Source organism: Actinomyces sp. Marseille-QA0893, assembly GCF_976954355.1.
In genome coordinates this window covers 230,687-287,494 of sequence record NZ_CDRJSY010000001.1, presented here as the reverse complement: position 1 = coordinate 287,494, position 56,808 = coordinate 230,687, and the positions used below count along the sequence as shown (strand labels likewise).

At 57.1% G+C, this 56,808-nt stretch carries 52 protein-coding genes and 3 tRNA genes (2 of these 55 only partly in view); 38 read left to right on the top strand and 17 right to left on the bottom strand.

The genetic code is table 11. The features are described from left to right. From ACWNMW_RS01330 to ACWNMW_RS01315, 4 genes are all read left to right on the top strand, one after another. Positions 1 to 275: the 3' end of a D-alanine--D-alanine ligase family protein gene (locus ACWNMW_RS01330; protein ID WP_449489784.1), read on the top strand. It extends 862 nt beyond the left edge of the window; only the last 275 of its 1,137 coding nucleotides appear in the window; its start codon lies beyond the left edge, outside the window; it ends in the stop codon at positions 273 to 275. A 9-nt stretch (positions 276 to 284) separates the two neighbouring features. Further along, on the top strand, positions 285 to 1,202 hold the full coding sequence (locus ACWNMW_RS01325) for an ATP-grasp domain-containing protein (RefSeq protein ID WP_449489783.1): 918 nt from the start codon (positions 285 to 287) through the stop codon (positions 1,200 to 1,202). A gap of 184 nt (positions 1,203 to 1,386) precedes the next feature. Continuing rightward, positions 1,387 to 1,459 (top strand) — tRNA-His (locus ACWNMW_RS01320). A 117-nt stretch (positions 1,460 to 1,576) separates the two neighbouring features. Then, positions 1,577 to 2,620, top strand: coding sequence for an NAD(P)-dependent alcohol dehydrogenase (locus ACWNMW_RS01315; protein WP_449489782.1), 1,044 nt, complete (start codon positions 1,577 to 1,579; stop codon positions 2,618 to 2,620). A 71-nt stretch (positions 2,621 to 2,691) separates the two neighbouring features. On the opposite strand, the gene ACWNMW_RS01310 is transcribed toward ACWNMW_RS01315, so the two are convergent. After that, positions 2,692 to 2,762: transfer RNA gene (locus tag ACWNMW_RS01310), tRNA-Gly, on the bottom strand. 87 nt (positions 2,763 to 2,849) lie between these two features. Here ACWNMW_RS01310 and ACWNMW_RS01305 point away from each other — a divergent pair. The 10 genes from ACWNMW_RS01305 (at position 2,850) to ACWNMW_RS01260 (ending at position 11,266) form a co-directional block, all read left to right on the top strand. Further along, positions 2,850 to 2,923, top strand: a tRNA-Pro gene (locus ACWNMW_RS01305). Between the two features lie 164 nt (positions 2,924 to 3,087). Beyond that, a complete protein-coding gene (gene tig / locus ACWNMW_RS01300) occupies positions 3,088 to 4,434 on the top strand; it encodes a trigger factor (RefSeq protein WP_072455262.1) in 1,347 nt (448 codons plus the stop codon). A 236-nt stretch (positions 4,435 to 4,670) separates the two neighbouring features. After that, the gene (locus ACWNMW_RS01295) at positions 4,671 to 5,279 is read left to right on the top strand and encodes an ATP-dependent Clp protease proteolytic subunit (RefSeq protein WP_034502683.1); all 609 of its coding nucleotides are present in this window, start codon (positions 4,671 to 4,673) and stop codon (positions 5,277 to 5,279) included. Continuing rightward, a complete protein-coding gene (locus tag ACWNMW_RS01290) occupies positions 5,279 to 5,926 on the top strand; it encodes an ATP-dependent Clp protease proteolytic subunit (protein ID WP_449489781.1) in 648 nt (215 codons plus the stop codon). The genes ACWNMW_RS01295 and ACWNMW_RS01290 overlap by 1 nt, the downstream gene beginning before the upstream one ends. 197 nt (positions 5,927 to 6,123) lie before the next feature. Then, on the top strand, positions 6,124 to 7,377 hold the full coding sequence (gene clpX, locus ACWNMW_RS01285) for an ATP-dependent Clp protease ATP-binding subunit ClpX (protein ID WP_449489780.1): 1,254 nt from the start codon (positions 6,124 to 6,126) through the stop codon (positions 7,375 to 7,377). An 8-nt stretch (positions 7,378 to 7,385) separates the two neighbouring features. Beyond that, positions 7,386 to 7,712 carry a chorismate mutase gene (locus tag ACWNMW_RS01280; RefSeq protein ID WP_449489779.1) on the top strand — a complete coding sequence of 109 codons (327 nt, stop codon included), beginning with the start codon at positions 7,386 to 7,388 and terminating at the stop codon, positions 7,710 to 7,712. Positions 7,713 to 7,804: 92 nt separating this feature from the next. Next, positions 7,805 to 8,290, top strand: a complete 486-nt coding sequence (locus ACWNMW_RS01275; RefSeq protein WP_449489778.1) for a hypothetical protein — start codon at positions 7,805 to 7,807, stop codon at positions 8,288 to 8,290. 56 nt (positions 8,291 to 8,346) lie between these two features. Further along, a complete protein-coding gene (locus ACWNMW_RS01270) occupies positions 8,347 to 9,375 on the top strand; it encodes an efflux RND transporter periplasmic adaptor subunit (protein ID WP_449489976.1) in 1,029 nt (342 codons plus the stop codon). Next, positions 9,372 to 10,061: an ABC transporter ATP-binding protein gene (locus tag ACWNMW_RS01265; RefSeq protein WP_449489777.1), complete on the top strand. Its 690-nt coding sequence runs from the start codon at positions 9,372 to 9,374 to the stop codon at positions 10,059 to 10,061. The genes ACWNMW_RS01270 and ACWNMW_RS01265 overlap by 4 nt, the downstream gene beginning before the upstream one ends. Continuing rightward, complete coding sequence (locus tag ACWNMW_RS01260) at positions 10,058 to 11,266, top strand: ABC transporter permease (protein WP_072455274.1); 1,209 nt, start codon at positions 10,058 to 10,060, stop codon at positions 11,264 to 11,266. The genes ACWNMW_RS01265 and ACWNMW_RS01260 overlap by 4 nt, the downstream gene beginning before the upstream one ends. A 63-nt stretch (positions 11,267 to 11,329) precedes the next feature. Here the strand turns inward: ACWNMW_RS01260 and ACWNMW_RS01255 are convergent, their stop codons facing one another. Beyond that, positions 11,330 to 13,258: an AMP-dependent synthetase/ligase gene (locus ACWNMW_RS01255; protein WP_449489776.1), complete on the bottom strand. Its 1,929-nt coding sequence runs from the start codon at positions 13,256 to 13,258 to the stop codon at positions 11,330 to 11,332. 4 nt (positions 13,259 to 13,262) lie between these two features. Next, the gene (locus ACWNMW_RS01250; RefSeq protein WP_449489975.1) at positions 13,263 to 15,101 is read right to left on the bottom strand and encodes a chloride channel protein; all 1,839 of its coding nucleotides are present in this window, start codon (positions 15,099 to 15,101) and stop codon (positions 13,263 to 13,265) included. 250 nt (positions 15,102 to 15,351) lie between these two features. Here ACWNMW_RS01250 and ACWNMW_RS01245 point away from each other — a divergent pair, with 250 nt between their 5' ends. Beyond that, positions 15,352 to 16,341, top strand: coding sequence for a malate dehydrogenase (locus tag ACWNMW_RS01245; RefSeq protein WP_034502699.1), 990 nt, complete (start codon positions 15,352 to 15,354; stop codon positions 16,339 to 16,341). Positions 16,342 to 16,453: 112 nt separating this feature from the next. On the opposite strand, the gene ACWNMW_RS01240 is transcribed toward ACWNMW_RS01245, so the two are convergent. From ACWNMW_RS01240 to ACWNMW_RS01225, 4 genes are read right to left on the bottom strand one after another with little or no spacing between them, the layout of a single operon-like run. Then, positions 16,454 to 17,347 (bottom strand): metal ABC transporter permease, encoded by an 894-nt coding sequence (locus ACWNMW_RS01240; protein WP_449489775.1) that lies wholly within the window; start codon positions 17,345 to 17,347, stop codon positions 16,454 to 16,456. Next, positions 17,341 to 18,213 (bottom strand): metal ABC transporter permease, encoded by an 873-nt coding sequence (locus tag ACWNMW_RS01235; RefSeq protein WP_449489774.1) that lies wholly within the window; start codon positions 18,211 to 18,213, stop codon positions 17,341 to 17,343. Before ACWNMW_RS01235 ends, ACWNMW_RS01240 begins: the two co-directional genes overlap by 7 nt. Further along, a complete protein-coding gene (locus ACWNMW_RS01230) occupies positions 18,182 to 18,934 on the bottom strand; it encodes a metal ABC transporter ATP-binding protein (RefSeq protein WP_449489773.1) in 753 nt (250 codons plus the stop codon). The genes ACWNMW_RS01235 and ACWNMW_RS01230 overlap by 32 nt, the downstream gene beginning before the upstream one ends. Before the next feature lie 6 nt (positions 18,935 to 18,940). Beyond that, positions 18,941 to 20,110 (bottom strand): metal ABC transporter substrate-binding protein, encoded by a 1,170-nt coding sequence (locus ACWNMW_RS01225; protein ID WP_449489772.1) that lies wholly within the window; start codon positions 20,108 to 20,110, stop codon positions 18,941 to 18,943. 264 nt (positions 20,111 to 20,374) lie between these two features. Here ACWNMW_RS01225 and glyA point away from each other — a divergent pair, with 264 nt between their 5' ends. The 10 genes from glyA (at position 20,375) to ACWNMW_RS01175 (ending at position 32,643) form a co-directional block, all read left to right on the top strand. Continuing rightward, positions 20,375 to 21,664: a serine hydroxymethyltransferase gene (gene glyA / locus ACWNMW_RS01220; protein ID WP_449489771.1), complete on the top strand. Its 1,290-nt coding sequence runs from the start codon at positions 20,375 to 20,377 to the stop codon at positions 21,662 to 21,664. After that, positions 21,661 to 22,563 carry a bifunctional methylenetetrahydrofolate dehydrogenase/methenyltetrahydrofolate cyclohydrolase gene (locus ACWNMW_RS01215; RefSeq protein ID WP_449489770.1) on the top strand — a complete coding sequence of 301 codons (903 nt, stop codon included), beginning with the start codon at positions 21,661 to 21,663 and terminating at the stop codon, positions 22,561 to 22,563. The genes glyA and ACWNMW_RS01215 overlap by 4 nt, the downstream gene beginning before the upstream one ends. 306 nt (positions 22,564 to 22,869) lie before the next feature. Then, the gene (locus ACWNMW_RS01210) at positions 22,870 to 24,093 is read left to right on the top strand and encodes an arginine deiminase (RefSeq protein ID WP_314213179.1); all 1,224 of its coding nucleotides are present in this window, start codon (positions 22,870 to 22,872) and stop codon (positions 24,091 to 24,093) included. A gap of 55 nt (positions 24,094 to 24,148) precedes the next feature. Beyond that, a complete protein-coding gene (argF, locus tag ACWNMW_RS01205; RefSeq protein ID WP_449489769.1) occupies positions 24,149 to 25,159 on the top strand; it encodes an ornithine carbamoyltransferase in 1,011 nt (336 codons plus the stop codon). Position 25,160: 1 nt separating this feature from the next. Next, complete coding sequence (arcC, locus tag ACWNMW_RS01200; RefSeq protein WP_034502712.1) at positions 25,161 to 26,084, top strand: carbamate kinase; 924 nt, start codon at positions 25,161 to 25,163, stop codon at positions 26,082 to 26,084. Between the two features lie 245 nt (positions 26,085 to 26,329). Continuing rightward, positions 26,330 to 27,457, top strand: coding sequence for a serine/threonine protein kinase (locus tag ACWNMW_RS01195; RefSeq protein ID WP_295893348.1), 1,128 nt, complete (start codon positions 26,330 to 26,332; stop codon positions 27,455 to 27,457). A gap of 223 nt (positions 27,458 to 27,680) precedes the next feature. Beyond that, entirely contained in the window at positions 27,681 to 28,697 is a 1,017-nt protein-coding gene (locus ACWNMW_RS01190; protein ID WP_231945264.1) for a DMT family transporter, read from the top strand. Continuing rightward, complete coding sequence (locus tag ACWNMW_RS01185) at positions 28,694 to 30,082, top strand: MFS transporter (RefSeq protein ID WP_374047617.1); 1,389 nt, start codon at positions 28,694 to 28,696, stop codon at positions 30,080 to 30,082. The genes ACWNMW_RS01190 and ACWNMW_RS01185 overlap by 4 nt, the downstream gene beginning before the upstream one ends. 175 nt (positions 30,083 to 30,257) lie before the next feature. Further along, positions 30,258 to 30,860 (top strand): TetR/AcrR family transcriptional regulator, encoded by a 603-nt coding sequence (locus ACWNMW_RS01180; protein ID WP_449489768.1) that lies wholly within the window; start codon positions 30,258 to 30,260, stop codon positions 30,858 to 30,860. Positions 30,861 to 31,083: 223 nt separating this feature from the next. Next, positions 31,084 to 32,643, top strand: coding sequence for an amino acid permease (locus ACWNMW_RS01175; RefSeq protein ID WP_449489767.1), 1,560 nt, complete (start codon positions 31,084 to 31,086; stop codon positions 32,641 to 32,643). A 131-nt stretch (positions 32,644 to 32,774) separates the two neighbouring features. Here ACWNMW_RS01175 and ACWNMW_RS01170 read toward each other — a convergent pair whose 3' ends face one another. The 3 genes from ACWNMW_RS01170 to ACWNMW_RS01160 form a co-directional block, all read right to left on the bottom strand. Beyond that, positions 32,775 to 33,878, bottom strand: coding sequence for a hypothetical protein (locus ACWNMW_RS01170; protein WP_449489766.1), 1,104 nt, complete (start codon positions 33,876 to 33,878; stop codon positions 32,775 to 32,777). Positions 33,879 to 34,010: 132 nt separating this feature from the next. Then, entirely contained in the window at positions 34,011 to 34,436 is a 426-nt protein-coding gene (locus tag ACWNMW_RS01165) for a hypothetical protein (protein ID WP_449489765.1), read from the bottom strand. Between the two features lie 38 nt (positions 34,437 to 34,474). Continuing rightward, on the bottom strand, positions 34,475 to 34,852 hold the full coding sequence (locus ACWNMW_RS01160; RefSeq protein ID WP_449489764.1) for a hypothetical protein: 378 nt from the start codon (positions 34,850 to 34,852) through the stop codon (positions 34,475 to 34,477). A gap of 415 nt (positions 34,853 to 35,267) precedes the next feature. Between ACWNMW_RS01160 and ACWNMW_RS01155 the strand changes: the two genes are divergently transcribed. From ACWNMW_RS01155 to ACWNMW_RS01140, 4 genes are all read left to right on the top strand, one after another. After that, the gene (locus ACWNMW_RS01155) at positions 35,268 to 35,549 is read left to right on the top strand and encodes an HU family DNA-binding protein (protein ID WP_009409106.1); all 282 of its coding nucleotides are present in this window, start codon (positions 35,268 to 35,270) and stop codon (positions 35,547 to 35,549) included. A gap of 267 nt (positions 35,550 to 35,816) precedes the next feature. Next, complete coding sequence (gene nagB / locus ACWNMW_RS01150; protein ID WP_295893333.1) at positions 35,817 to 36,590, top strand: glucosamine-6-phosphate deaminase; 774 nt, start codon at positions 35,817 to 35,819, stop codon at positions 36,588 to 36,590. Between the two features lie 62 nt (positions 36,591 to 36,652). After that, positions 36,653 to 36,988 (top strand): DUF3039 domain-containing protein, encoded by a 336-nt coding sequence (locus ACWNMW_RS01145; RefSeq protein ID WP_034502730.1) that lies wholly within the window; start codon positions 36,653 to 36,655, stop codon positions 36,986 to 36,988. Continuing rightward, positions 36,985 to 38,784: a DEAD/DEAH box helicase gene (locus tag ACWNMW_RS01140; protein WP_449489763.1), complete on the top strand. Its 1,800-nt coding sequence runs from the start codon at positions 36,985 to 36,987 to the stop codon at positions 38,782 to 38,784. Before ACWNMW_RS01145 ends, ACWNMW_RS01140 begins: the two co-directional genes overlap by 4 nt. Positions 38,785 to 38,885: 101 nt before the next feature. On the opposite strand, the gene ACWNMW_RS01135 is transcribed toward ACWNMW_RS01140, so the two are convergent. Continuing rightward, positions 38,886 to 40,217, bottom strand: coding sequence for a nicotinate phosphoribosyltransferase (locus ACWNMW_RS01135; RefSeq protein ID WP_449489762.1), 1,332 nt, complete (start codon positions 40,215 to 40,217; stop codon positions 38,886 to 38,888). Positions 40,218 to 40,304: 87 nt separating this feature from the next. On the opposite strand from ACWNMW_RS01135, the gene ACWNMW_RS01130 reads away from it, so the two are divergent. Genes ACWNMW_RS01130 through ACWNMW_RS01115 form a run of 4 tightly spaced genes read left to right on the top strand, consistent with a single transcriptional unit; the run spans position 40,305 to position 42,825 of the window. Continuing rightward, positions 40,305 to 40,595 carry an ATP-dependent Clp protease adaptor ClpS gene (locus tag ACWNMW_RS01130; RefSeq protein WP_034502732.1) on the top strand — a complete coding sequence of 97 codons (291 nt, stop codon included), beginning with the start codon at positions 40,305 to 40,307 and terminating at the stop codon, positions 40,593 to 40,595. Then, on the top strand, positions 40,592 to 41,167 hold the full coding sequence (locus ACWNMW_RS01125) for a DUF2017 family protein (protein WP_295893324.1): 576 nt from the start codon (positions 40,592 to 40,594) through the stop codon (positions 41,165 to 41,167). Before ACWNMW_RS01130 ends, ACWNMW_RS01125 begins: the two co-directional genes overlap by 4 nt. Before the next feature lie 9 nt (positions 41,168 to 41,176). Beyond that, a complete protein-coding gene (gene murI / locus ACWNMW_RS01120; protein WP_449489761.1) occupies positions 41,177 to 42,019 on the top strand; it encodes a glutamate racemase in 843 nt (280 codons plus the stop codon). Then, the gene (locus ACWNMW_RS01115) at positions 42,016 to 42,825 is read left to right on the top strand and encodes an MBL fold metallo-hydrolase (protein WP_449489760.1); all 810 of its coding nucleotides are present in this window, start codon (positions 42,016 to 42,018) and stop codon (positions 42,823 to 42,825) included. The genes murI and ACWNMW_RS01115 overlap by 4 nt, the downstream gene beginning before the upstream one ends. A gap of 83 nt (positions 42,826 to 42,908) precedes the next feature. Here ACWNMW_RS01115 and rdgB read toward each other — a convergent pair whose 3' ends face one another. Then, complete coding sequence (rdgB, locus tag ACWNMW_RS01110; protein ID WP_449489759.1) at positions 42,909 to 43,544, bottom strand: RdgB/HAM1 family non-canonical purine NTP pyrophosphatase; 636 nt, start codon at positions 43,542 to 43,544, stop codon at positions 42,909 to 42,911. After that, positions 43,541 to 44,320: a ribonuclease PH gene (rph, locus tag ACWNMW_RS01105; protein ID WP_295894914.1), complete on the bottom strand. Its 780-nt coding sequence runs from the start codon at positions 44,318 to 44,320 to the stop codon at positions 43,541 to 43,543. The genes rdgB and rph overlap by 4 nt, the downstream gene beginning before the upstream one ends. Positions 44,321 to 44,380: 60 nt before the next feature. Between rph and nudC the strand changes: the two genes are divergently transcribed. Together nudC and ACWNMW_RS01095 are read left to right on the top strand one after the other, a co-directional pair. Beyond that, on the top strand, positions 44,381 to 45,361 hold the full coding sequence (gene nudC, locus ACWNMW_RS01100) for an NAD(+) diphosphatase (RefSeq protein WP_449489758.1): 981 nt from the start codon (positions 44,381 to 44,383) through the stop codon (positions 45,359 to 45,361). Beyond that, the gene (locus ACWNMW_RS01095; protein ID WP_449489757.1) at positions 45,358 to 47,439 is read left to right on the top strand and encodes an ATP-dependent helicase; all 2,082 of its coding nucleotides are present in this window, start codon (positions 45,358 to 45,360) and stop codon (positions 47,437 to 47,439) included. Before nudC ends, ACWNMW_RS01095 begins: the two co-directional genes overlap by 4 nt. Here the strand turns inward: ACWNMW_RS01095 and ACWNMW_RS01090 are convergent. Together ACWNMW_RS01090 and ACWNMW_RS01085 are read right to left on the bottom strand one after the other, a co-directional pair. Then, entirely contained in the window at positions 47,436 to 48,218 is a 783-nt protein-coding gene (locus ACWNMW_RS01090) for a hypothetical protein (RefSeq protein ID WP_449489756.1), read from the bottom strand. The two genes, ACWNMW_RS01095 and ACWNMW_RS01090, sit on opposite strands and share 4 nt — an antisense overlap. A gap of 134 nt (positions 48,219 to 48,352) precedes the next feature. Further along, a complete protein-coding gene (locus ACWNMW_RS01085; protein ID WP_295894926.1) occupies positions 48,353 to 49,882 on the bottom strand; it encodes a zinc-dependent metalloprotease in 1,530 nt (509 codons plus the stop codon). Between the two features lie 143 nt (positions 49,883 to 50,025). On the opposite strand from ACWNMW_RS01085, the gene ACWNMW_RS01080 reads away from it, so the two are divergent. Continuing rightward, the gene (locus tag ACWNMW_RS01080) at positions 50,026 to 51,207 is read left to right on the top strand and encodes a YlbL family protein (protein ID WP_449489755.1); all 1,182 of its coding nucleotides are present in this window, start codon (positions 50,026 to 50,028) and stop codon (positions 51,205 to 51,207) included. Positions 51,208 to 51,246: 39 nt separating this feature from the next. On the opposite strand, the gene ACWNMW_RS01075 is transcribed toward ACWNMW_RS01080, so the two are convergent. Continuing rightward, positions 51,247 to 51,792, bottom strand: a complete 546-nt coding sequence (locus ACWNMW_RS01075) for a PPA1309 family protein (RefSeq protein WP_299058939.1) — start codon at positions 51,790 to 51,792, stop codon at positions 51,247 to 51,249. 94 nt (positions 51,793 to 51,886) lie between these two features. On the opposite strand from ACWNMW_RS01075, the gene ACWNMW_RS01070 reads away from it, so the two are divergent. After that, the gene (locus ACWNMW_RS01070; protein WP_449489754.1) at positions 51,887 to 54,889 is read left to right on the top strand and encodes a UPF0182 family membrane protein; all 3,003 of its coding nucleotides are present in this window, start codon (positions 51,887 to 51,889) and stop codon (positions 54,887 to 54,889) included. Between the two features lie 139 nt (positions 54,890 to 55,028). On the opposite strand, the gene ACWNMW_RS01065 is transcribed toward ACWNMW_RS01070, so the two are convergent. After that, positions 55,029 to 56,489 carry a sensor histidine kinase gene (locus ACWNMW_RS01065; RefSeq protein WP_449489974.1) on the bottom strand — a complete coding sequence of 487 codons (1,461 nt, stop codon included), beginning with the start codon at positions 56,487 to 56,489 and terminating at the stop codon, positions 55,029 to 55,031. A gap of 123 nt (positions 56,490 to 56,612) precedes the next feature. Here ACWNMW_RS01065 and ACWNMW_RS01060 point away from each other — a divergent pair, with 123 nt between their 5' ends. Beyond that, positions 56,613 to 56,808 carry the 5' portion of a DUF2505 family protein gene (locus tag ACWNMW_RS01060; protein WP_449489753.1) on the top strand. The gene runs 320 nt beyond the window's last position, so 196 of the gene's 516 nt are visible here — the first part of the coding sequence; it begins with the start codon at positions 56,613 to 56,615; its stop codon lies off the right edge, out of view.

The following is a 56,808-nucleotide window of genomic DNA, read 5'->3' as shown; positions in this document are numbered from 1 at the left end:
TGTGTCCGGCTGACATTCCCGCCGAGGACGCGCAGAGGATCCAGAGCATTGCCCTGAAGGCTTTCGAGGCCTTGGAATGTGAGGGGCTGGCACGCGTCGACTTCTTCTACAACGATTCAACTCACGAAATCATCGTCAACGAAGTGAACACCATGCCCGGATTCACTCGTCTGTCCCTCTACCCGCGAGTGTGGGCCGAGGCCGGGATGAGCTACACGGAACTAGTGACCTCGCTGCTTGAAGAGGCTCTCAGTCGTCCCCTGGGACTAAGGTAGGATATCTTCATGACGAAAACACCCAAGGTCACCCTTGTTACTTCCGCGAATATGCCGGGACTCTTCTCCGATGAAGGCGGGCTTCCCGACGCGCTAGCTGACCGCGGAATGGATCCCCAGATCGCGGTGTGGAATGACCCCACCGTTGATTGGGAAAAAGCTGGACTGTGCGTCCTTCGTTCGGTTGCCGACTATGCGACGCAGCGCCAGGAGTTTATTACGTGGGCACAGTCGGTTCCACGCTTGCTCAACAACGCCGATATTGTCGAGTGGAACACTGATAAGCACTACTTGAAGGACATGGAAGAGCTTGGCCTTCCCGTCATTCCAACGACCTGGCTTGAGCCTTCGCATGGATTCTCCAAGCATCAGGTGCACTCACGTTTCCCTGCTCTCGGTGACTTCGTTGTCAAGCCTGCTGTGTCTTCTGGTGTCCGCGATATCGGTCGCTACACAGCGATTGATACTCTCCAGCGTCAGGCTGCTTTGGCGCAGACGATCGACCTCTTGAACGAGGGGCGTTCCGTCATGCTCCAGCGTTACTTGGAGGACATCGACGTGCACGGCGAAATTTCCCTAGTGTTCTTCAACGGCTTGCTTTCGCACGCGGTCGAAAAGCGTGCGGTACTCCATCCTTCTTCCGTCACGGATCCTTCTATGCACGAGGCCGTGGTTACTGCGCGCCCCGCAGATGCTGAGTCATGGCAATGGGGCGAGCAGATTCGTCAAGTTCTACACAAGTACATGCGTGCACGCCTGGGACGTGACGAACTTCTGCTCTACAACCGCGTGGACTTGGTCCCCGACGGTGAAGGTTCTTTCCGTGTCATGGAAGTTTCAGCGACCGATGCTGATCTGTACCTTTCTGCCACGCCTGAGGCTTTGAACAACTTCGCCGACGCGATTTCGACTCGCGCTTTCTGGTGAGTGAGAGCGCGGTAAGGACGCGTTCAACATGAATTCTGGCTCTCCTGCCTTTGCGGTGGGGGAGCCGGTTTTGCGTATTGGGGAGTGAACTTCGTGGTAAGTGCCACGCTTATCGTTTCTGATTTCTCACTTTGCGTGCACTGATGTTAGAGTTTCTCCGTTGCGTTTTTCGCAGCGCTCAATGGTGGCTGTAGTTCAGTTGGTAGAGCACCTGGTTGTGGTCCAGGACGTCGCGGGTTCGAGTCCCGTCAGCCACCCGGATAGAAAAGTCCCGAAGCCTCTGGTTTCGGGACTTTTCTCATGTTGCGGTGCTAAAGTTTCGGCAATGCGTTGATGCGCAGTTGGCACACGTAGCGTTGACGAAGGAGTTCACGATGCCCAAGGTTCGCGCATATGCCTGCGATGACCCTCGTTCGATTTATCACCCAACCATCATTGATATTCGCGAGCCCGGCCCCGGAGAAGTGCTCTTTGATATTAAATATGCCGGAATCTGCCACTCGGATATCCACACTGCACGCAGTGAATGGGGACCGATCCCGTATCCCTTCGTTGGTGGACATGAGATCGCTGGCGTGGTGACCAAGGTCGGCGAAGGAGTCACGAATTTCAAGGTAGGGGACAGGATCGGCGTCGGTTGTTTGCAGGGCTCGTGCAGGCAGTGCGAGTACTGCACCGACGGGCACGAGCAGTTCTGTAATAATCCCCATGCCTACTGGACTTTCCGTGCAGGTCCTGACGGGAAGCCGACCGCTGGAGGCTATGCCCAGGCGATGACGGTACGTGCAGATTTTGGCTGCCATGTTCCTGATGAAATGGAACTCAGCGATGCCGCGCCTTTGATGTGTGCGGGAATCACCATGTACTCGCCGCTGCGCCGCTGGGGTGCGGGACCGGGAAAGAAAGTCGCCATCGTTGGCATGGGCGGCCTGGGACATATGGGCGTTCAGATCGCGGCCGCGATGGGCGCGGAAGTTTCGGTGATTTCTCATGGACGTTCCAAGGAGGAAGACGCACGTCGTTTTGGCGCCACTGCCTTCTATGCAACCTCGGAAGAGGGCACCATCGAATCTTTGGCCTCGTCTTTTGACATCATTATCTGCACGGTGAGCGCGGACGATTTGGATTACCCGGGACTTGTCCGTGCACTCAAGCCCTTCGGTGTCTTCGTTGACGTGGGCCTGCCCGAGAATCCGATGGTCATCCCCATGCGAGCGGTTGTCAATGGAAACAAGGTTGTTGCGGGATCCCAGATCGGCGGCATTGCTGAAACTCAGGAAATGCTGGAGTTTTGCGCCCAGCACGGCGTGCGTCCCGTGATCGAGATCATCGATGGTGATTCCATTACCGAGGCCTACGACAAAGTGGTGGCCTCGAAAGTGCGCTACCGCTTTGTGATTGATACTTCGACGTTCTAGGCCAGTTGCGCTGAGGAAGGTTTTAGCAAGTATGCGAAAGGAGCCCCGGAAAACCGGGGCTCCTTTTTCAGAGCGGATGACGGGAATCGAACCCGCACCATCAGCTTGGAAGGCTGAGGTTCTACCATTGAACTACATCCGCGTGCGGATCGATATTACCTGATTGTTTGCGCGATTGCGAAATTTAGGGTGAAGTCCCGTATTATGGGATCCGCAGACGAGAGTCTCACGGGGTGTAGCGCAGCTTGGTAGCGCATCTGCTTTGGGAGCAGAGGGTCGCAGGTTCAAATCCTGTCACCCCGACTTTTTATTGCCAGCCCGGCCACGGCCTCGTCAATTGGCCACCGTCGCGCGGGCGAAAAATGTGAAGCCCACAGCCAGCTAGCAGCTTTGGCGGGTGCTGTCGTAGACTAGTTCAGTTGAAATACGCCGTTTTGGCGTCCCAAGAAAAGACCTGGAGAATCCACGTGAAGAGCACTGTAGAGACCCTCGAGCCCACCAAGGTTCGTCTGACTGTTGAAATCCCCGTTGAGGAACTGAAGTCAGAAATGGACAAGGCGTACAAGAGCATCGCCAATCAGGTGTCCATCCCCGGCTTCCGTAAGGGTCACGTTCCCGCTCGCATCATCGACCAGCGTTTCGGCCGTGCAGCCGTCATCGAGCAGGTTGTCAATGAGGTTCTTCCCGGCCAGTACTCCGCTGCCGTGTCCGAGCACGAACTGCGCCCCATGTCCCAGCCCGATGTTGAGGTCACCGAGATCCCCTCGACCAGTGGCGAACTGACCGGTCAGGTCGTTTTCACCGCTGAGGTCGACGTCGTTCCTTCCTTCGAACTACCCGAGTACGGCAAGGACACCGTCATCGAGGTTGACTCCGTTGAGGTCACCGATGAAGACGTTCAGGCTGAGCTGGATGCTCTGCGTGGTCGTTTCGCTTCCCTCAAGCCCATCAAGCGTCAGGCAAAGACCGGCGACTTCACCACCATTGACCTGGTTGCCACCATCAACGGTGAAGAGGTTGACTCCGTCTCTGACGTTTCCTACGAAATCGGTTCGGGCACCATGCTCGACGGCCAGGACACTGCGCTTCGTAAGACCCACGCGGGCGACGTTGTCACCTTCACCTCCACCCTCAAGGGCGGCGAGCACGAAGGTGAAGAGGCCGAGGTGACCATCACCGTCAAGTCCGTCAAGGAGCGCGAGCTTCCCGAGGCCGACGACGATTTCGCGCAGATGGTTTCCGAATTCGACACCATCGATGAGCTCATGGAAGACCTCAAGAAGCAGGCCGCACAGACCAAGACTTCGCAGCAGGCACTTCAGGCACGTGATCGCCTCGTCGATGAGCTGCTTTCGCGCACCGAGATCCTCCTCCCCGAGTCCGTGATCGAGCTCGAGCTCAACCACCGACTGGGCGCTGACGCTTCCGCGAAGGAAAAGAAGGAAGCTCGCGCGGCCATCGAGAAGGAATACCGCACCGAGATCCTCGCCGAAGAGCTCGCCAAGAAGAACGAAGTTCAGGTTGGCCAGCAGGAGCTTTTCGATTACGCCATCCAGATGTCCCAGAACTACGGCATGGACATCAACCGCCTCTTCTCGGATCCGCAGCAGATCTCCGCAGTGGTCGCCGATCTGGGCCGCGCAAAGGCTCTCATCGAGGTTCTGCGTGAGGTAACCGTGAAGGACACCGAGGGCAACCCCGTTGACCTGAGCGAATTCCTCGGCCTTGAGGATGAAGCTGCTGCTGAAGAAGCCGCAGCCGAGACTGTCGCCGAGGTCGAGAAGGCCGGCGAAGAACTCGCAGAGGAAAAGTGAGCTGCTGCTTTAAGCGCAACTGAGCTTTCCGCTGTGTAAAGCTCATGACTTGGTGTGGGTCGGAACCTGAGGGTTTCGGCCCACACGTCATATCTGCGCGAGATCGCCGCGATCTTTCCATGCGCCGTGAGCGAAAAGCGCTTTTTTAGAGCGCCAACTGGTGTCAGAACCGATAAGTTTGGATTCAGTGAGGTTCCATAACGGGAACCGGACCCTGAAATTGAAGGAGAGCGTGAATGGCTATTCAAGCCTCGGGCGGAAATGAAACGCCCATGGGACTGGGAGATTCGGTCTACCAGCGCCTGCTCAAAGAGCGCATCATTTGGCTTGGCGGCGAAGTGCGAGATGACAACGCAAATGCGATCTGCGCACAGCTCCTCTTGCTGGCTGCTGAAGACCCCGATCGTGATATCTACCTGTACATTAACTCCCCGGGTGGATCGGTCACCGCGGGCATGGCCATCTATGACACCATGCAGTACGTCAAGCCCGACGTCGTGACCGTTGGTATGGGCCTTGCCGCATCGATGGGTCAATTCCTGCTCACCGCCGGGGCTCCCGGAAAGCGTTACATCACTCCTCACACCCGCGTTCTGCTGCACCAGCCCCTGGGTGGTGCCGGAGGCAGTGCGACGGATATTCGCATTAATGCGGATTTGATCTTGGGCATGAAGAAGGAACTGGCACAGATCACCGCATCGCGTACCGGTAAGTCGGTCGAGCAGGTCGAGGCCGATGGCGATCGCGATCACTGGTTCACCGCTCAAGAGGCTCTGGAATATGGCTTCGTGGATCGCGTGATTGATAGCCCGCAGGAAATTGGCAACCGTGGAGGAGAAAACTGATGAGCACTCAGCCCTATTTCGACGCAGTTGCCCGTCAAATGCCCCAGGCGCGCTACGTTCTTCCGAACTTTGAAGAGCGCACCGCCTATGGTTTCAAGCGTCAAGATCCCTACGCAAAGCTCTTCGAAGACCGCATTGTCTTCTTGGGTGTGCAAGTTGACGATGCAAGTGCCGATGACATCATGGCTCAGCTCCTCGTCCTTGAGTCACAGGATCCGGATTCTCTGATCACCATGTACATCAACTCGCCTGGTGGTTCCTTTACCGCAATGACGGCGATCTACGACACCATGCAGTACATCAAGCCCCAGGTCCAGACTGTTTGCTTGGGACAGGCTGCTTCAGCTGCCGCCGTTCTGCTGGCCGCTGGCTCTCCCGGAAAGCGTTTGGCACTGCCCAATGCTCGAGTCCTCATCCACCAGCCTGCAATGGAGGGAATGCAAGGCCAGGCCTCGGATATCCAGATTATTGCGGACGAGATCGACCGCATGCGTCTGTGGCTTGAAGAGACGCTTTCGGCTCACTCAGGCAAGCCGGTCGAAGAGGTTCGTCGCGATATCGAGCGCGATAAGATCCTCACCGCCGCTCAGGCTGAAGAATACGGTCTGATTGACCAGGTTTTGGCTTCTCGTAAGGCTCACAGCTAGTGAACAACTGCGTGACTTTACTGAGTCGCTGTTAAGGAAGTGCGGGGGAGAGCGTTTTGGCGCTCTCTCCCGTTCCCATTGAATGATCGGTCTTACACTGTGCATCCCGCGCGTCAATTCGCTGTAGAGCACCGGGTGAATTAGGCTGGATTTCAGTAAAAGACCCCGTTTGGGGTGAAATTTTTCAGGAGGCATACGTGAGTCGATTGACCGACGGAGCTGAGGCCCTCAAGTGCTCTTTCTGCGGAAAGAGCCAGAAGCAGGTCCGCAAGCTCATTGGGGGATCCGGCGTTTACATTTGCAACGAGTGTGTCGACCTGTGCAACGAAATCATTGCCGAAGACACTGAACCGCAGAGCGCGCCCTCGGGTCTTCCTCTCCCAAAGCCTCGTGAAATCTTCGAATTCCTCGATTCTTGGGTGATCGGCCAGGACCGCGCCAAGCGTGCACTTTCTGTTGCCGTCTATAACCACTACAAGCGCGTGCGTTCGCGCGAAGCTGGCAACGAAGAAGATATGTACGGCACCAAGTCGAATATCTTGCTTCTAGGGCCCACGGGAACCGGTAAAACGCACTTGGCGCGCTGCTTGGCTCGACTTTTGGATGTTCCCTTCGCCATCGTGGATGCGACAGCATTGACCGAGGCCGGCTACGTGGGTGAAGACGTTGAGAACATCTTGCTCCGCTTGATCCAAGAAGCCGGCGGAGACATCAAGAAGGCCGAGCGCGGAATCATCTACGTCGACGAAATTGACAAGATTGGCCGCAAGGGTGAAAACGCGTCGATTACTCGCGATGTTTCAGGTGAAGGCGTGCAGCAGGCTCTTCTGAAGATTATCGAAGGAACGGTGGCCTCGGTGCCTCCGCAGGGTGGTCGCAAGCACCCGCACCAGCAGTTCTTGGAGATTGATACATCTGGAATCCTCTTCATCGCTGCCGGCGCATTCGCAGGAATTGAAGAAATCGTCAAGGCTCGTCTTGGTCAGCGTTCCACCGGTTTCGGTTCGGAATTGAAGTCTTCCGCTGAGATGGGCGACCTTTATGAATCCGTCACCGCCGAAGACCTTCACAAATTTGGAATGATCCCCGAGTTCATTGGACGTCTTCCCGTGCTGACATCCACGAAGGAACTCTCCGAAGAAGACCTCACTCGAGTGCTCACCGAGCCCACGAATTGCTTGGTTGCTCAGTATCAGCACCTCTTTGAGCTTGATGGCATTACCTTGGAGTTCACTCACGAGGCCTTGCTTGCCATCGCGGAGCTGGCGAACAAGCGTAAGACGGGGGCACGAGGTCTTTCTTCCGTTATGGAAGCAACTTTGTCGGACTTGATGTTTGACCTTCCCTCGCGTGATGACGTCTCCCGTGTCGTTGTCACTCGCGAGGCTGTGCTTGGACAGGGGAGCGCCGAGTTGTACGAGGTCGATCCTGCAAGCGTCCAGAGCGCCTAGGGGGAGTCATGCCGGACACGTCGTTGCCTCAAGAACTGATCGAGGCGCGCAAAACAATCGACAACATTGATGCTGCCCTCATTCACATCCTTGCCGAGCGTTTTCGCTGCACTCAAAAGGTCGGGCTCATCAAGGCTGTCCATGAACTTCCCCCTGCGGATCCTGCTCGTGAAAGCGTGCAGATTGCGCGCCTTCGCTCGCTGGCTACAGAGTCTGGTTTGGATCCTGATTTTGCCGAGAAATTCTTGAACTTCATGGTGCGCGAAGTGATTCGTCACCACGAGGATATTAAGGCTGCCTATGATCAGGCGGAGGGTGTGCCTGAATCACATTAGTGGAATTGATTCTCGATAACTTCTGGGTATAGAATGTTATCAAGTCGTTATCAAAAGATATCGAATTGTTATAAACTCTCCCAGGAGATTCGATGAAGAATCGTTCGTCACGCACCCTCGTAGTCGGCGCACTCGCACTGGTCTTCGCGCTTAGCGCTTGCTCGCAGGGAACGTCATCCTCATCGTCAGCATCGGCACGGTCAAAAGCCACCACTTCGAAGAGCGCAGCCCAGGCCTCGGGATCAAAAGACCCCAACATCGCCTTCGGACAGTGCATGCGAAACAAGGGCTTCGACGTGCCCGATACGGGTCTGACTCCCGACCAATTTGCCAATGCTTCCGACGCCTTCAATTCCGCTGTCAACGCGTGTATGGAAGAGGTTTCCTCACTCGTTGGAGAAGAGAACGACCTGACAAACGATCCGCACGCACGTGAGCTTTTAACAAAGGGGACTCAATGCCTGCGCGACCTGGGCTATGACGTTCCTGATCCGGGACAAAATGGCGTTGTCGACGTTCGGAATGTCCCCTCTGAAGCAGTCAGCAAATGCTTCGGAAGCGTCGGAGGCAACAAGTGACCACTCGTGAAAGCAGCACATACCGTCGTATAGGTGCGCTGGCTGCATCAATGGGGATGATCGTCTGCTCTCTTGCAGCGTGCTCAAGCAACTCCTCAGAATCAAACAATGCCCAGGAATTTAGCGGTGCAAGCGCGGAAATTACTCGCGGAGACCTTGTCGGTGAGACAACCGTCCAAGGAACCTTGCACTACGCCGACTCCTACACTCAGAAATCGAGCTTCGATGGTGTCATCACAGCTCTTCCAACTCCCGGTTCTACCCTCAAACAGGGGGAGAAGATCTACACGGTGGGCGGCGAAAGCAGCTATCTTCTCCACGGTTCTACCCCCGCATGGCGCAGCTTCGAAGCGGGGATGAGCAACGGAGAAGACATCCACCAACTCGAAGAGGCACTGTCTCAACTTGGCTATTTTGACGGGCAAGCGGATACCCATTTTGACTGGCGAACCCAAGCCGCTATTAACAAATGGCAAAAAGAACGGGGGCTGACCCAAGACGGTACGCTTCCGCTTGGACGTGTGCTCTTTGCTCCCGAAGACTTACGTATCGGTAGTCTCAAAGCCCGCGTCGGCGACGCTGTTTCCCAAGGGGGCGATCTCTTCTCGGCCTCGTCTTCCAGGCAGATCATTTCCGCAAACCTCAAGCTTTCCGACCAATCTCTGGGAGTCGTCGGTACCAAGGTGACCATCCGGCTCCCCGGCGCGCAAACAACGAAGGGCACCATCTCGTCCGTCGAGCCTCCGAAGGAGAAAGCAGGCGCTGAAGGGGCAAACGATTCACAGGCGACCAAGGATCGCATCATCCCCATCACCGTCACCCCTGATGACGCTGCCGCAACAGAGAAACTTCAAGAGGCATCTGTTTCACTGGGTATTACCTCCCAGACGAAAACGAATGTTCTTTCAGTGCCTCTGGGGGCCCTCGTGGCGATCACTCCCGACCAATTCGGTGTGGAGCTCGTCGGTGAAGATGGGAAAGTTACGCGAGTTCCGGTGCAAACCGGCCTCTTTGCTGGAGACAGGGTGGAGATCTCTTCCGATGATCTCCACGAGGGACAACGTGTGGCGGTGCCGAACCGATGAGCCCACTACTTGAACTTCGCGAGGTTCGTCGCAGCTACGGTTCTCCGCCCGTCACTGCCTGCGATGGAGTGAGTTTGAGTGTTGACCAAGGAGAATTCGTCGCCATCGTCGGCCCATCAGGATCGGGGAAGTCAACCCTCCTTAACCTGATTGGTACCCTGGATCGTCCGGACTCGGGAGCGGTCATCATTGAAGGAATGGACGTTAGCGATCTAGGTGACGCAGAACTGTCCGGGGTGCGTGCATCCCTTATCGGCTTTGTCTTCCAGCAATTCCACCTCTCGCCGGGAGTTACTGCCTTGGACAATGTCGCCGACGGACTGCTCTACCGGGGTGTCCCGCGCGCGAAACGGCGCGAGAAAGCGCGAGAAGCTCTTGAAAAGGTCGGGCTCGGACACCGAATCGAGCACCGTCCGCACCAAATGTCCGGAGGTGAGCGCCAACGCGTGGCTATTGCTCGCGCATTGGTCGGATCACCGGCGCTGCTCCTTGCTGACGAACCCACTGGTAACCTCGACTCGCGCTCAGGAGAAGCAATCGTTTCACTCCTGCGCGAACTCAATGATTCGGGGACGACGATCATCGTCATCACGCACGACAACGATCTCGCGGCCTCGCTTCCGCGCCAAGTCATGATTCGTGATGGGAAAGTGGTTTCTGACTCTGCAGACGAGGTGAAGCAATGAGCCTTGATAGGGACACAATTACCCACGCCTCGTGCCTGCGTGGCAGTGACGTCGCGCGCTTGGGGGTAAGTGGCCTTCGCGCGAGGCCAATGCGCGCAATCCTTTCGGCCTTGGGGATCGCGATTGGTATCGCCGCCATGGTCGGCGTTGTCGGGGTGTCGGCCTCGTCCCAGGCACGTCTTCATGAACAGCTCCAAGCGCTGGGAACCAATATGCTTACGGCTCGCTCAGGTGCTGATCTTTCCGGTGCAAACCTGATCCTTCCCGAAGACTCAGTGGGACGCATGCGGATGATTCCGGGAGTAACCGATGCTTCCTCGACGTCCACTTTGTCAGGAGTTTCGGTGTACCGCTCGCGTTTGATTGATCCAAATGCAACGGGTGGCATTTTGACGATGGCTGCGCCAACGAATCTGCTGGATGTTGTTTCGGCGAAAGTTGCGCGTGGAACGTGGCTGAACGAGGCGACATCACGGTATCCGGGTGTCGTATTGGGATCGAAAGCTGCGGATCTTTTGGGGATTACCACTCCGGGAACCCAAGTATGGCTGGGGAATACCTCCTTCACCGTGCTCGGGATTCTTGAGCCCTCGCCTTTGGCGGAAGAACTCGATAACGCAGCTCTTATCGGAATCCCGGTGGCTTCTCAGCTTTTCGGGGCAGGACAAGCTCCAACGACGATTTATGAACGATCTTTGGATTCTGAGGTCGAAAACGTTCGAGAACTCATTGGTCCAACACTGGCTCCTCAAGGGGCGACCGGTCTGAAAGTCTCACGTCCATCGGATGCACTGGCTGCAAAGAACGCAGCCGATCAGACTCTGACAACCCTTCTGGCAGGCGTTGGCTCTATCGCCCTGCTGGTCGGCGGGATCGGGGTCGCAAATACGATGATCATCTCCGTCCTTGAACGTCGCCGTGAAATCGGGCTGAGGCGTTCCCTGGGAGCCAAACGGGGACATATCTGCATGCAATTCCTTGCTGAGGCTCTGCTCCTCTCCTTCCTTGGCGGATGCGTGGGATGTGTGATTGGCGCGGCGGTCACATGGGGAATGTGTCTCGCATACGGATGGCCCGTCACTATTGCGTGGTACGTCATCGCCGCTGGCCTCGGGGCTCCATTGGTCATTGGAGCAATTGCAGGTCTTTACCCGGCCCTGCGGGCGGCACATACGCCGCCAACTGCTGCTTTGGCCTCGCAATAAAAGAAAACCCGGTGCATCGTCGTGGTGAGCGATGTACCGGGTTTTCTTTGCAATTAGTCTTGCTTAGCCGTTTTGAACGGGACCTCCGTAGATGTCGTCAATAACGTCGGCGTAGCGCTCAAGCACAGCCTTTCGCTTGACCTTGAGTGAAGGTGTCAGCAACCCATTGGCTTCCGTGAAGTCGGTGGTTAACACGCGAATCTTTCGGATCGATTCTGCGCGCGAAACATGCTCATTTGCGCGATCGACCGCACGCTCCAAAGCTGAGAGGACCTCGATATTAGTCGCGGCCTCGCCAATCGACATCGGCGGTAGACCGTGGTTTTTCAGCCACAGTTGCAGCATCTCTGCATCCAAAGTGATCAGTGCGGAGATGAAGGGACGCTTATCGCCAACGACGACGACCTGCGAGATCAGGGGATGGCCACGCAAGGGGTCTTCCAAGGAAGCGGGCGCAACATTCTTTCCGCCCGCGGTGACAATAATGTCCTTTGCGCGACCAGTAATGCGGACGTATCCGTCGCGGTCAAGAGAACCCAAGTCTCCGGTCTTGAACCAGCCGTCTTCAGTGAAGGAGGCGGCAGTGGCCTCGGGATTGTTGTGATAACCGCGGAAAACCGAGGGGCCTTGAATGAGAATTTCACCTTCGTCGGAGATCCTCACCGAGAGAGGAGGAAGAGGCGGACCAACGGTTCCAATCTTGGACAGTCGGGGAGTGTTAACCGAAAGTGGGCCAACCGTTTCGGTCAAGCCATAACCTTCGAGAACGGGGAGTCCAAGTCCCGTGTAGAAATGTGCCAGCCTGGTCGAAAGGGGCGCACCACCTGAAATGATGAAGCGCGCGTTTCCGCCAACCAACTGAAGGATCTTCGAGTAAACCAAGTGCGACGCTGCCGCGTGCTGCATCTTCAAACGCCTTGAGGGGCCTTCAGGGGTTTCAAGTGCCTGAGAATACTGAACCGCCACATTGGCTGCCCATCGGAAGATCTTCTGTTTACCGCCACGACCGGCCTTCGCGTCGGCTGAGTTGTAGATCTTCTCAAGAACTCGAGGAACCACCAGGAGGTATGAGGGTCTGAAAGTCGCAAGATCAGGAAGGAGATTCTTGGTGTCGGGAGTGTGTCCCAAAATCCCTTCGCCGCTGAGCTGGAAAACCTGGAGGAAGCGCGCGAATACGTGGGCAAGGGGGAGGAAAAGCAAGAGACGTGAGTCTTTGCCCATCGCGACCTCAGGCATCCACGCGTGGGCGTTGAGCGCGAGCTCGGTGAAATTCCCATGCGTGATTTCTGTGCCCTTGGGGCGTCCGGTTGTTCCCGATGTGTAGACGATTGTCGCCAGATCATCGGTCGTCAGTGCTTGAGTACGCTGGGCAACCATTGTGCGCGGGATCGTCACGCCCGCATCGCGGATGGTTTGCATCGCCTCGGCATCAAGGGAAAGCAGTGTGATGTCGCTGCGTCCGAGGCGGCGGCACGCTGATTCCGCGAGCTCGCGTTGAGTCACGGTTTCGGTGATCACTGCCCGGACGTTTGCGTCTTGAATGATGTATTCAATCTGCTCGCCTGAGGAAGTTTCGTAGATCGGCACTGGAAGGAGCCCCGCGCACCACGAGGCGTAATCCAGAAGCGTCCATTCGTAGCGGGTGCGCGACATGATCGCGAGCGCATCGCCTTGTTCGAGGCCTAGCCCGATTAATCCCGCTGCCGTTGCCTGAACGTCTTCGTAGAACTCCGCGGCGGTCATGTTCTGCCAGGTATCGCCCATTTCGAGTTTGCGGGCAATCAAAGGGCGGCGCGCCGAACGCTGGACGCGGCGTGCAAGAAGATGGGGGATTGTTGTGTTTTCGTCGATGCGCACCAAAATGGGTGCATGCCACTCAAGTGCCTGAGTTTCGCCATCAATTTCAAGCGATTCTCCGGACTCGGGGGAGGAAATGGAAACGGAGGTTTCGTCAGCGGGCAAGGCCAGCAGCTCAGGATCTTCGTCGGACATGGTTTTAGTTTACGTGTCGAGAGGCGCGAGGGTGGCGATCTTGCCAGCGAGATCCCCAAGACGAGAGGTGCCCGGCGGCAATCGCGCGCCCCTGCTGCGCGGCAATTTCCTTCACGAGGCCCTGTTGGGTCACCCATCCTAGGAAGTGGGGCGTGGGGGAGTCCCCGTCGATGACCGCGAGTGCCCAGGGATTATCAGGAGCACTCAGGCGAGCAAGGACTTGAGATGGACGAGCTGACTGGGAGATCGAGGAGGACTCATCCAAAGCAAGAGAACTGATCTGAGTATGTGGGGGAAGACCTCGAGAAAGATAGGAAGCGAGTTCGCTCAAGGTGAGCATTCCGAGATATCGAGGCGCTTCTTGGTAACGGTCCTTCGCTGCGATTACAGGAAGGCAGGGGACAGGACTTGACTGGAAATACTCCTGTGCCTGCATCAATGTCATGTCCTCGGTCAAGATGCGGCTGGGTGCGGTCATGAGCTGGCGAGCGCTTCGGCGTCCGAGCAAGGTGTCGTCGACGGGTTCGTGGAGGACATCGCCTCGGCGGCGAAGCTTTTCTGTGTAAATCGTCGAGCGAGTGAAGAAACGGGAAACAAAGGTTGCGATGATGACGGCCAACATCATGGGCATGATCAGGGAGTATTGTCCGGTCATTTCAACGATGATGAGGACCGCTGTCATGGGGGCGCGTGCGGCACCGGCAAAGGCAGCTCCCATTCCGATGACGCCGAAGATCGCGCTTTGTGAGGCAGCCCAGGGATCGACAAGCTGCCCAAAAATCATTCCAGTCATTGCACCCATGAACAAGGTTGGGGCAAAGACTCCGCCCGATCCGCCGATGCCGATGGTGTAGGAGGTGTAGAGGATCCGACCGAGGAGCAAAAGAGCGAGGAAGGGAATCGAGTAGGAGCCAAAGATCGCTGAAATTTCGATTGGGTAACCCGAGCCGTACATGTATGGGAAGCAAATGAGAGCTCCGCCAAGGGCAATGCTCAAAACCGCTGGTCGAGACCAATTGGGAAGTGGAATTCGAGCCCAGAAGGCATCGATCCAGTCTTCGCTGAGGTAGAGGAACTTCGAGAAGGCAAGGCCAACAAGGCCCGCAATAATTCCGAGGATCGCAACCCATCCGATATCGGGGAGGGACTGCAAGGGGAAAGTTCCGCCCAAATCAATGAGGGGATGATCTCCACTTGCTGCGCGTGCAACCAAAGAGGAGAGGACAGATGAAACGACGACATACCCGAACGCCTCGGCGGTGAAACGGGTCAAGATCACTTCAAGAGCGAAGAAAGCGCCAGCAAGGGGAGCATGGAAAGTCGCCGCGATTCCCGCAGCGCTTCCGCAGGCAGCCAGCATGATCACGCGCTCTTTGGGCAGACGGAGCGAAGCGGCGAATGAAGAGCCTAATGATGCGCCAACTTGAACGATTGGGCCTTCGCGCCCCGCTGAACCTCCGCCGCCGATGGTGAGAGCAGAAGAAATGAGTTTGACGACCGCGACTTTGGAAGGGATATAACCGCCCTTTTGCTGGACCGCGAGCATGACTTCGGGGATCCCGTGTCCCTTCGCAGAAGGTGCGAAGCGGGAGATGAGAGGCCCGTAGATCAGCGCCGAGATCACTGGGGCGAAGAGAAGGAAGATCCAGGCTGGGATGGGGAGATGGCCATGAGGGCTGCCAATGTGCTGTGTGTAGTCCCAGTAGCCTGTCGTTACCCAGGTCCATGCGCCGATCATGGCGTTGAAAAGGACGGCTGCGGCACCAACGATTGCTCCCACAATCGCTGCGACAACGGCGAGTAGTGATCGGTGGGCTGCGCAGACATGCCCGATGCGTGTCATGCGTCCGGGTTGAGGAGAGTCCTTCTTTTCACTCACCCAAACATGGTAGTCCCGGTCGCTTGCACTTCAGCGGGACTTGAAAGACCCGAGGTCGTGATGGACATCACAAGGAAAAATGGGGTATTCGAGTCCCACTTGGGACTGCTGACACCGCGAAGATCAGGGGAGAGGCAATAGGCTTAAGGGGTAACGATCATCAGATCGTCGCGGCGCTGTGCGTCGCACGAAATAACTGAAGGAGTGCCCAATCATGGCAGAACCTCGTATTGTCACCGTCACCGGTGCAGCCGGAAACATCGGTTACGCCCTTCTTTTCCGCATCGCCTCGGGAGCTGTCTTCGGACCCGATACCCCCGTCAAGCTCAACCTGCTTGAGATCCCCCAGGGCGTGAAGGCTGCTGAAGGCACCGCAATGGAGCTGGATGACTGCGCATTCCCGCTGCTCGCTGGTGTCGATATCTTCGATGACGCCACTGCAGCATTCCAGGGAACCAACGCTGCCTTCCTCGTGGGCGCAATGCCTCGCCGTGCAGGCATGGAGCGCGCCGATCTGCTCGAGGCAAACGCCGGCATCTTCGGTCCTCAGGGCAAGGCCATCAACGACGGTGCAGCTGAAGACGTGCGCGTCCTGGTCGTTGGCAACCCGGCCAACACCAACGCCACCATCGCTGCTCACGCAGCAGGTGACGTTCCCGCATCGCGCTTCACCGCCATGATGCGTCTGGACCACAACCGCGCAGTGTCGCAGCTGGCACACAAGACCGGTGCAGCTGTGGCCGACGTCAAGAACCTGGTTGTTTGGGGTAACCACTCCGCTGACCAGTACCCCGATGTCTCCTACGCGACCGTTGGCGGACAGGCTGCTTCCGGGCTTGTTGACGAGGCCTGGCTCTCGGATTACTTCCGTCCGACCGTTGCCAAGCGTGGCGCGGCCATCATCGAGGCTCGCGGCGCCTCCTCGGCCGCTTCCGCAGCAAACGCTGCAATCGACCACATGCGCGATTGGGTGCTGGGAACCCCCGCAGGGGAGTTCACCACTGCCGCCATCATGACTGATGGAGAGCACTACGGTGTTCCCGCCGGCCTGTGCTTCGGCTTGCCCGTCACCTCTGATGGTGGCGAGTGGCAGGTTGTCGAAGGCCTGGAGGTTTCTGAGGCAACTCGCGCTGGCATCGATCACAACATTGCTGCCCTCCAGGACGAATACAACACCGTCAAGGAGCTCGGCTTCATTAAGTGATCTCGCCGAAACTTACGGTTTGACTAAGAGTCGGTTCGCCTGACTTTCTTGGTCTAACGGCTTGAGGGGCGCCGCATTGCGGCGCCCCTTTTGTCTACTCACGTGCTGCTTTCTATGCCTCACTTCTCTGGCGGATAACGCGCTGCCGCGCTGGGGTTGAGCCGGCTTTTGGCCTCGAGGCCAGAGCCTCCCAAGCCACGCACCCGCAGAAGAAAAGTCCTGAAGCTAGGGCAATGCACCCACCCGAGGACAGCTCGGCAATAAGAGAAATCCCGAAACCACAGGCCGAGATCGCAAGAGCAGCGAACACTGAAGCGACCATCAAGACCCCGGGGCGGGAAATGAAGCGCATTAAACCGGCGCTTGGTGCAACCAGCAAAGCCAGTGGAAGCAAAGTTCCTACCGCGGGAATCATCACGATGACACAAACCGTGATAAGAGCGGAAATAAGCGCGTCGGTTAACGCAAAGGCGCTGGGGGAAGAGCGGAAAGCTGCTCGGTAGCCCTGTACGTCGAAAGACAAGAAAAGAATATGGCGTCCGCGTAGCCCGAGAAGACAGAGTGCTCCAAGCGTTGCTGCGCCGGCCAATGCAATATCCATCGGAGTCACGGTCATGATTGACCCCGTGAGGAAGCTCGAAATCTGCAGGGGCAAGGGGGCAAACCACTTTGAAAGGAAATAGCCCAAGGCAAAACTGAAGGTCAAGACGACCCCGGCAGCGGCTCCGCTCGAGACTCCTGGGATTCGCGCCAGAGCACTCATCAACGCAGAAAGCGGCAAACACAAACCCAGAGCGCCCAAGAATACACAGAGGGCAAGAATGCTGTGATCCCTGGTGAAAGCGGATGCACACACGACACCGATCACCGCACCCGGAAAGGCTCCGTGTGTGATCGACTCAGCAAAGAACACGCGCCCGCGCAGGACAGTCATCGTCCCAACGATCCCAGAGAGAATCCCCAGTAGCGCTAGTTCGCACAGAGGAAGGAGAAGGATCGCTAACATGTCGTCACTCGCTTTCGTGCTCTGTGCAGTCCGACGATGAGTGCGCATAGAGCCACTTGGGTCAGAGCAACCGAGGCTTGGGGTGAAGTAGGCCGGGAAAGAGGAATCAAAAGAGTCACCATCCCCAGCGCACCACCCGCGCAGGAAAGAACTACCGAATAGGCCAGCATCTGCCTCGGCGATGAGGAAAGAAGTCGGGCGGCGAGTGCGGGGACAATGAGGTATCCCACGACCAAAAGAACACCGATTGCCGAGGCCCCCGCAACGACGATTGCGCACATCGAGGCGTTGAGGCAGACATCGCAGAGCGTCGTGGGTACTCGCGCGGCGCCAGCTCCCGCACTGTCAAATGCGCACATGAGCTGAGCACGCCACGAAAGAAGGACTAGGACGCAAGCGAAAAGACAAAACACGAGGGAAATCACCATGCGCTGGGGAGTAACCTCCAGAAGGCGGCCAAACATCAAGGCCTCCATTTGTCCTGACATATCGCCTTTTTTCAGCGAAATGATGACGCCGAGCGCGAAGAAGGAGGTCAGGACAACTGCCGCAGCGGCCTCGTGCGCGCGGTGTCGCATCGCCCAGGTCAATGCGGCGGCAACGAATATCGCGCAGATTCCTCCGCCCGCGGGGATCCAATCGATACCGCCGAAAACCGCGCCGACGACGATCCCGGGGAAGATCGAGTGGACCGAGGCCTCAGCGCCGAATTGCCAGTTGCGCAGATTGACCAGGGTTCCAACCACGCCTGCTGCAATTCCGAAGAAAAGAAGGAAGAGCAGGGGGCGGAGGAAAAAAGGAGACTGCCACAGGGGGAGAGCATGTGCGATCGCGTTAAACACTGTGAATCCCGCCGAAAGCTTCATTGATGATCTCTGGACGGAAAACCTGGGAGGTCGGCCCATAGGCAACCTGGCGCCCCGCAACGATCAGGCTCTCATCGCACACTTCGGTTGCGACCCGATAGTCATGGGTTGAAATCATGAACGCAGTTTCCTGAGCTTTTGCTTGGCTGATGAGCGAGAGAAGAGCTTCGCGGTTGGGCTCATCCAAACCGTTGAAAGGTTCGTCAAGCAATACCAGACGAGGCTTGGCAACCAAGGCGCGCGCGACCAGAACGCGTTGGCGTTGGCCGCCCGAGAGGGTCCCAAAGCGCTCGCGGGCGCGATCGGCTAAGCCAATCTGTTCTAATGCTGCGCTGACCTCTTCTTTCTGTTCACGGCTGAGTGGACGCAGAGGCTTTGTCTTGGGGTACATTCCCATTTCGACGACCTGACGAAGGTTGATTGGGAAACTCAGGTCGATGTCGCTGTTTTGTGGGACGTAGCCGAGGAAATCCAGCGGGCAGCTCAGTTCTCCGGAGATGAGTTGGGCGCTTCCCAAGAGCGCTCGCATGAGCGTTGTCTTTCCCGATCCATTTGGACCGATCAAAGCGAGGGCATGTCCGGGGCTGAGCGAGAGGGTGATTCCCGTCAGGACCGGTGTCTGGGAATAGCCGATGCTGGCATTTTTGGCTGAGAAGACAGTGGCGCCAGCATCGCGGCCCTCGTCAGGCTCCGAAAACATAGGAGCGTCTGCGTTCATCATGCTCGCCTAACGCGTGAGTTGCTCGGGCAGGGGAGCAAGCGTTCCGTCCCATGCCCGTGTCATGGTTGTGACGTTATGGATGATCGAGCCGATGTAGGTTTCTCCTTCGCTTCCCACGGGGCCAAGTGAATCCCCGTAGAGTGCGTCGTCGCCGATGATGGCCTTGACTCCAGCGGCGCGCGCAATCGTTTCAATCGACTTTGAGTTATTGGAGTTCTCAGCGAAAATCGCGCTCGCTCCGGATTTCTTCACTTCCTCGGTTGCCTGTGCGATGTGCTCAGCGGTTGCATCCTGCTGTTCGTTGAAATCAGACAGTGCAGCACCGATAAAACGAATGTCGTAGCGTTTCGACAAGTATCCGAAGGCATCGTGGGAGCTAAAGAGGACGCGCTTATCAGCGGGAACGCTGTCAAAGCTGGCCTTCGCCCACGCATCGAGGGAATCGATACGCTTTGCGTATTCTTCGGTTGCCGCACTGTATGCCTCGGCGTGATCGGGGTCCGCCGCTGAGAGGAATTCACCGATGTTGCGAACCTGCAGGGCTGCGTTCGCTGGAGAGGTCCAGACGTGAGGATCGTAGGCGAACTGCGGCTCACTTTCTCCTTCCTCTGGCGGGAAAGGCCAGGGTGCGGCCTCGACAGTGTGCGTGCCACGGGAAACGGAATAGGGGAGTTGCTTGTCGCGCTGTTCCTGACCCTGGGGATCCTTGAGGTCGACGGCAGTGAGAATTCCCGAGGTTACTCCCATCGTTCCCTTGAAACCAGAGGCGCTCACGGCCTGATCCAGGAAGTGCTCGAGGTCGACGCCCGAGACGAGCAAGACTTTCGCCTGAGAGAGTGCTTGCAATTGCTGGGGAGTCATTTCGTGCTCGTGTGCCGAGGCGTTGGGGGCAAGCAGGCACGTGAGCTGCACTTTTGCGCTGGCTTTCTCAGTGGGTGCCCCGATATGGGATTGCGTTCCCGAGGCATCAGTTTTATCGAGCGATATGGAGTTTTGAGCCGAGGGCTGCTGCGCAATTTGGGTGACGTAGTCACAGATCTGGGTGGTGCTTGCAACCAAGGTGAGTGAGGGGGCGTCTGACTGTGAAGACGCAGTTGAGCACGAGGCGAGAGAAGTTGCGCCCAGTAGGCAGACCGCTGCGGCGGCTAGAAATGAACGCGAGTAAGCGACGGACATTGAAGTTCCTCTTCATTGGGGTGATGTTTACTTATATCTTTATCGAAGTTCGTACGACCGAACTTTGATAAAGGTTATCGCAATTCGTGGAAGTTAGGTAGGCCTTTGTTCCCTGAGGTGGGAAAGTACATCACCCCTCAAGGTGCGCAGCGCCCGCTATGCACGTCATTTTTGGGCGTGATCTTGCCAAATTGGCGCTGTGGGGTAAGGTTGATCCAAATTCGCCGGGCACGCGTGGCCCCCGGACTTGCAGAAGGACTGAAGATGGATACGCTCAACGATTTGCCACTGCGCCAACTCGACCCTGAAATTCAAGCGGTTCTGGATCAAGAGCTGGAACGCCAGCAGAGCACGCTCGAAATGATCGCCTCGGAAAACTTTGTTCCGCGTGCGGTTCTTGAAGCGCAGGGATCTGTCCTGACCAACAAGTACGCCGAGGGCTACCCCGGTCGTCGCTACTATGGTGGATGCGAGTTCGTCGATGTTGCGGAATCCCTTGCGATTTCGCGCGCGAAGGAAGTCTTTACCGGCGCGGACTACGTCAACGTCCAGCCTCACTCGGGTGCGCAGGCGAACGCGGCGGCTCTCATGGCAATGGCGAACGTGGGAGATACTCTCCTCGGTCTCTCCCTTGCCCATGGCGGCCACCTCACTCACGGCATGCGCATCAACTTCTCGGGTAAGAACTACCACGCTGTTGGTTACGAGGTTGATCCGCAAACCATGCGCATTGAGCCTGAGCAGGTTCGCGAGGCCGCGCTTCGTGAGCGTCCCCGCGTGCTGATCGCGGGATGGTCGGCCTACCCTCGTCACCTTGACTTCGCTGCGTTCCGCGAAATTGCGGACGAGGTCGGTGCGGCGCTGTGGGTCGACATGGCGCACTTTGCTGGCTTGGTTGCTGCAGGCTTGCATCCCTCCCCGGTTCCTCACGCCGATATCGTCACCACGACCGTCCACAAGACTTTGGGCGGGCCTCGTTCGGGAATGATCCTCTCTTCTCGCGGCGAGCAGTGGGGCAAGAAGCTTGACAGTGCGGTTTTCCCTGGTCAGCAGGGTGGTCCGCTGATGCATGTCGTCGCAGCGAAGGCGATTTCCATGAAGGTCGCTCAGACAGAGGAATTCAAGGATCGTCAGCAACGCACCCTTGATGGTGCGCGAGCGATTGCTGAGCGCCTCTTGGCGCCCGATGCACAGGCAGCGGGAATTCGCCTTGTCACGGGTGGTACCGATGTGCACCTCGTCTTGGTGGACTTGGTGAACTCCTCATTGGATGGCCAGCAGGCAGAAGACCTGCTCCACGAGGTTGGCATTACGGTCAATCGCAATGCGGTGCCTTTCGATCCGCGTCCCCCAAGGGTGACCTCGGGTCTTCGCATTGGAACCCCTGCGCTGGCAACGCGCGGTTTCAGCGTTGCTGATTTCGAAGAGGTTGGCGACATTATCGCGACTGCTCTCATTCAGGGCGCAAGCGGAAGTGTCGATGTCGATGGATTGCGTGCACGCGTGCGCGCTCTCACCGATGCTCACCCCTTGTACGCGGGGCTCAATCAATGAGAGCTCCGTGGGAAGGTGATGCTCGGGTTCTGGACGGCACGGCGTGCGCGGCTCAGATCAAAGATGAGCTTCGAGGCCGAGTCCAGGCCTTGCGCGAAAAGGGAGTAGTCCCGGGCCTTGGTACCGTCTTGGTCGGGGAGGATCCCGGTTCGGTCGCTTACGTGGCGGGTAAACACCGTGACTGCGCGGAAGTGGGTATTGAATCGATTCGCGTCGATTTGCCCGCCGAGGCTTCGCAGGAGGAAATCCTTGCGGCAGTCGAAAAGCTGAACGCTGATCCCGCTTGTACGGGTTTCATTGTTCAGCTGCCACTTCCACGTGGCGTTGATACCAATCGAATTCTCGAGGCGATCGATCCGGATAAGGACGCCGATGGTCTGCACCCGACAAATCTTGGGCGACTCGTGCTGCGGGGGAGTGAAGCTATTACCTCTCCTCTGCCATGCACGCCGCGTGCTGTCATCGAATTGATCGAGCGCAACGGGATCGATCTGAACGGTGCGGATGTATGCGTTGTTGGGCGAGGCGTCACGGTTGGGCGATCAATCGGGCTTTTGCTCACGCGTAAGGATGTCAACGCCACAGTGACTATCTGCCATACGGGGACCCGTGATTTGGCGATGCATACTCGAGCTGCGGATGTTGTTGTCGCAGCAACAGGCTATGCGGGGCTTGTTACTCCTGATATGGTGCGACCTGGCGCGGTGGTTCTTGATGTCGGTGTCTCTCGCGTGGTGGACCCAAACACTGGGAAAGCGCGTTTGATGGGAGATGTGGCCGATGGTGTTGATCGCGTCGCTGCTTGGCTCTCCCCTAATCCTGGGGGAGTGGGGCCGATGACGCGCGCCCTCCTTCTGATGAATGTTGTCGAGGCCGCGGAGCGCTGCGTGAAAGGCTGAGCACTCGCCTCATCGATCTCTTCACACTGAAAGCCTGGGTTGTCCCCCAGGCTTTCAGTGTGTTCTGTGTCACATGTGACGAATATTTCAGGAATATATTCTTTTGTTTACTTATCGGACAAATTCGGCCGCTCTACTCTGGTCGATATATTTCGCGGCAATAAGGGACTTTCGTCTGCATATTTATGCAGTCTGAGAATTTTCACAGCTTTGGATAAGTGATTTTTCTGAAACGAAGTGGTACGCTTGTTCCATCTCCAGGTGATCTAACTCATGATGCGATGAAGCAGAAGAGGACCACAAGAAATGCAACCAAGTGTAACTTCCGAGATTGGGCGCTTGCGCCAGGTGATTATCCATCGCCCCGGACGCGAAATGCTGCGCCTGACCCCGTCGAATATGGAACATCTCCTTTTCGATGACATGCTTTGGCTTGAGCACGCTCAAGCAGAGCACGATGACTTCGCGAACTCTCTGCGTACTCAGGGAACGGAGGTCCTCTACTTCCAGGATCTGCTGGCCGAAGCAATGGATATTCCTGCTGCTCGTCAGCATGTGCTGACCTCGGTATTCACCGAAGAGAGCCACGGCGTTGCGATCGCTGAAGCGATGCGCGCTTACGGTGAATCTCTTACCGGAGCTCAGCTGGCAGAACTCATGGTCGCAGGCCTGACCAAGGAAGAATTCGCCGAACTCAACCTCGGCCCCATCTCTTCCGTGATCTACGACGCAATGGGTCCGACTTCCTTCATCGTTGCCCCTCTGCCGAATCACCTCTTCACTCGCGACACCTCCTGCTGGGTTTACGACGGTGTTGCAATCAACTCGATGCGCAAGGAAGCACGTCGCCGCGAGACCATTAACTACGAAGCGATCTACAACTACCTCCCGCGTTTCCAGGACCCCTCGATCAAGAAGTGGTGCAATGGCAACGAGGCAGGCCCGGCAACCGTTGAAGGCGGAGACGTCCTGGTTATCGGAAACGGCTCTGTGCTGGTCGGCATGAGTGAACGCACCACCCCCGCCGGTGTTGAGCGCATGGCTCGCCGTCTCTTCGGCAACAGCGAGGTCAAGCAGGTTATCGCCTTGGATATGGCCAAGGAACGTGCACAGATGCACCTCGATACTGTCATGACCCAGGCCGACTACGGAGTCTTCACGAAGTACGCCGGCATGGGAATGGTTGAATCCATGACCCTGACCTCCGACGGTGAAGGCGGCATCAAGGTCGCAGCCCACGATCCTCAGGACATGCACAAGGTCATCGCACACGCCCTTGGCCTCGACGATATCAAGGTCCTGACTCCTCCGATGGACGCCCTCGCGGCAGAACGCGAACAGTGGAACGACGGTTCCAACGTCCTCGCTGGCGCCCCCGGCGTTGTCTACGCCTACGAGCGCAACATCACCACCAACGACTTCTTGACCGAAAACGGCATCACAGTGATCACTGTCCCAGGCGACGAGCTTGGCCGAGGCCGTGGTGGCCCGCGCTGCATGTCGTGCCCGGTCGTGCGTGAAGCGGTCTGAGCGGCCTGCCCTCCACGCGGAAGAAAACAACAAAACTCTCTGAAAGGAAACAACAATGGAGTTCCCCCTGCACGGACGTCACTTCTTGAAGGAAACCGACTTCACCGTTGAAGAGTGGCTCTACCTTCTGGATCTGGCAGCCGAACTGAAGGCCGCAAAGAAGGCCGGCCGCGAGGTTAAGTACCTCGTTGACAAGAACATTGCGCTGATCTTCGAAAAGACCTCGACCCGTACCCGCTGCTCCTTCGAGGTTGCAGCATACGACCAGGGCGCACACGTCACCTACCTCGATCCCACCGGCTCCCAGATGGGCCACAAGGAATCCGTCGCCGACACCGCTCGCGTTCTCGGCCGCTTCTACGATGGCATCGAGTTCCGTGGCTCCAAGCAGGCACACGTTGACGAGCTTGCCGCTCTGTCCGGTGTTCCGGTGTGGAACGGTCTGACCGATGACTGGCACCCCACCCAGATGCTCGCTGACCAGCTGACCATGCTCGAGGCCTCCGGCAAGAAGCCGAACGAAATCAGCATCGCTTACGTGGGCGACGCCCGCAACAACGTCGGCAACTCGATCCTCATCTCCTGCGCCATGATCGGCATGGATGTCCGCATGGTTGCCCCCAAGGAACTCTTCAACGCTCCCGAGGTCGTTGCAGCTGCTGAAGAACTCGCAGCAAAGTCCGGTGGTAAGGTCCTCGTCACCGACAACATCGAAGAGGGCGTTAAGGGCGCAGACTTCATCTACACCGACATCTGGTTGTCGATGGGTGAAAGCAAGGAAAAGTGGGACGAGCGCATCGCTCTGCTCCGTCCCTTCCAGGTCAACGCAGAGCTCATGGCAGCAACCGGCAACCCGGATGTCAAGTTCCTGCACTGCCTGCCCTCCTTCCACGACATCAACACCACCGTTGGCCAGGACATCTTCGAGAAGACCGGCATGGGCAACGGCTTGGAAGTGACCAACGACGTGTTCGAGTCGCCCGCTTCGATCGTCTTCGATCAGGCTGAGAACCGCATGCACACCATCAAGGCCGTCATGGTCGCCACCCTCGGAGAAGAAAAGTAACATGCGCATCGTAGTTGCACTGGGCGGCAACGCCCTCCTCAAGCGCGGCGAAAAGCCCGACGCTCGCAACCAGATTGAAAACGTCAACCTGGCAGCAGAGCAGCTCGCCAAGCTCGCAAAGGACCACGAACTGGTCATCACCCACGGCAATGGCCCGCAGGTTGGTGTCCTGGCACTGGAATCCGCATCCGATGCTCGTCTGTCTGAGCCCTACCCCTTCGATACGCTGGGTGCAGAAACCCAGGGCATGATCGGCTACTGGCTCCAGCAGGGTGTTAAGAATGCTCTCCCCAGCGCCAATGTCATGGCTTTAATCAACCAGACTCTGGTTCTGGCCGACGATCCCGCCTTCGCAAACCCCACCAAGTTCATTGGCGAGGTTTACTCGAAGGAAGAAGCTGAGAAGCTTGCCGCAGAGCGCGGCTGGGTTGTCAAGGCTGACGGTGAATACTTCCGCCGCGTCGTGGGTTCGCCCAAGCCGCAGCGCGTGATTGAAACCCCGCTCATCAAGGTCCTCCTTGATGCTGGCGCCACGGTGATCTGTGGCGGCGGCGGCGGCGTTCCGGTCGTGCGCAATGGCGAAGGCAAGCTCGAAGGCGTCGAGGCTGTTATCGACAAGGACCTCACGGCAGCTGTCATGGCAGACTCCCTCGAAGCGGACATGCTGATCATCCTGACCGACGTTGACGGTGCACAGCTTGACTACGGCACCCCCAACGCTCGTCGCATTGATCGCGCAACCCCGGCCGAGATGCGTGGATACGGATTCCCCGCTGGCTCAATGGGCCCGAAGGTCGAGGCCGTGTGCCGTTTTGTCGAGCTGACCGGCGGCGTCGCTGCAATTGGTCGCCTCGAGGATGCCACGAAGATCATCGCCGGTGAAGCTGGCACGATCGTGACGCCCGACGGAACCTACAACGCCTGATAAGGCTCAATAGCACTTCCGCTTCCCCCTCACGCTCCACACACCTCCCGAGGGGGAAGCGGACCCAAGGGCCACAGTGCCCAAGGGAACCAAGCTTCTTCGGGGAACCGAAGAAGGGCGGGAAAACCCGCCCACTTGGAGATCGCCAACCTCGGTTGGCAACTGTTTCGAGAGCGGTTTTCTCCGCCATCCCTCAAAGAAATTTGGGGATAAATTAACAACACACTCACAAGGGAGTGAACACAATGACGAAGATCGTCAATTCCTGGAATGATTTCGATCCGCTGAAGCACGTTATCGTTGGCCGTGCAGACTTCTCCGTAATTCCGCCCGAAGAGCCCGCAACCTCCGAAAAGGTTCCGGTTGACTCCGAGATGCGCGGCATGTGGGGACCCCGTCCTACCGCAACCGTTGAAGCAGCTAACGAGCAGCTCGACAACTACGTCAAGATCCTCGAAGGCCTCGGCGTCAAGGTTGACCGCCCGACTCCTCTGCAGTGGAACCAGGAGATCAAGACTCCCGACTTCCGCACCGAGTCCGGCTTCACCCAGATGCCTCCTCGTGACATCCTGCTCACGATGGGCAACGAGATCCTCTCCTCAGCAAACTCCTTCCGCTGCCGCTACTTCGAGTACCTGGCCTACTGGCCGCTCATGAACGAGTACTTCGAGCAGGACCCCGAGTTCCTCTGGACCCAGGCTCCCCGTCCTCGTCTGACCGACAAGTCCTACAAGCACAACTACTACGATGAGCGGATCACCCTCGAGGAGCGCCTCGAGCGCACCGCAGCCAAGGACTTCGTGACCACTGAAGTTGAGCCCATGTGGGACGCAGCTGACGTCATGCGCGTTGGCAAGGACCTCTTCATCCAGCACGGCCTCACCACCAACCGTAAGGCCATGGAATGGTTCAAGCGTTACTACCCCGATTTCCGCGTTCACGCTGTGAACTTCCCCGGTGATCCCTACCCGATCCACATCGACGCGACCTTCGTGCCGCTGCGTCCGGGCCTGATCATCAACAACCCCCACCGTCGTCTGCCCGAAGAGCAGCGCAAGATCTTCGAAGCCAACGATTGGCAGATCGTTGACGCCGCAGATCCGGCACACACCACCCCGCCGCCGCTGTGCTACTCCTCGGTGTGGTTGTCCATGAACTGCTTGGTCATCGACCACAAGACCGTCTGTGTTGAGGCCTCTGAGGTCCACCAGCTGGAGCAGATGGACAAGCTGGGCATGAACGTCATCCCCGTCCCCTTCCGCGATGCTTACGCATTCGGCGGCGGCCTGCACTGCGCGACCGCTGACGTTTACCGTGAAGGTGGCTGCGAGGATTACTTCCCCAACCAGGTCGACGATCCCACGCTGGTCTGACGATCTAAAGGCTAGGCCCCCCCGATTCCTCCAATTCTGTATCGGGGGGGCCTACCCCCTATCTGCACAAGAATTCCCCGGTGGTGAATGTCGTGACTAGCCGGGGAGTAACGGGGACGTGGTTGCCCAATCGGGAACGCTAATCGAGCTTGTTGTTCCCACTAAGCCCGCGGACCTGGTTCTGCTGAAGCATTAACACTTCCAGGTTTTAGAAAGGACGAAGATGTCCACACAATCTAGCTACAAAATGAACGACAAGCTCGGTGTCATCATGATCCTCATTGCTGCTACCGGTATGGCAATGGTTGGTACCTTCTCGCGTGGCGCTACAAAGGGACTGCTCCCAGAAGACAAAGCGGTTATCGGTTCGTTCTTGTCCTTTGGTCGTATGACCACCGCGATGTTTGGCTTCCTGCTCATCGCGATCATTACCGGAAAATTCCATGATCTGTGGAAGGCTAAGGTTTCCTTCTCGGTCATCATGGGTGGCGTGAGTATTGGCCTGTCTCTCGGTTTCTACATTTCGTCGACTCTGATGACGTCGATTGCAAACGCAGTCTTCTTGATCTACACCGGTCCTTTGTTCTGCGCGATTTTGGCCCGAATCTTCCGTAAGGAACACATCAGCCTTATGGCGGGCGGATTCCTGGCAATGGTCTTCGTCGGCATGCTCATGACCATAGGAATCATCGACTGGGAGAACGGACACCTGAGCTTCGGTCTTGACCTTTCAGGTGCCAGCGCAGAGTACCCGCAGAAGCCTCTTGGTGACCTCTTCGGCTTCCTCTCCGGCGTTTTCTACGGCCTCTCGATGTTCTTCTACGGCTACCGCCGCGATATGGACTCCACCGTTCGTGGATTCTGGAACTTCGTGTGCGCCGCAAGCGCTGCACTCGTCATGAGCATCATTCTGCGTCCCTGGCACGGCGTCGCATCCTTCACCGCTTCTAACTGGGGCTGGGCTGTCATCCTCTTCATCGTCTGTGGTTTGATCGCCCTTGGTTCACTTGTTGTCGCTGGCCGTAACCTTGTCGCTGTGAAGATCTCGACGATCTCCTACTGGGAATGCCCGGTTGCTATTTTCCTCGGCGTCGTCGTTTGGGGCGAGAGCATGACCGTCATGGGTGCCATCGGTGGCCTGCTGATCATTGTCGGCGGCATTGGCCCGATCTTGTTTAGGGATAAGGCCGCGGCTCCCGTAGAGGAGGGGGATGCACTTCAGGAGGTCGAGGCGCGATGAGTGGTCAAGCACCGTCTGATAGTGGCAACGAACACCACACCTTCCTCCATCACGAAATGAGCGCCGAAGAACAGGAGAAACTCAAGACTCTCAGGCGCGCTGCTGGCGCCTCGTTCATCGGTAACTTTATTGAGTGGTTTGACTACGCCTCGTACGGCTACCTGGCAGCTGTCATCGGTACGGTCTTTATCCCTTCCGAGGATAAGAACGTCCAGCTGATTTCAGCATTCGCCATCTTCGCAATGTCCTTCATCCTGCGTCCCGTTGGTGGTCTCATCTGGGGAATTTGGGGTGACAAATATGGTCGTCGATCGGCCCTTTCCTGGTCGATCCTCATCATGTCGGGTTCGACATTCCTAATTGCGTTCCTGCCAGGACATAAGACAATCGGTCTAGCTTCAGCCATCTGCCTTCTCGTCCTCCGTATGATCCAGGGCTTCTCGGCCTCGGGTGAATACGCTGGAGCGGGAACATTCCTTGCAGAATATGCACCGCCGAAGAAACGCGGTATGTATACTGCGCTGGTTCCCGCATCGACTGCAGTTGGTTTGCTGGCCGCATCGTTCTTGACCGCCTGCCTCTTCCACTTCCTGTCGGATGCACAGATCGAATCGTGGGGATGGAGGATCCCATTCCTCCTTGCAGGTCCCCTCGGGATGATCGGCCGCTACATCCGACTCCACCTGGAAGACTCGCCAACCTACATTGCGATGAAGGAAGCGATCAGCGGAGGACACAAGCAGAGCGTACCAATGTCGAAGGTCCTCAGGGACCACACCCGTACGATTTGTGTCTCCTTCGGCGTGGCATCGCTGAATGCAGTCGCCTTCTACCTGTTGCTGAGCTACATGCCGACCTATGTTGAGCAGGAACTTGGCTTCTCGTCAGATTTGGCTACGGCACTGTCGACTGCACCGCTGATTGTCTACATCGGCTCGATCATGGTGATGGGTCACCTGTCAGATACGCACGGACGGCGAAAGATGCTGCTGATTGCATCGGTTGCCTTCATCGTCCTGACAGTTCCGATCTTCATGCTCATGGGAACTCGTAACGTCTGGGTCGTCCTTCTGTGTGAAATTGCATTTGCAATCATGCTGACGATCAACGACGGTACCTTGGCGACCTTCCTCGCCGAGTCTTTCCCGACCGAGGTTCGCTACACCGGATTCGCATTGTCCTTCAATACGGCGAATGCTCTTCTTGGTGGAACCGCTCCGACAATTGCCACGGCACTGATCCAATACACGGGTTCGTCCCTGGCACCCGCCTACTACCTGGCGTTCATTGCCTTCTTGGCGCTCACTGCCATGCTTGCGATTCCACAGCACGCGACAAGTGCTCTCGATCGTGAGCAAGCGGAAAGCGCCCAGTCTCAGGGGTAACAGGAAAATAGAACTCGGAACCTTTGCACGGTGTTGCGACGGCAAAGGTTCCGAGTTCTTTTTCTCACCTATTTCAATCAGCAAAAGACATAGGTGGGGGATAGTATGACCGTTAAGCGCATAACCCTGAATAAATAAGATTTTTTAGGACGCTCGTACTAGAAAGGGGACCCAGATGTCTGCTGGCGCAATCTCGCACACTGCAAGTACGCGAAAAGGCTTCGATAAGCGCCAGCTGATCATTGACGCTGCTGCCACCTTGCTTCGTGAGGGTGGTCCGGAAGCGGTTTCACACCGTTCCGTCGCGCGGCTTGCCGGGTGCTCTTTATCCGCAACAACATACTATTTTGACGGTCTTGAGGATCTTCTTCATCAAGCGGGTCTGGCTAACATGAGTCGTTGGTCTGAGCGTGCCGAACGTGCTGCGTTTAGAGCTCGCAAGCTCAAGAGTGATGCTTCGGTAAAGGAACGGATCGATTTGATCCTTTCTGCGACGCTTCCTGATGATGAAAATCTTAAAGGGCACTATGAGCAGCTCGTCTCCGCGGGCGGAGCGGCGCTTGTAGCCAGTGCATATCAATTCGGTCGTGTTCGACTCAATATTGCGGTAACAACTGTTTTGTCGGCGGTTGGGGTTGACCTTCCGGCTGAAGTTGTTATTGCGCTTGTTGATGGCGCTGCCGTATCTGCGCTTTCTGAAGGTCGCGATGTTCGCCTCACCGCCTTTGAGCTTCTCGATAGTGCGTTACATAAATATTGGAAAATAGACATAATTTAGGCGTGTGGATTGGCCTAAGCGGTGCCTGTTTCCCATAAGCTGTGCCCGCTTGTCCAATTAATGGGATCGTAAAAAGAAAGAAAAGTCTGCAATCTTGCCATTTCTGCTGCAAAATTTCTGTGATTGCGCTGGGAATGAATAGTATTGGCGATGCATAGTAGTACACTTGTACCACTAACTTGAGCCTAGGCTCAGGTCACAAAAGATTCGTAGGAGAATCATTATGTTCTGGTCGCAACCTCAAACAAAAGAAGATTCTGCAGGTCCCGACGCGCAGCAATGCGGCGGTTGCGGGAAGGTCGCTGAGCGCACAGATCTCAGGCGTGGTCTGAGCGGTCGACACATGCAGATGATCGCCATCGGCGGTGCGATCGGAACCGGTCTCTTCGTCGCCTCGGGCGCTACGGTTTCAACGGCCGGACCGGGGGGCGCGCTCGTCGCCTACACGGCTATCGGCCTCATGGTGCTTCTATTGATGCAGTCGCTCGGTGAAATGAGCGCGCACATGCCGGTTGTTGGCAACTTCCAGACCTATGCCGCGCGCTTCATTAGCCCTTCCTTTGGCTTCGCGATGGGGTGGAACTACTGGTTTAACTGGGCCGTGACGGTCTCAGCTGACCTTGTTGCCTCGGGAATCGTCATGTCCTACTGGTTCCCGGACGTTCCGGGGTGGATGTGGGCAGCGGGATTCCTTGTCCTTCTCACCGTTTTGAACGCGCTCAGTGCACGGGTTTATGGCGAAGCCGAATTCTGGCTGGCAACCATTAAAGTCGTGACCATCATCGTCTTCCTGATCTCCGGTGTTGCCATGATCTTCGGCATTCTGGGCAACGGCTCGCCTGGCTTTGCGAACTGGCGCATTGAAGATGCACCCTTCCACGGCGGCTTCCTACCCATTGTCACGATCTTCATGATCGCCGGCTTCTCATTCCAAGGAACCGAGCTTGTTGGCGTTGCTGCAGCAGAATCGGGCAATCCTCACCGCGATGTGCCTCGCGCCATTAAGTCGGTCTTCTGGCGCATCATGTTCTTCTACATTGGTGCTATCGCCATCATTGGTACGCTGATTCCATTCACTGACCCGAACCTGTTGCGCAGCAGCGAATCGGATATCGCATACTCGCCCTTCACTCTGGTCTTCGATCGTTTGGGCATCGCAGCCGCCGCAGCCGTGATGAACGCGGTTATCCTGACCTCGATTCTCTCGGCCGGTAACTCGGGGCTCTATGCTTCTTCGCGAATGCTGCACTCGATGGCTCTCATTGGCCAGGCCCCCCGCGTTTTCTGCCACGTGACGAAGAGGGGAGTCCCGCTCAATGCGATGCTCGCTACTGCTGCCGTTTCGGCTCTCGGCTTCTGCACGGCGCTGGTTGGTGAGGGAACGGCATACACCTGGTTGGTGAGTATTGTCGGTGTCTCGGGAATCTTTATGTGGCTAGGTATTGCGGCGTGCCATATTCGTTTCCGTCGCGCTTATCTGCTCCAGGGTTACAAGCTCGAGGACCTGCCGTATCGCGCGCCATTCTTCCCCTTCGGACCTATTTTGGCTTTCGGTATGTGTCTGATCGTGCTTCTCGGCCAGAACTACGAGGCGATCTTCCTTGGCCAGATGTGGGAGATCATCTCGGCATACATTGGTGTCCCGCTCTTCTTGGGAGTCTGGCTGGGCTACCACCTCATCAAGAGGGACCGCATGACACCGCTCGCTGAGCTTGATGTTCGTGGAGTGACTCGCGAGCAGATCGAAGAAGATATCGAGCGCACCAAGCACTACGACGACTGATTCGATACGAACTAGCGCCGAGGCCTGAAATCCACGTGGGGTTTCGAGGCCTCGGCGCTCGCGTTTATTCAGTTTTCTGTACCCGCTAGCTTCTGTGCGTGAGTTGATTGCCGAGGCCGGGGTGCGCGAGGTCAGCGGCCACCTTCACTCCAGCGTCCGTTCGGGTTGCCGTTGGACCACTGACCATCCTTGTAAATCTCGTTGCCGCTATTGTCATGGCAGGTGGTAGAACCGTTGGTCTTGAGAGTGCAGTTGTAGCCGAGGCTGGGGTCTGATTCTTCGGTATAAGTCCAGTATGTTTCTCCGCTGGAGCGTCCCTGAGAACCGCCAGCGGAACCGGTTGACTGCTGTGAGGCTGCACCGCCACCGTTATTGCTGTAAGAACGCCCAGCAGCAGTGGAACGAGAATAAGAACCACCGGCGTTAGATGACGCAGCAGCGGCCTGTTCGGCTTCCCACTGGGTGCGTGAGTCGCGAACCTGATTCGACTTCTCGCTCAAAGCGTTCACAGCATCGGTCAGCTTCTTTTCCTCATCGATGTTCCACTTGCGGTCATCGCCCACGTGCGAGTGATTCTTCACAGCTTCGCGTGCTTCGTCAATAGTCTTAGCAGCGTCGTTGATGGTGGACTGCAGTCCGTCACGGGTCGCATTGTCCTTGACCTTCCCATCGGTTTCACCCATGAGATTCTTCGCCTCATTCACGGCTTGATCTGCCTTGTTGACAGCCTCATCAAGCTTCCTGATGGTCAGATCGTCGAGTTCACCCGCGATGGGGGCGAGAGCAGTGTTGAGCTTGTTAGTGGAGGTCTTAGCCTGATCGAGGACCTTCTTCAAGGACTCGATCTTCTCGTTACTGGCCTTCGCGTTGTTGGGAGCCTCAGGCAGAGCGGTAACAGTCGCGTCCGAATCAGCATAAATGGCCTTGAGAGCGGTCACGTTCTCGGAAGCAAGACCGTATTCGTCAGCCAAAGCAATTGCACCCTGAGCGGACTTGCGGGCAGTGATGAAGTCGTTTTCTGCATCGACTAATTGAGCTTGAACATCCTTCACAGCTGCGGCAGTCGAATGCGCGGTAAAGGCATAAGCTCCGCTTGCTGCAATCGCGATGATGGCCACCCCGGAGAGCGCAAGGATTCCGCGTCTCCGGCTGGGTGAGGCCGTTGCTTGCTGGGTGGGTGAGGAAGTGGGATTGGGATCTGTTGAATCACGATCAGCGGAAGAAATCGAGCGCACGGGAGGGCATCCTTCAAATTGAATACTGTATGTGTTGGGATATTTTCAGTGTACGCTCAGCAGTTTTTGATGTGGTGAACTTGTTGTGTGATTTCTTCTCCTTCTTGGAGTTCAAGGACTGAGGCGTTCGCTCTATTTGTGATGGCGCGGCTTTGCATGCTTTTGAGTTCTTCTCCGCCCGGGAATAACTTTATCGAGAATCCAGATGATGGCACTTTGGACGAAAGAAACCTCTGTCACGATGTAGGCAATGGTCGCAAGCGTGGGGAGAAAGAAGAATACGATAGCGACATTGGATACGCGAAAGGTGCACTCTGACGCACAAAACAAGAGTGCTTTCGCGTGCGCTAATGAGTAGATACTCAGTGCAGTGTAGGGGAGGAGTCCCCACTTATTGACAAGGTTCTGTTTCTTTTGATCGGAATAGTCTGTTTCTTTGAGGGCCCACCAAATCAAGCGCTTGAATGCTGCAATGCTCAGAAAACCAATGAAAATCACCACGAGTACGATGCTGGAATCGTGGGATAGGGATGATGGCGAGAGAACAGGCGAATTCATGATTCAAGCATAAGTCGCTGTCGCAGTATGAGGTTTTCCTAGTTTTCGTCTTGGGGTGAGAGTGTTTGGCCTGGTGGTAGGTGTTTTTTGGCGTTGTCGAGCAGATTGGGGTCGGGGGTGAAGCAGAAAGTGATGGTTTCTGGCGAGTTGCCCCAGCGTGAAAGAGTGATGCCGATGAGTTCGAAGGTCCCGGTGCCAGGTATTGTGACAGCCTCTCCTTCCACAATGTCTCCTCCGTATGAGGGTAAGTCCACATCCTCGGGCCAACCTCCGCCGATGTTTGCCCGCATCAGTCCATCTTCAATTCGTGCTTCGTTGAATATGAAGCTGGGAAATTGGCTTCCTCGAACTGGGCGGAAAATGGTATTGGAATGTACTGCTGCGGCTCGGCAGGGTTGTGACATGGGTTCCTTCACTTCGTAATGCTGTGTGCATCCGCCAAGTAAAAGTGGAATTGTGAGAGTGCTGCTCAGAAGCAGGGCTGTTGGGTGTCTCTTGACCATTACGGAATTTCTCCGATCGTGACATTGAGAACTCTCATGGCAGTCATCCTCCAAGCGGTCTTCGTCGACTAGTTCGCACACTACCTTTCTATGCGCTGCTTCGAAGACGTTTTTCATCAATCGTCATCGAACTGCGATCAAGCCGTAACTGAGGTGCAAGAAGAGCGATTCTGTGTCGCTCGACACAAAAAGCGCCCAAAAAACTCCAAAAAATTAAGACACGCCCCGAAAAGTCGCGGAAAAGCTGACAAAACTGGGATTCATTCCCTAATCTGTTCCCTGAAGCCACCAAAGTGGCATCCATAACCGACAAGAATGAGGTTTTTCTATGTCCGTCAACCGCACTGAACTTGTTGCCAAGATCGCCGAGCGCGCCAACATCTCGAAGGTCCACGCTGACGCCGCCCTTGCTGCGTTCCAGGATGTCCTCGTTGAGTCCCTGTCCAAGGGTGAGACCGTCAAGGTGACCGGCCTGCTCTCCGTCGAGCGTGTTGAGCGTGCAGCCCGCACCGGCCGTAACCCCCGTACCGGCGAAGAAATCAAGATCCCCGCAGGCTTCGGCGTCAAGCTCTCCGCTGGCTCCACCCTGAAGAAGGCTGTCGCCAAGTGACCTCAGCTCTGCGCTGAAATGCGTTGACGCAATCTTTTGCGTCCCAACGCATGCGTGAATAGTGTGCCCCGGTCTTCGCGATCGGGGCACAACTGTATCTCGCGCAGATCACACCCGCCTATTTCTCCTCGCCCCAAAGCTGGGTGTAAGCTGAAGGTGCACAAACTGTACACACAGGCGTGTTCGTTGCTTGGCCTCGTAACCCCATACTGAAGCGGCCACAGCCTCGCCCACGCCTTGCGATCCCAACATCAATGAGGAGTTTCAATGCGGATTGCCATCCTGCCCACCCCCGAAGATATTGCCGTCGTCGCAGCCGACCGCATCCAACAGCTCCTCGCGCGCAAGCCCGCCGCTGTTCTTGGCCTCGCAACGGGATCGACACCTCTTCCTCTCTACGATGAACTGACCAGGCGCTGCGAAGCGGGCCAAATCTCCTTCGCCCAGACCCAGTCCTTCAACCTCGACGAATACGTCGGCCTGCCCGAGGACCACCCCGAAGGCTACGCGAACTTCATCCACCGTTTCCTTGTTGACCGCGTAGATTTCCCCAAGGGAGCCGCGCACGGCCCCAACGTCTGGACCGGTGACAACGATCAGGCCGCAGCAGACTACGACAAGGCGATCCGTGACGCTGGCGGGATTGACCTCCAGATTCTCGGAATCGGCGCAGACGGACACATCGGCTTCAACGAGCCCGGCGGCTCCTTCGCCTCGCGCACCCACGTCGACGTGCTCACCGAACAGACCCGCCGCGACAACGCGCGCTTCTTCGACGGAGACATCACCAAGGTTCCGACCCACTGCATCACTCAGGGCTTGGGAACCATCATGGAATCCGGAGAAGCACTCTTGATCGCCACCGGTGCCGGTAAGGCTGAGGCCGTTCGTCAGCTGGTCGAAGGCGCGATTTCTGCACGCTGGCCTGCGACGATCCTTCAGATGCACCCCAATGCGGTCGTCCTCCTGGACGAAGACGCAGCGGTCGGCTTGGAACTGGCCGATTTCTACCGTGAAGTCTGGGCTAAGCACCAAGCGTAATTCCTGTATTCGCGGCCGTTTCTGATCCACATCGGGAGCGGCCGCGTCATACAATAGGGCACATGTCTTTTCTCGATGAACCCCAGGGACCTTCCGCGCCGCAGGGCCCGCAAACCCAGTCTTCGACAGGTCTGCTCGAGCGCACCGAGGTTGAACAAGAGAAAAGCCCCGGCGACGGCGATCGTTTCGCTCACTTCGTACGCCGCGACAAGGCTGATTCCTCAATGATCACGGGACAACCCGTTGTTGCCCTCTGCGGCAAGGTCTGGATCCCCACCCGGGATGCCTCCAAGTACCCCGTGTGCCCCACATGCAAGGAACTTCGCGATTCCATGGGCAAGAATGGGCGCAATTGGCCATTCTCTGATGGGGGAGATCAGGGAGGCAGTGCGCAGTGACTCCCGCCGCGCCAGGCCCCTCGCACGCTTCTTCTTCCGCAGTCAGTTCTCTTCCTCCCGCTTTTCCTCGGCGAGCGCCTTGGGGGACCGCGGGTAGCCTTCGAGCGTGGCAGGCTGCAGCCTTAGAACAGTACATGGCTGCCTCTCCCAAGGATTTCCTTGCCGTTGCAACGCCGGGAGCGGGTAAAACGACCTTCGCTCTGCGCATTGCGGTCGAGCTGATGGGCGCCGGAGTCGTTGAGAAAGTGACGATCGTTTGCCCGACCGAACACCTCAAGAGCCAGTGGGCCGAGGCCGCCGGTCGCGTGGGAATCCACATCGACCCCGCATTTTCGAACTCTCAGGGAATGGCGGGCTCGCACTTTGACGGTGTGGCGGTCACCTACGCGCAGGTTGCCTCTAATCCCATGGTTCATGCCGCGCGCACGCGCCTGCACCGCACTTTGGTGATCCTCGACGAGATCCACCACGCGGGAGATTCCCTGTCGTGGGGCGATGGCGTTCGCGATGCTTTTGACGAGGCCACGCGCCGCCTTGCCCTCACCGGCACTCCTTTCCGCTCCGACACTTCCGCTATCCCATTCGTTCGCTACGAAGAAGACGAGGAAGGGATTAAGCGCTCTAAAGCCGACTTCACCTACGGGTACGGCGATGCTCTGCGTGACTTCGTTGTGCGTCCGGTGCTCTTCATGTCCTACTCGGGACAGATGTCGTGGCGAACGAATGCGGGAGATATCTACACCGCGCGCCTTGGAGAACCTCTCACTAAAGACCTCATGAAACAGGCGTGGCGAACCGCTTTGGATCCCAAGGGAGAATGGATGAGCGCCGTTCTCCAAGCGGCTGATCAGCGCCTGGAAGAAGTGCGTCGCCAAGTCCCTGACGCTGGCGGTCTGGTGATTGCCGCAGATCAAGAGAAAGCTCGCGCCTACGCTCGCCAGCTGCGCGCGATCACCGGGCACCGGCCAACCGTTGTCCTCTCTGATGACGCCGATGCCTCCGAGCGCATCGATGAGTTCCGTCAATCGACCGATAAGTGGATGGTCGCGGTGCGTATGGTCTCCGAGGGCGTGGACGTTCCCCGCCTGAGCGTCGGGGTGTACGCAACCAATGCCTCGACCTCCTTGTTCTTTGCGCAGGCAGTTGGGCGTTTTGTGCGCGCAAGGCGCCGAGGCGAAACCGCGACGGTTTTCATTCCTTCGGTTCTACCTCTCCTCAGTTTGGCTGGGGAGATGGAAGTTCAACGCGATCACGCGTTGAATCATCCACCTTCGAAAGAGGGGGACATGTGGAACCCCGAAGACGCCATGGTCGCGCAGGCGAACAAGACCGAGAGTGCCTCGAGTGATCTTCTCAATCAATTCGAAGCCTTGGGGGCGGACGCACAATTTGATTCCGTCCTCTTTGACGGCGCGGCCTGGGGGACCGAGGCCGATGTGGGCTCTGTTGAAGAGCAGGAATACTTGGGGATCCCGGGCCTCTTGGAACCCGAACAGGTGACGACGCTGCTTCGCGCGCGCCAAGAAGAACAGCTTGCGACCCAGCGTCGTGAGGCCAGTGCGAGGCGTGCGCGCGAGGATAACGCGAATATCCCCGCTCACCGCGTGCGCGCGGCAAAACGCAAGGAGCTCTCTCGCCTGGTTTCTTCATGGTCGAGGCGTTCAGGGCAAGCTCACGCGACGATTCATGCCGAACTGCGCAGGCGGGCCGGCGGTCCCGAGGTCGCTCAGGCCACAACCGAACAGATCGAAGCCCGTATCGCGCTCTTACGCGAGTGGTTTGTCGGGCGTGGGTAGGCGGTTTATCCGAGGCTAGCTGACTTGCAGACGATAGACAGGTGTGGGGCTGCGGTGAAACGATTCACCGCAGCCCCACGGCCGCAAACAGCGCCGAGTCCTTAGACGTAACGCGTTGGAATAGCGGGTTCGCCTTCGGACAGACGCCATGCCTGGTAAGGCAATTCATTGCGCGAGCGCAAGTGACGAGCCTGTGCCTGAGCCAGAGCCTCAGAACTCCAGCCCTCCTCCAAGATCTCACCGTCAACAATGAGCGGAACCTGCAAGGCGCGCGCGCCGTTTTCTTCAAAGAAGGCTGCAGCTTCTTCAGCGCTTCCCGTCACCAAAACTTCCTCGCTGGCATATCCGTCTTCGTCGTAAAGACGACCGGCATACTTCTTACCAGCAACGGTGTTCTTCGAAGCAGACTTCTTCGCAACACCAACCATTGTGCCCTCGCGGTTTTCACGAGAGACGAGCTTGTAGACCAAAGCAGCGGTCGGAACGCCCGATCCCGTGATCAGTCGCGTACCCACGCCGTAGGAATCGACGGGCGCAGCGCCCAGAGCCGCAATAGCGTACTCATCCAAATCGGAAGTCACGGTGATCTTCGTCGAAGTTGCACCGAGTGCATCCAGTTGGCCTCGAACGGTGAAAGCCTGGGCAACCAAGTCACCACTGTCCAAACGCACTGCGCCGAGCTCTCCGCCTGCTGCGCGCGCGGCCTCGACAGCGGTCTTCACACCCTCGGTGACGTTGTAAGTATCGACCAAGAGAGTCGTCGAGGGACCAAGAGAAGCGATTTGTGCATCAAAGGCCTGGCGTTCGCTGTCGTGAAGCAGCGTGAACGCATGTGCTGCAGTACCAATCGCGGGGATTCCATAACGCTTAGCGGACTCGAGATCCGAGGTTCCCGCGAAACCTCCGATGACGGCGGCGCGTGCCGCTGAGATCGCCGCGCGCTCGTGGCCTCGGCGTGCCCCCATATCGAGGCAGGGACGCCCGTGAGCGGCGATCGTCATACGCGAGGCCGCAGAAGCAACCGCACAATCGTAGTTGTAGATCGACAGGAGGAGGGTCTCGAGGAGGGTACACTCTGCGAAAGTGCCCTCGACGGTGAGTAAGGGGGAGCCTGGGAAATAGCACTCGCCTTCCGCGTAGCCCGAAATCGTGCCCTTAAAGCGGAAATCGGAAAGATATTCCAGCGCGGTGTCTGAGACGATTTTCTTCTCAGCCAGCCACTGGATCTGTTCGGGGGAGAACTCGAAGCGCGCCATGGCCTCGAGAACGCGACCGGTCCCCGCGACGACGCCGTAGCGGCGGGTGGTGGGAAGGCGGCGCCCGAATAATTCAAAGACGCAATGTCGGTTGGCAGTTCCCGACTTCATCGCGGCATCGAGCATGGTGAATTCGTACATATCCGTCAGAAGCGACGTTTCAAATGATGCGGGCATACCTTAAATCTAATCGCCTTCGTGGAAATATGTGCAAGAAATGCCAAAAATGCAGACAGGAGGGCATTTCATGCGTAGGCTTAAGGTATGTCGGGCGTTCCTGTGACGGCGAAAAATCCCAATGTCGGGACCGTAAAAGCGTCGGTGCCGAGGTGGAACCTCATTGTCTGGGATGACCCGATTAACTCATTGGACTACATCGCCGAAGTCCTTCACCGGCACTTCGGCTACCCGCGTCCTACGTGCGAAGCACTGACTTTGCAAGTGCACAGTGATGGAAAGGCCATCATCGCCACTGGGCTACGTGAACGCGTCGAAGCAGACCTACAAACACTTCACGACTACGGAGTGCAATCAACATTGGAGCGTGTCACGTGATCGGCCCCTTTACCGTCTCACGACGGGGAATCAGCGCACCGATTGGAAGGGACTACAACCTTCTGATCCAGCAGCTGATTCACGAAATACTCGTGGTCTTAGACGACCCGGGGGATTTCCCTATGTTCTTATCCGCTGCGACCGGACTCGAAAGCGAGCGTGCAGCGGCTATCGATCCTGCCCTCGACTTCCTTCTTCCCCCCATGAGCGCAGATCCTCAGGAGGCTGCGCGGCTGCGCGCACTGACCGAAGACACCCTGCGTTCACAAAAATCTGCGCGCCTGCGCACCGTGTGTAACCAACTCAACGAAGTGCTGGTCGACGGGACGAACTACCTTGTTCTCGATGAAGAATCGACGTGGAACTGGCTGGGTGCTCTCACCGACATGCGCCTTGCTTTGGCCGGAGAACTCGGGATTCACGACGATTCGGACCTGATCCGGATTGAGACAATTGCTCAGGAAAAACCTGAGGGAACACGCGAGCAAAGTGCAGCAGCCATTTATCTTTTGGTGACATGGTGGCAAGAGTCACTGCTCAAATCAGTGCATCTCCAGGGTGAAGCGAGTTAGTTTCATTGTATGGATAACGCGCCGATTGGTATTTTCGACTCTGGCCTGGGTGGGCTGACGGTTGCGCGTGCCATCATCGATCAACTTCCAGATGAAGACATCGTCTACCTGGGGGATACGGCTCACGCTCCCTACGGTCCGCGTCCGATCGCTGAAGTTCGCCAATTGACGCTGTGGGGCCTCGATCGCCTCGTCGAGGCCGGGGCGAAGGCTCTGGTTATTGCCTGCAATACTGCGACCGCTGCTGCGCTTTCTGATGCCCGCGAACGCTACTGGGTAGGCCAGCGCATTCCCGTCATCGAAGTTGTGACCCCCGCCGCGCGCGCTGCTGTCGTTGCAACACACAATCGCAAAATCGGCGTCATTGGAACTCAAGCAACTATCCAGTCGGAAGCCTATGTCAACGCTCTTGCTGCAGTTCCGGGTCTTCGAGTCTTCCAGCAGGCCTGCCCGCTTTTCGTCCAGTACGTCGAGGCCGGACAAACAGCAGGTCCCGAATTGGAAGGAATCGCCCGCGAATATCTTGCTCCCCTGAAAGAAGAAGGCGTCGATACCCTGATTCTGGGATGCACCCACTACCCGCTTCTTACCGGAGTGATCGGTCGAGTCATGGGGGACACCGTCCGTCTGGTAACCTCCTCGGCCACAACGGCGAATGTTACCTACAACGAGTTGGTTGATCGCGATTTGCTCCATGCGCCGCGCCGCGGTGCAGGCGATGAACCGCAGCACCAGTTCCTCACTACCGATGCTTCGTCGCGCTTCCCGATCCTTGCTCGCCGTTTCCTTGGCCCTGAGGTTCAAAGCGTGAGTGAAGTCCCATCCCTCCCGCTAGAAGGAGATGCTCAGTGAGGCTTCGTATCATCGGCTGCACGGGTTCAATGTCTGGACCTGATTCACCTGCATCCTGCTACCTGCTTCAAGCTCACGGTCCCGATGAAAGAACTGGGAGGGAGCGAACCTGGAACCTTGTCTTGGACATGGGGCCAGGATCTTTCGGTGAGTTGTGGCGTTACATTGAGCCAGCAGATCTTGATGCGGTGATTTTCTCGCACTGTCACGCGGACCACATGGGAGATGTGATTTCTCTGCACGTCTACCGGCGCTGGGGACCTGGTGCTTATCGTGATCCCATGGTTCTTGCAGGGCCGGCATGCTTACCGGACCGTGTTCGCCAGATCGACGGTGCTGACGAAGATGAAACCTATTCGACAGAGTTTATTTTCAAGGAACTCGAAGACGCAAAGAGTTGGTCTTTTGGTCCCTTCACCGTGAGTGCAGCGCAGGCATGGCACTCTGTACCAGCCTTCGGTGTTCGCATCAGCGGCCCTTCTGGTTTTTCAAAAGACGATACCTCTGGATCGCGCAGCGCTTTCTTCTACACCGGCGATACTGATCTGTGTGACAGCATCGTTGAAGGCGCTCGCGGGGTAGATCTTCTTCTCAGTGAAGCAGGTTTTACTGAGGAAGACACCGTCGAGGGCATTCACATGGATGGCACCCGTGCAGGTACCCTTGCCGCGCGTGCCGAAGTTGGCCGTGTCATTCTTACGCATATCCAACCGTGGAATAATCCCGAGGGCGCGCGATTCCAAGCGAAGCAGGTCTACAGCGGGAACGTGGAGCTTGCGACGACCGGTATGTCTGTCGATTTCTAGAACGCGTAGGTACACCGATTCCGGGAAAAAGAAACGCGTAGCCGGAATCTCATCATCCGACTACGCGTTTTCCTGTGCGTTGCTTAGTTGCCTGCTAGAACCTCAATAATCCGCGGCGCAAGCGCACGGAAAGCAATCCCGCGGTGACTAATCGCGTTCTTTTCTTCTGCGCTGAGCTGTGCAGCAGTGCGATCCATACCCGAGGGAACAAAAATTGGATCGTAGCCAAATCCCTGCTCGCCTTGAGGAGCAGTCGTCAGGTGTCCCTCGACGCGTCCGAGCTCGACGAACTCGCGGCCATCGGGCAGAACTAGTGCCGCTGCGGAAACGAATGCGGCGCCTCGTAAATGGAGCGGAACGTCGCTGAGCTGAGCAAGAAGCAACTCAAGGTTCGCACGGTCATTTCCATGAGCTCCACTCCATCGGGCAGAGAAGATCCCCGGCGCACCGCCCATGATGTCCACGCACAGGCCGGAATCATCGGCGAGCGCAGCGATTCCGGTTGCTGCGCACAAAGACCGAGCCTTGATCAGGGAATTCTCCTCGAAGGAAGCGCCATCTTCAACGGGCTCGGCAACATCGAAATCGCTCATCCGGCCAATGCGGCCGGCCCCCTCGGGGAGAAGGGGAGCAATAATCGCCTCGAGCTCTGCGACCTTGTGTGCATTTCCGGTTGCAAAAACCAGGCGAGGCGCATTTGCGCTGTGTACGGAGCTCACAGCGCGGCCTCGGAAGAAACGGTAACTCCCGGCTGCGCTGCCAACGCGCGTGCCTGGAGGTCGCGAATCTGGGCGTTACCCGCAGTTGCCAAGTCGAGGAGCTCACCAAGCTCGGTGCGGGAGAAGAGCGCGTGTTCAGCGGTTCCCTGAACCTCAACGAAAGAACCCGAACCAGTCTGGACAACGTTCATATCCGTCTGCGCGCGCACATCTTCAACGTAGGGAAGATCGAGCATGGGAGTGCCATCGATAATGCCAACGGAAATTGCGCTTACCGAATCGGAGAGAACCTTCTCAGGAGAAGAAGCGGCGACGATCCCCTTCGAAATACCCCAAGAAATGGCCTCGTAAAGCGCAACATAGGCGCCCGAAATGGAAGCGGTGCGGGTACCACCATCGGCTCGCAAAACATCGCAGTCAAGGACCAGAGTGTTCTCTCCGAGCGCCTTGATATCAACGATCGCGCGAAGTGAACGACCGATAAGACGCGAAATCTCGTGGGTGCGGCCGCCGATCTTACCCTTGACGGATTCACGCTGAGAGCGCTCGGAAGTGGCGCGCGGGAGCATTGAATACTCCGCGGTCACCCAGCCTTCTCCACTGTCGCGCTTCCATCGCGGCACGCCCTCGGTTAGCGAGGCAACGCACAAAACGCGCGTATTTCCGCATTCAATCAGTGCCGATCCTTCGCCGGTTCCTGCCCAGGAACGAGTGATAGACATCGGGCGAAGCTGAGAGGGGGTGCGCCCATCGGCGCGAAGCTGAGAAGTAGTCATGGCTCCAGCCTAACGCTCATTTGCGTTGTGGTTGAAGCGAAGGACGGCTACGGTTACAGCATGCCCCTTTTCGACACGATCAATGGTCTTCCCTTTGCCGACGAACAACTGTTTTTCCCGCGTGAACTTGGCGCGTGGGCCCGACGCTTGAGCGCGCCCGGAGGCTATAGCGCGCTGCGCGATGAACTCGACGAACATGCACAAGAGCTTCGCATCCTCGCGATGACGACTGAAGGTAAGGTCGCGGTGCTCCCTGTGAACAAAGGGCTTTACGAAGCGTGGAATATGGGGGCAGTAGTTGAAGACTGTGATCGCGTGTTCTTTGCCGGAGTAGATTCGCGCGAGGTTGTGCGTTTTGTCGCGATCGTATCCGAAGAAAGCCTTGCCTCCCTGCGCGATAAGTGGGATGTGCCGCTGGAGGAACTTTCCTGGCTTTCCTTGCGTCACGAGGCCGCGCAATTGGAAAGCGCAGATTGCACCAGTGCGGGACGGGCGCTTGCATTGCTGCACTGGCAAGAAGAAACCCGGTATTGCTCGCGCTGCGGCGGGCAGATGTGCAGTGAAAATGGGGGAGAAATCCAACGCTGCGTGCAGTGTGATCGCTTGGAATACCCGCGCCAAGATCCTGCGGTGATCGTTTTGATTACCGATGAAGAAGACCGGATTCTTCTTGGGCACAACCGCTCGTGGACACCCGCATTCATGTCGCTCATCGCCGGATTCGTGGAAGCAGGAGAAACCCCCGAACACGCTGTCGTTCGCGAAGCAAAAGAAGAAGCAAACCTCGACGTCGAAGACGTCCGCTATTTCGCAACTCAACCCTGGCCATTCCCGCGCTCGGTCATGATGGGCTTCACCGCCTCGGTGAAAGGCACCCCAACTCCTCAACCCGATATGGACGAAGTCGATGCCATGCGTTGGGTGACTCGCGATGAACTGATGGCCCTTGTCGAATCGGGAGAACTTGAGATCCCCACTCACACCGCGATTGCGCGAAAGATGATCGACATGTGGCTCCATCACCTTGGATGTGCTTCGTGAACACCCGCGACGAATCCACAGCCGAGAAACTTCTGGAGGCTCTCGACCCGGATCAACGCGCGGTCGCCCAGTATGCGGCCGGCCCCATGGCCGTACTCGCGGGAGCCGGGACGGGAAAGACTCGCGCAATTACCTATCGCATTGCCTACGGGGTTGCGCGCGGAATTTATGATCCCGCCAATGTCTTGGCCGTAACCTTTACTAAACGTGCGGCCGTTGAAATGCGCGAGCGTTTGGCAGCGCTAGGTGTTCCCGGCGTCCAAGCACGCACTTTTCACTCGGCGGCACTGCGCCAATTGCAGTTCTTTTGGCCAAGTGCCATTGGCGGGTCGATGCCCCCGCTGATCGAGCACAAGGCCTCATTGATTTCGTCGGCAGCGGCGCGCTTGGGGATCCGTGCGGATAAGGCGCTGGTTCGCGATCTTGCGGCGGAAGTTGAGTGGGCGAAAGTCTCCATGCTTGACGCCGATGCTTATGCCGATGCCGTTCGCACGAATACTCGCACCACGCCGGGAGATTTGAGTGTGGACGACGTTCTCTCTGTCATGGAGGCCTATCAGATCGCTAAGGAGGAGCGAGGCGTCCTTGATTTTGAGGACGTTCTGGTCCTCACCGCGGGAATTCTGCAAGATTACCCGGCAATCGCCAAGCGGATCCGCGATCAGTATCGCTATTTCGTCGTCGATGAATACCAGGACGTGTCGGCCTTGCAGCAGCACTTGCTCAACTTGTGGTTGGGTGGGCGCCACGATATTTGCGTCGTCGGAGATGTTGCGCAAACAATTTATTCTTTCGCAGGTGCTTCTCCGCGTTACCTCCAAGATTTCGCCGATGCGCACAAAGGCGCGCGAGTCGTCGAACTTGTGCGCGACTATCGCTCAACCCCGCAGATTGTCAGTGCTGCCAATGCTTTGATGAAGGGAGAGCATTCTTCGGTGCTCAAGGGAGCAGTGAAGCTGGTCTCTCAGAGAGAAGACGGCGTTCCCGTTAGCTATCGCAGTTTTGACGATGACGCGGAAGAAGCACGAGGTATCGCGGAAGAGATTCGCCAACTGCACGAGGCTGGTGCTGCGTATTCTTCGATCGCAATCTTGTACCGCACCAATGGGCAGTCTGAGTCCTTTGAAGCACAGCTTGCCGAGGCTGGGATTCCTTTCATTGTCCACTCCGGAATGCGCTTCTTCGAACGTGAGGAAGTGCGGCGCGCAATGTACCTGCTCAAGAAACAAGCGACCATGTTGCGCAATGAAGGCAAGGAAGAGAGCGACCTTGTCCAATTGGTCGAAGACCTAGTGGGAATTGCCGGGTGGAGTGCGAAGGCCCCCAGCGGGCAAGGAGCCCTTCGAGAACGCTGGGATAATCTCAACGCAATCGTTGAGATGGCGCGCCAGAGAAAGGACGCGTCTTTCATAGCTTTCGTTGCCGATCTTGCCGAGAGAGAGGTCTCACAGGCCGCACCTGCGACCCAAGGTGTGACTCTCTCAACGCTTCATGCCGCCAAAGGGCTGGAATGGGACAAGGTCTTTGTCGCGGGAGTAAGCGAGGGACTGATCCCGATTTCCTTAGCACAAGGAGAAGACGCGATCGAAGAAGAAAAGCGCTTGCTCTATGTGGGAATGACGCGCGCTCGCGATCGCCTCTGTGTCTCATACTCGCGTTCTCGTCATGGCGGCAATGGTAAACGCAAGGCTTCGCGTTTCTTGAAGGATCTGTGGCCTCGGGACGATAAGAGCCGCACCCGGATGGGCCGAGGAGGCGCGCTTGAAGGAGGCCGCTCCAAGAAGAACGCAGCGCGAGCGGCCCGTGCGGATTTTGAAGAAAACAATTCCCCGGAAGTCATTGAGCTCTTTGAGCGCTTGCGCGCATGGAGAAAAGCCGAGGCCGAGGCGCGTTTGATCCCCGCGTTTGCGGTCCTCACCGATAAAACCCTGCGCGATGTTGCAATCGCCCAGCCAAAAACCCTTGTTCAGCTCCGCGTCATCAAAGGAATCGGCGAAGTCAAGATCGACTACTTCGGACCCCAAATTCTGGCGATTATTCGAGGCGAAGAGGTCACAGTCGATACCGATCCTGCTTAAGAAGCCAGGGGATAGCGAAGATTGTGGCTCAGGAGGTCAAACTCGGTACGCGGCAGTGAAGCGAGGCAATGCAAGCCTGCGGGGGAGGGAACTTCACAGATGGGTTCCGACACGCGGGATGCGTGCTTCGACGCTGCGCAGTGACAGCCACATTCAGGGTTGATACTGAGTTCGTGCCACGAAACATCACCTGAAGCCGAGATTCGGAGAAAACGATTCGTGCAGGTGGAGTGTTCACAGCCAAAGCGCGCAAAATCGTAGATCATCAAAGAAAGCCATGAAGCCGCCATATGTGTGAGCCAGGCAAGTGGTGCCTCGAGGCGCCACAGAGCAATGCCTCGTCCTTTGGAAGGGCTACGTTCTTCCGAGGATGAATCGATGCAGCGAGCACAGCAGGTGAGTCCTGGAATGACAAGAGGGCCAATATCCCACCAGCTCTCACTCTGACAGCTCAAGATGTGGGGAATGTCTTCGAGCATGAAAGAATCGCTTTGCTCAAGGTTATGGGCACCTTGAGAAGACACAATTGCCAGATCGACGGGCGAATACGAATTGCAATAACGCAGATCAGGGTAACGCTGCTCAAGATGAGCACGCATTGCTTGAGAACGGCGCGGAAACGGGTGCTCATCTGGGAATAAGCGCGCTAATTCTGCACTGAGCCGCCGAGAATCGACCAAGCGCATTCTGGTGCTTGGCAGGGTCTGAACGATGAGGTCGACCGCGGCGACCGTGACGGGGTCAATCCCGTTAATTTCAAGGCTGAGAGAGTTCGTCATTGTTCCTCCGCACTGTCATGGATAAATTCCATTGTGTACGCAAGGACACTTCGTGCGGGCACTTCGGCGCAATCTGTGGAAAACGCCGAAGGCCCGCGCACCCTGTGGACGAACTCGATACTTGCCTGTCAGTATCAGGAAAGATCGCTGTCGGATCCGCTTGGCGGTTCCTCTGAGGAATCATCCCCCGAATCTGTTGGACGAGCGGCCTCGTCTGGCTGCCCAATCTGGTACCCAGCCTTACGGAGGGTATCGGCCTCGGGATCCATTGAGGGATCAAGGCCCTCGGCCCATCCCATCGAACCGTCCAAGAGAGACTCCAATGCCTGGTCCATATCGGCGCTGGCCTCAGCTTCGGCATGGCGAAGAGCGACGAAGGTTTCCGGGGAATCAAGCTCATTACTATTGGGGATCAGATCCGGGTGCGCCCACAAATCCTCACGCGCATGGGTTCCGCCGTCTTCAAACACTAACTGGAAGAGCTTTGCGGCATCTCGTGCACGCCGCGGACGCATTTTCAACCCGATGAGACTACCGAGAATCTTCTCAACTGGACCGCCCAGTGCGCGCCGGCGACGCATGAGTTCGCGAAGCTGTTCAAGGTGAGGCAAGTAGGGGAGGGCTGCCTGAGCAGTGACGACATCAACCCAGCCTTCGATGAGGGCAAGGAGGTTCTCTACTCGCTCCATTGCAGCGATCTGCTCGGGAGTGGGGGCAGCTGCGAAGATTTGCTCGTTGAGAGTGTCTTCGGTGAATTCACCGTTTTCCGGGTCGAAATGTGCTGCGGCCTCGGCGACTGCCTGTGAATCGATCGCAATGTGCTGGGCATAGCGCTCAACCGCGCGGGTCAGATCCCCAGAAAGCCACGGGACTCCGGAGAAGAGGCGGCGGTGTGCACACTCACGCAGGGCAATGAATTGAAGAACCTCTTCGAAGGGGATGTCCAGTTCATCGGCGAAATCCTCAACATTGCGCGCGACCAGAGCAGTTGTCGAACCATTGGTCAAAGGAATACCAACATCGGTGGATCCCATGGCGCTCTGCGCAATTTTGCCAAGGGCGACACCGATCTGGCTTGCGAAAAGGAAAGAAGACATCTTCGGCAAAATGCTGCGCGTTGAGTTGAGCAAACTGGCGATATCAGGCATGTCTTCTGACGTTGAGGGATCAAGCTCGGGCAGGTGCTGTTCTTGCTCGTTGAGCACGTCCTCGAAGGCCTTGGCGACATTAGCCGCAACCGGCTCGCAGATCTTCTTCCATACCTCAGCGGTTCCGTCGATCCACTCGGCGCGAGTCCAGACCTGACGGTTGACGGGGCCGGGAGAAAACTCGACGGTGGCATCCAACCACAGATCTGCAACAGTCATTGCCTCACGGGCACGCTGTGCCTGAGCGGCAGTCACGGCAGTTTCTCGTGAATCCCATGCCTTCGACTGAGCGAGCTGAAGGGCGCTCTTCCAATCCACCGGTCCAACCGAAGGACCATTCATCATGATGGAGAACTGAGTCAGTGCCTGCCGCATGACCTCAGGATCGGGGAATTGGCTGTTGAGACTTTCCGGGTCAATCCCACGAGCGCGCATGGATTCCATTGCCGCTCGGGCTGCCTGCTCGCCGAGCAGGTTACGGAGAAACTCTTCCATGTTCGATTCGTTGTCGCTCATGTGTTGAGCCTAGCTGTGAGCTGGGCCGCGTTCTAGCTCAATGCCTCGTTTTGAACGAACTTAGCTCACAGCGCAATCGTCTTCACATACCTGCACATACTTCCGCCTCACGAATGCTTCCATACTGAGGGACAATGACAGGTATGAATGAACTCCACGACAATCCCAAAGTGAGCGAAGAAGACGCGCAGTCCAATGCTCGAAACCTGCGCTGGCTACGTAGACTAACGGTCACGGTTGTCGTCATGAGCATTCTTGGCGTTGCCGCGGCGGTTGTCCCGCTGCCCTATGTTGCGCGCCTCCCCGGGCCGACGGTGAATATTTTGGGGGCCGCGGCGACGAAAGATGGTACTGAGGAGCTTCTCTCCATCACAGGCACCAACCCCCTGACAGGTGAAGAAATCAAAAACCCAGATCCCTCGACCAACGCTGACAGCGGTCAATTGCGGATGGTGACCGTCTCTGAGATGGGAGGGCCCGGACGCAGACTCAACGTCTATGGCTGGATTCAAGCGGAATTGACCCCGGCCTCGGAACTGGTTCCCTATTCGAAGGTCTACCCCGATAACGTGACCCGCGAGCAGGTTGATAACGCCAACAAAGCCCAGATGACGGGATCGCAGTCGACGGCGAAAGTCGCAGCCTTGATGGAGCTTGGCTGGAAAGTCCCCGCAACGGTGAAGATTACGGGCACAGTTGAGGGCTCTGATGCACAGGGGAAACTGCGCGAGGGCGATGTTCTCCAATCGATTGAAACCCCCGATGGGGTCCTTCACGCAATCGAAACCCCGGCTGATCCCTTTGCGATTATGCGTAAGGTCGCTCCCGGCTCGACACTCAAAGTCACGGTGAAAAATGGCGAGGATCAACGGACAGAAACGGTCGTTTCCGCTGCCTCTGCCGGAGACACAGAAGGCTCAAAGCTTGGGATCTACCTGGACGCACAGGTAAATCTTCCCGTTGATATTCATTTCTCCTTGGAGAACATCGGCGGTCCCTCCGCAGGAATGATGTTCTCGCTGGGCATCATTGACCGCCTCAGCGAAGGAGACATGACGGGCGGGAAGTCGATCGCCGGAACCGGGACCATGTCCTATGACGGAAAAGTTGGTGCAATCGGTGGAATTGCACAGAAAATGCAGGGGGCAAAACGCGACGGGGCCAGCTGGTTCCTTGCCCCTGAAAGCAATTGCGATCAGGTCATTGGGCACGTCCCGGAGGGGTTGCGGGTCGTGCGCGTGTCGACCCTTCATGAAGCTCACGAGGCGGTAGATGCGATTGCCGCGGATCGTGGGGATTCCCTTCCGACCTGCGAAGCCAAGTAAACCAGAGAACGCTAGGGGCAGGTGCGCCTCGGCAATTCCTTAGGAAAGTGAAGCCAAGAGCGCGTCCGTTAGCCCGGGGACCAATTGAGAACCCTGACCGACCTTGTCGTCGCTGTCGAAAGTACGCGCGCGCAGAGCACTCCACGTCTCACCGCTGCGCAGGGCTCCCGCTGCAATGCGAACATCGGTAGCCTTCGGATGATTCGAAATGAAGGCAAGAGCTTCATCGGGGTCTTCCGGAGCCTGTGCTTCCACCTCGGGGGGAACAATGACGCGTTCGAGGCTCAGCGCTGCACCGACGACTGAAGGCGGCCATGCAAGGTGGGCGAGCATGTCTTCGAGGTCTTCCCCTTGGAAGTCTTCTTGGATGATGGCACTCAAATGCGTATCAGTGCCATCCCATTCTTGGCGCAGTGCGTCTTTGAGTTCTTCAGGAAGATCCGGCTGATCGAGAAGAGTTGCTGTGCGTACCAAAGCATAAAGGGAAGGCGCATGATCCCAGCCAACCAGTGAAGCCGCTTTTTCAATGTCGAGGACGACATGAGCGAGTGCGAGCTGGTCAGCAGTTGGGGTGAGTTCATTCATGCGCTCATTTTCCCACAGGCACTTGGCACACGCAGATGCATGCGCGGCTGGCTAGAATACACATATCGTGATCATTCTTTAGAGAGGAAGCTTTGTGAGCGATTCTCCCTTCTCCGCCGGCAATCACCCTATCCAATTGCCCAAAATTGAGTTCCGCCGACCCAAGATCGGCCCCGGAGCCATCACCGTTGGGGTATTGGTGCTCGTAGGGCTCTTTGTCTACGCTGCCTCATCGTTCTGGACTGAAATTCTCTGGTTCCAGCAGATGCATTCGACTCGGATCATTTTGACCCGGTGGGGAGCTATCGCTGCGCTGGCACTCATCGGTGCAGTGATTTCAGTAGCTCTCTTGCGTACGATGATCGGTCTGGCTCATCGCCATCGCGTGCCATCGGGCAGGGGAGAAGCAGGCGCGAATCTTCGCCAATACCAAGAAGCAATTGAGCCCCACAAGAAGGGGCTTGCGTGGCTGGTTGCTCTACTGATCGGTATCCCCGTTGGAATCAGGCTCGCCGAAGGATGGCAGACTGTCCTCACCTGGCTCAATGCGACGCCCTTCGGGAAGACCGACCCAATTTTCGGGTGGGACGTTTCATTCTTCGTCTTTACTCTTCCTTTCCTTGAGCTGGTCGTCTCTTTCCTGATGCGCCTTGTCCTTCTCTCGCTGGCGGTCTCGGTCGCCGTGTCCTACCTCTACGGAGGACTGCAGCTCACTCCGCGCCCGCACGCTCGGAAGAAGGTGCGACGCCACCTGGGGATCCTCGCAGCCGTGGCCTCGGTAATCATCGGTGCATACTACTGGATCGGCCGCTACTCGCTGCTCACTCAAAGTGGGGACAACATTGACGGCGCAATGTATGCAGACGTCAACGCCACCCTTCCCGCGCACTCGATCCTCGCGGTGATTTCGCTCGCGGTTGCACTTCTCTTCCTTATTGCTGCTTTCCGAGGCACCTGGCGCCTTCCCACGATCGGCGTCGTTGTCACCGTGGTTGCCGCATTGGTCATCGGTGGCGCCTACCCCGCGTTGATTGAACAGTTCAGGGTCCGCCCGAACGCGCGTTCTCTAAACGCTCCTTACATTCAGAACAATATTGACGCGACCTTGAGTGCCTATGGTCTGGATGATTTGGACTACACGACCTATGACGCAACGACCAGTGCTCAACCCGGTCAGTTGCGTGAAGACTCGGAATCGACCTCGCAGATTCGACTGCTCGACCCGCAGGTGATCCGCAAGACTGTTCAGCAGCTTCAGCAGTCCCGTCCCTACTACTCCTTTGATTCCGGGTTCTTCGTCGACCGTTACACCATCAATGGTGAGCGTCGTGACACCGTCATCTCGATGCGTGAACTCAACCTTGCTGGCCTTTCACAAGAACAGCAGACCTGGGTCAACCGGCACACCGTTTACACCCACGGTTTCGGTGTTGTGGCGGCCTACGGTAACACCATTACCTCTGATGGCCTTCCCGCCTACTGGGAGCAGTCCATCCCCTCGACGGGTGAAATGGGATCCTACGAGCCTCGAGTCTACTTCTCTCAGTCGGCGCCTGATTACTCGATCGTTGGCGGTCCAGAGGGCACCGCGCCCCAAGAACTTGACTACCCCGATGACAACGCTCCCGGCGGTCAGGTCTCCACAACCTTCACCGGCAATGGTGGTCCTTCGGTTGGGAATGTGTGGAATAAGCTCCTGTACTCGATCAAGTTCGGGTCAACGGATATCTTCTTCTCCTCTCAAACGAATGAAGAGTCCCAGATCCTGTATGACCGTGATCCCTTGCTGCGAGTCGCAAAGGTCGCGCCTTACCTGACTTTGGAACAGAAGGCTTACCCGGCGGTTGTCGATACCGATGGAGATCCTTCGACTCCGAAACGTCTGGTATGGGTTGTTGATGCCTACACAACCACGGATTCCTACCCCTATGCCCAGCATCAATCGCTGTCCTCCAGCACAGTCGATTCGCGTTCACAGTCGGTGGGAGAGTACATCCAAGGAAACTCCATCAACTACATGCGTAACTCGGTGAAGGCCATCGTCGACGCCTATGACGGATCAGTGCGTTTGTTCCAGTGGGACGATAACGATCCGATTCTCAATACCTGGACGAAGATCTACCCCGGAACTGTGGAACCCAAGGCAAATATCTCTGCCGACCTGATGGGGCACCTGCGCTACCCGGAGGACATGTTCAAGGTTCAGCGTGACCTTCTCACGTCCTACCACGTGCGTGATGCCGCTGATTTCTACACCGGTGGTGACCGCTGGCGACTTGCAGAAGAAACTTCGACTGCTGCAACAGCCAATGGCTCGATTCAGACCATGACTTCCTCGCAGCTGCAAGCGATCCGAGTGCAGCCGCCCTACTATCTGACCATGCAGATGCCTGGGCAGGACTCCGCAGAGTTCTCCCTCACCTCTGTGTTCGTCCCCGGTGGCGAGTCCAAGCGCGAGGCCATGGCGGGCTTCCTCGCAGTCGATTCGGAAACGGGAAGCCAAGCTGGGCAAGTTCGCGAGGGATACGGCAAGCTGCGATTGATCGCACTGCCTTCCTCGACGACGGTTCCTGGCCCCGGACAGATCCAAAATGCCTACGACACGAACCAGACAATTGCCTCGCAATTGAACGTGTTGAACCTGTCGGATTCAACGGTCATTAGGGGTAACCTCTTGACCCTGCCCGTGGGTGGAGGCCTTCTCTACGTCCAGCCCGTGTACATTCAAGGATCGGGCGGCGCGAACTATCCGGTGCTGCGTTTCGTCTTGACGGCTTTTGGTAATCGCGTTGGATTCGCCCCGACTTTGCAAGAGTCGCTGGATCAAACCTTCGGTGGGGATTCAGCTGCAAAGGTGACGGGTAAGGACACCTCCGGCAAGGATAAGAACCAAAATACCGATACGAATTCTGAGCCCTCACAGCAGCTCGCCTCTGCTCTGCAGGACGCTAATCAGGCCATCCAAGATGGCCAAAATGCCCTGAAGAACAATGACTGGGCAGCTTATGGTGAATCGCAAAAACGCTTGAACGATTCCCTTACCAAGGCTATTGAGGCTCAAAAGGCCCTGGAAGCACAAAAGGGTTCCGGTTCCTGATGTGCTGAAACATGATTGATGTCGTTGGGGGGGCGGGAGGATTTCAATCCTCCCGCCCCCCCAACGACATTCACATCACAAGCGTTGTATCTAGACGCTTCCTCATTAATTCTTCAAGGAAGGATGTGGGTACAAACTTTCAGTCGGATAAACGGGCCTTCAACGTGACGACGGTTCCGCCGCCTTCAGCAGGCTCCCAATCGATGCTGCCTCGAAGTTCGCCGCGAACCATCTGATTGACGATCTGCGTTCCCAAACCCGTCATGGCCCGACCGGGCTGGATTCCTGCACCATTGTCAGTGACTGTGACAATGAGCTGGTCACCGTTGCGCTGCGCGTGGACTTGGATCAGCCCGTCCTTATCCGCAAGACCGTGCTCAACCGAATTCGATACAAGCTCGTTGAGAACAGTCGCCATAGCCTGCGCTTGTGCTGCTGCAAGGCTGCCGAACTCACCGCTGGTCGTCACATCGACCGCATGATCGGTTGAGGCAAGCGTTCCGGCCATTCTCACAATCGTTCGCGCGACATCGTCAAAATCAACCTGCTCATTGACGTCTTGTGAGAGAGCCTCGTGAACAGTCGCAATCGCCTGGACTCGCCGCTCGGCTTCCTTGAGTGCGGCCTGAACGCTTTCCAGATCAGAACGGCGAGACTGAAGACGCAGCAGAGCCGAAACCGTCTGCAGATTATTCTTCACGCGGTGGTGAATCTCGCGAATCGTTGCGTCCTTTGTCATGAGTTCTTGTTCGCGTCGACGAATCTCGGTGATATCACGCGTCAAGATGACAGCGCCCAGACGCTTATGACCATCGACAAGCGGAAGCGCACGCAAGGAGATCGTGACCCCTTGAACCGATAGTTCGACGCGCCAGGGGGCACGTCCCATCACGACGACCGCCAAAGACTCTTCAACGCTGTTCTCATCGCTCACAGCATCAGTGATGCGTTCGGCCAAGACTTCGCCAAAAACAGAATCTTGACGGATTCCAATGCGACGCAGACACGACATAGCATTGGGGGTCGTCTGAAGGACCTTTCCATCTTGATCGATGAGGATCGCTCCGTCTTGGACGCGGGGAACACCGTGGGCGGAAGCCGTCGGAGCAGACTTGTAGGGGTACTCGCCCCGAGTGATCATCTCGCAGATGATGTCCGCTGCGTCACTTGTCCAGGTATCAAAGTTTTGAGCAAGACGAGGCGAGGATAGGTTCGTTTCGCGCGTGAGCACTGCGATAACTTCGCCCTCGTAGGGGATCGGAACACAAACCTCGAGAACCGAGTAGGTACCGGCCCAATGCGGCGAAGTCGGGCGCACGACCTTGCCGGTTCTCATCGCCTCACGCAGCTCGGCCTCGCGAGCAAGAGGAAGATACAGGCCCCGCGGATCGTCAGCGTGAACGGTGATCGAGGTTGACGGGCGGCAATTCTCGGCGGCGAAGAAGCGGTCGTCGTCTGTATGAAGCCACAACACCAAGTCGGCAGCCGCAAGGTCTGCAAGAACCTGCCAATCAGCCAAGAGCTGGTGCAAATGATCGTGAGCTCCCGGGGACAGCTTAGGAGTGAATGAGACTTCTGCAGATTGGGCAAAGCTTGACATGTCCGACATGTCTTCACAATAGCGGCACTCGCCTCATTGTGAGAATCAACGGGCGGCAAGGATACAATCACTCCTGTGGACTTCGCTTCAACATAGGGGCGGAGCAGGCAAGAAGATGGGACAATGATGCAGGTCAATGGGGATGCGCAGTATCAATGCTCGCCGGAGGCATTCGTCGAAATCAGCACGAACGGGGATTTCGTTCAGACGCGCTTTGGGGATCTTATTCGCGAGGCCGTGGTGGAGAATCCGCAGGCAGGCGCCGTGAGCGTTCGTGGACAACTCAACCCCGACGCCCTTCCCGCGCGTGCGCGCTCGG

Excerpts from the sequence above, each read along its gene's own strand:
- arcC (WP_034502712.1), top strand. The coding sequence starts at position 25,161 with ATGCGCATCGTAGTTGCACTGGGCGGCAACGCCCTCCTCAAGCGCGGC.
- ACWNMW_RS01290 (WP_449489781.1), top strand. The coding sequence starts at position 5,279 with ATGAGCACTCAGCCCTATTTCGACGCAGTTGCCCGTCAAATGCCCCAG.
- ACWNMW_RS01215 (WP_449489770.1), top strand. The coding sequence starts at position 21,661 with ATGAGAGCTCCGTGGGAAGGTGATGCTCGGGTTCTGGACGGCACGGCG.
- ACWNMW_RS01275 (WP_449489778.1), top strand. The coding sequence starts at position 7,805 with ATGAAGAATCGTTCGTCACGCACCCTCGTAGTCGGCGCACTCGCACTG.
- rph (WP_295894914.1), bottom strand. The coding sequence starts at position 44,320 with ATGACTACTTCTCAGCTTCGCGCCGATGGGCGCACCCCCTCTCAGCTT.
- ACWNMW_RS01235 (WP_449489774.1), bottom strand. The coding sequence starts at position 18,213 with ATGAAGCTTTCGGCGGGATTCACAGTGTTTAACGCGATCGCACATGCT.
- ACWNMW_RS01090 (WP_449489756.1), bottom strand. The coding sequence starts at position 48,218 with ATGACGAACTCTCTCAGCCTTGAAATTAACGGGATTGACCCCGTCACG.
- ACWNMW_RS01130 (WP_034502732.1), top strand. The coding sequence starts at position 40,305 with ATGTCGGGCGTTCCTGTGACGGCGAAAAATCCCAATGTCGGGACCGTA.
- ACWNMW_RS01085 (WP_295894926.1), bottom strand. The coding sequence starts at position 49,882 with ATGAGCGACAACGAATCGAACATGGAAGAGTTTCTCCGTAACCTGCTC.
- ACWNMW_RS01190 (WP_231945264.1), top strand. The coding sequence starts at position 27,681 with ATGTCCACACAATCTAGCTACAAAATGAACGACAAGCTCGGTGTCATC.
- ACWNMW_RS01180 (WP_449489768.1), top strand. The coding sequence starts at position 30,258 with ATGTCTGCTGGCGCAATCTCGCACACTGCAAGTACGCGAAAAGGCTTC.
- nagB (WP_295893333.1), top strand. The coding sequence starts at position 35,817 with ATGCGGATTGCCATCCTGCCCACCCCCGAAGATATTGCCGTCGTCGCA.
- nudC (WP_449489758.1), top strand. The coding sequence starts at position 44,381 with ATGCCCCTTTTCGACACGATCAATGGTCTTCCCTTTGCCGACGAACAA.
- ACWNMW_RS01080 (WP_449489755.1), top strand. The coding sequence starts at position 50,026 with ATGAATGAACTCCACGACAATCCCAAAGTGAGCGAAGAAGACGCGCAG.
- ACWNMW_RS01325 (WP_449489783.1), top strand. The coding sequence starts at position 285 with ATGACGAAAACACCCAAGGTCACCCTTGTTACTTCCGCGAATATGCCG.
- ACWNMW_RS01280 (WP_449489779.1), top strand. The coding sequence starts at position 7,386 with ATGCCGGACACGTCGTTGCCTCAAGAACTGATCGAGGCGCGCAAAACA.
- ACWNMW_RS01245 (WP_034502699.1), top strand. The coding sequence starts at position 15,352 with ATGGCAGAACCTCGTATTGTCACCGTCACCGGTGCAGCCGGAAACATC.
- ACWNMW_RS01240 (WP_449489775.1), bottom strand. The coding sequence starts at position 17,347 with ATGTTAGCGATCCTTCTCCTTCCTCTGTGCGAACTAGCGCTACTGGGG.
- ACWNMW_RS01260 (WP_072455274.1), top strand. The coding sequence starts at position 10,058 with ATGAGCCTTGATAGGGACACAATTACCCACGCCTCGTGCCTGCGTGGC.
- ACWNMW_RS01135 (WP_449489762.1), bottom strand. The coding sequence starts at position 40,217 with ATGCCCGCATCATTTGAAACGTCGCTTCTGACGGATATGTACGAATTC.
- ACWNMW_RS01165 (WP_449489765.1), bottom strand. The coding sequence starts at position 34,436 with ATGAATTCGCCTGTTCTCTCGCCATCATCCCTATCCCACGATTCCAGC.
- ACWNMW_RS01075 (WP_299058939.1), bottom strand. The coding sequence starts at position 51,792 with ATGAATGAACTCACCCCAACTGCTGACCAGCTCGCACTCGCTCATGTC.
- murI (WP_449489761.1), top strand. The coding sequence starts at position 41,177 with ATGGATAACGCGCCGATTGGTATTTTCGACTCTGGCCTGGGTGGGCTG.
- ACWNMW_RS01315 (WP_449489782.1), top strand. The coding sequence starts at position 1,577 with ATGCCCAAGGTTCGCGCATATGCCTGCGATGACCCTCGTTCGATTTAT.
- ACWNMW_RS01155 (WP_009409106.1), top strand. The coding sequence starts at position 35,268 with ATGTCCGTCAACCGCACTGAACTTGTTGCCAAGATCGCCGAGCGCGCC.
- ACWNMW_RS01230 (WP_449489773.1), bottom strand. The coding sequence starts at position 18,934 with ATGATGAACGCAGACGCTCCTATGTTTTCGGAGCCTGACGAGGGCCGC.
- ACWNMW_RS01270 (WP_449489976.1), top strand. The coding sequence starts at position 8,347 with ATGATCGTCTGCTCTCTTGCAGCGTGCTCAAGCAACTCCTCAGAATCA.
- ACWNMW_RS01065 (WP_449489974.1), bottom strand. The coding sequence starts at position 56,489 with ATGTCAAGCTTTGCCCAATCTGCAGAAGTCTCATTCACTCCTAAGCTG.
- argF (WP_449489769.1), top strand. The coding sequence starts at position 24,149 with ATGGAGTTCCCCCTGCACGGACGTCACTTCTTGAAGGAAACCGACTTC.
- ACWNMW_RS01145 (WP_034502730.1), top strand. The coding sequence starts at position 36,653 with ATGTCTTTTCTCGATGAACCCCAGGGACCTTCCGCGCCGCAGGGCCCG.
- ACWNMW_RS01185 (WP_374047617.1), top strand. The coding sequence starts at position 28,694 with ATGAGTGGTCAAGCACCGTCTGATAGTGGCAACGAACACCACACCTTC.
- ACWNMW_RS01250 (WP_449489975.1), bottom strand. The coding sequence starts at position 15,101 with ATGACACGCATCGGGCATGTCTGCGCAGCCCACCGATCACTACTCGCC.
- ACWNMW_RS01195 (WP_295893348.1), top strand. The coding sequence starts at position 26,330 with ATGACGAAGATCGTCAATTCCTGGAATGATTTCGATCCGCTGAAGCAC.
- glyA (WP_449489771.1), top strand. The coding sequence starts at position 20,375 with ATGGATACGCTCAACGATTTGCCACTGCGCCAACTCGACCCTGAAATT.
- ACWNMW_RS01265 (WP_449489777.1), top strand. The coding sequence starts at position 9,372 with ATGAGCCCACTACTTGAACTTCGCGAGGTTCGTCGCAGCTACGGTTCT.
- ACWNMW_RS01255 (WP_449489776.1), bottom strand. The coding sequence starts at position 13,258 with ATGTCCGACGAAGATCCTGAGCTGCTGGCCTTGCCCGCTGACGAAACC.
- ACWNMW_RS01295 (WP_034502683.1), top strand. The coding sequence starts at position 4,671 with ATGGCTATTCAAGCCTCGGGCGGAAATGAAACGCCCATGGGACTGGGA.
- ACWNMW_RS01210 (WP_314213179.1), top strand. The coding sequence starts at position 22,870 with ATGCAACCAAGTGTAACTTCCGAGATTGGGCGCTTGCGCCAGGTGATT.
- ACWNMW_RS01225 (WP_449489772.1), bottom strand. The coding sequence starts at position 20,110 with ATGTCCGTCGCTTACTCGCGTTCATTTCTAGCCGCCGCAGCGGTCTGC.
- ACWNMW_RS01175 (WP_449489767.1), top strand. The coding sequence starts at position 31,084 with ATGTTCTGGTCGCAACCTCAAACAAAAGAAGATTCTGCAGGTCCCGAC.